We start from the raw sequence: 53,113 nt of genomic DNA, 5'->3' as shown, positions 1-53,113 counted from the left end.
GCTCCGCGCCACCTTGCTGGAATATTTCCCGGCTCTCGAGCGTGCGTTCGACTACTCCAAACAGGCGCCCCTGGTCCTCCTGGGCGGCTACCAGACACCCGAGGGCATCCGGCGGATCGGACTAGCTCGGCTCACCGGTTGGCTGAGGAAACGCGGCTGCCGCAATAGTGCCAAGATGGCAGAGAAGGCACTGATAGCCGCAAACTCCCAGCACACCGTACTGCCAACTCAGACCACAGGCTCTGCCCTGGTCGTCCGGCTGGCCGGGCAAATCAGCACTCTCGATGCGGAGATCGCCGGCATCGATGCCCAGATCACGGACCTGTTCGGGAAGCACGACAGCGCCGATGTTTTGCTCACCATGCCGGGCTTCGGCCCCGTACTCGCAGCTACTTTTCTCGCGAACATCGGCGGCAACCTGGACGCGTTTGACTCAGTCGACCGGCTCGCCAGCGTCGCGGGGCTGGCTCCCGTCCCGCGCGATTCCGGACGAATCAGCGGGAACCTGCACCGACCACGTCGCTTTAACCGCAGGCTCCTGCGGACCTGTTACCTCGCCGCCCTCTCCAGCTTGAAGAACAGCGCGGCCTCAAGAACCTATTACGACCGGAAGCGCGGAGAAGGAAAGTCGCATAAACAGGCCCTCATCGCCCTCGCCAGACGTCGCATCAACGTCCTCTGGGCGATGCTCCGTGACCACACCATCTACCAGGAACCAATGCCACGCATCACCGCTCAGGCGGCTTGACAGAAACATTGAGATTCCCAGTGTCCGGGCACGGCCCGGTCATCGGCCTCCGCGGGGCGTTCGCTGATCAGCAGTTCCTTCGGGACCCGGGGCTTTCGGTTCCCGGCCCGCCGGTTCGGTTGGCGCACGGCCCGGCCCGTCCGCAGGGCAGCGGCAAGCTCGGCCTTCAGCCCGCCGCGGCCCTGGATATAGATGCACTGGTAAATCGTCTCGGGGCTGATGCGCATGCTCTCATCATCGGGGAAATCGATCCGCAGCCGGACACTGATCTGTTCCGGGGACAACCGTTCCCGGGCCGTCAACATCCCGGCGACGTAGAGTGCCAAGGCCTCGTTGGAAGCCAGCTTCCGGATCTTGGGCCTGCGTGCCAGCTTCTGCGCCCGGTTTTGGGCCGAGGACGCCAGGTAGGGGCGCTTGCCTTCATTACGGATGTTCCGGCCCAGTTCCCTGCTGATCGTGGACGGGCTCCGGCCCAAACGCCGGCCGATCTCACGCACCCCGCACCCGGCCGCCCGCCACACGGCAATCAGCTCGCGTTCATCAAAGGACAAGAACCGTCGGCAGGCAGGCCTAATTCCAGGATTCACTCCACCATGCTGACGGACGATCAGCCGGGCCGCTGACAGGGAAAGACCGGCCGCCTCCGCGGCGAACTCATCAGATGATCCAGAAGACCTCGCCTCCCAGAAAACCCGGACCACCTCACGCAACATCTCAGGCCGACCAAAGCCCATAACAACACCCCAATCACTCAGGTGTTGCAACAACCCCTTGAACCCGCCCGGGGGAAACGCGCATCAAGTGAGAGAGCGTCCGGGGAGGGGAGGGGGAGGGGCGGGGTCAGAGCGCCGCCAGCATCTCCTTCATCTGGGCGATCTCCGCTTCCTGGGCCGAGATGATGTCCCGGGCCAGCTGGATGCTCTCCGGGTGCTTGCCCGCCCCGATCTCCTGCTGCGCCATGTCCACGGCGCCTTCGTGGTGCCCGATCATGTGCTCCAGGAAGAGCCGGACGGCTTCGGTCCCCTGCGCCGCCTTGAGCTTCTCCATTCCCTGCGAGTCAACCATGCCGCCCATGCCGTGGCCGGAGTGGTCGGTCATCATGGTGGGCACGTTCCAGCCCTCCAGCCAGCCGGTCATCAACTCAATCTCCGGCGCCTGCGCGTCCTTGATCTTGGTGGCCAGGGCGGTGACGTCCGCGGGCATGTCCGGCTTGGCCAGGATCATGTCGCTCATCTCCACGGCCTGCGCGTGATGCGGAATCATCATCTGGGAAAACGCGATATCCGCCTGGTTATGGTCGGCACTGGCGTCCGGCATCATGCTGGACATGGGCGCGGAGCTGCCGTGGTTCATGGGCATGGTGTTGGTGCCGGAGCTGCCGGAGTCGGCGCCGCAGCCCGCGAGGCCGAGCGAGGCCGCCAGGAAGGCAGCGACGGACAGGGTCTTGATCTTGGTGTTCATTTTTTCTTGGTCCTTCAGGAAAGTAGGTGAACTGGGCGTAGTAGGGCGCGGACAGCCACGCCGCTCAGTTCCGTTTACGTTCTGCTGATGGACAACTCGCAGGGCGTAGGCCCTGACGGAATGTAGGAGTATCCCACGGCCGCGGAAACCGCCACGCGGGGTTCAAGATGCGCCGCGGGGCTTGCCGGGGGCGGGAAAGCAGCCAGCGAACCGGTCTTGCCCAAGGGGATGCAGGATGCGCCGGACTCCTGGGCATCAGGGCAGGCCGAGCCGCAGGATTCGAGCGCGGAAAAGGACCCGCCTGCCAAGGAAGCGGCGGCGGCTCCCGCACTATCGCCGTGTGCGACGGCGGCGTGCCCGGCCAGGTGCCCGGCGTGGGAATGCGCGACGGCGGCGTCCCCGGCAAAGTGCCCGTCCGCGGGCTGCGCGGCTGCTGCGGCGCCGTGTCCCGACGCGTGGTTCGCCGTCATGACGTGCATCCCGAAGATTCCGGCCACGATCGCCAGGACCGCGGCGAGCAGCCCCGCCCGGAGGAGGGCTGCCGGCAGGACGCGGATGCGTGCGGTCATGCTGTTCCCTCCTTCGTTCGGGGCTGGCTCCGGCTCTGTCCTATCAACGTACCTCGGACGGGTTGAGTTTCACCCGCCGCAGCAGCTGGGCGTTCAACGCCACCACGATAGTGGACGCGGACATCAGGACGGCAGCGGCTGCGGGGGAGAGCGCCACCCCGGCGAACGCCAGGACGCCGGCGGCCAGCGGCACGGACAGGATGTTGTAGCCGGTGGCCCACACCAGGTTCTGCCACATCTTCCGGTAGCTGGCGCGGGACAGGTCCACCATGGAGAGCACGGCCCGCGGGTCGTTCCCGGCGAGAACCACTCCTGCGGATTCCATTGCCACATCCGTTCCGGCGCCAATGGCGATGCCCACCTCGGCGCGGGCCAGGGCCGGGGAGTCGTTGACGCCGTCGCCCACCATGGCCACTTTCAGCCCGCGCGCCTGCAGCTCGGCCACTTTCTTGTCCTTGTCCGCGGGCAGAACTTCGGCGAACACCTCGTCGATGTCCAGGTCCTCGGCCACGGCCTGCGCCACCTGCCGGGCGTCCCCGGTGATCATGCCCACCTTCACGCCCCGGTTCTGCAGGGCCGCCACGGCCTGGCGCGACTCGGCACGCACAGCGTCCTCGAGGCTGACCGCCCCCAGCACGCGGCCGCCGTCGTCAATGACATGCAGGACGGCAGCGCCGCGGTCCATCCAGGCGCCCGTGAACTGCGCCAGGGTGGAAGGCTCGACGGCGCCGAGCTCGCGCAGGAGCGCGGGCCCGCCCACGTGCACGGTCCGTCCGTCCACGCTGGCCCGTACGCCCCGGCCCGTCAGCGACGCGAAGTCTCCGGCGGCGGGAAGGGTGAGGTTGCGCCCGCGGGCTGCGCGGACGATGGCCCGTGCCACGGGGTGCTCGCTGTCGGACTCGACGGCGGCCGCCAGGGCCAGCAGCTCATCCGGGTCCACTCCGTCAGCGGCCGCCACGTCCATCAACTGCGGCTCGCCGGTGGTGAGGGTGCCGGTCTTGTCGAACAGGACCACATCGATGGTCCTCATCCGCTCCAGCGCCATCCGGTTCTTGATCAGGACACCGGCGCGGGCAGCCTGTTCGGTGGAGATGGCGATCACCAGCGGAATGGCCAGGCCCAACGCGTGCGGGCAGGCGATGACCAGGACGGTGACGGTGCGGGTCACGGCTTCCGGGATGCTGCCCAACAGGGTCCAGGCAATGAAGGTGAGGACGCCCGCACCGGCGGCAAAGTAGAACAGGAAGGCGGCGGCGCGGTCGGCCAGGGCCTGGGCCCGTGAGGACGAGGACTGTGCTTCGGCCACCAGCCGCTGGATGCCTGCCAGTGCGGTGTCGTCGCCCACAGCGGTCACCCGGACCCGGACGCTGGTGTCCGTGGCGACGGTTCCCGCCACCACAGTGTCACCGGGGCCGCGGGGAACTGTCTTGGATTCGCCCGTGATCATGGACTCGTCAAACTCGGCCTGTCCCTCCACCACGGTCCCGTCGGCGGGCATGCGTGCGCCTGAGCGGACCAGTACCAGGTCGTCGGGCTGGAGCTCTGAGACGGGCACGGTTTCGGTGCCGGTATCCGTGATGCGTTCGGCTTCGTCAGGAAGCAGGGCGGCCAGGGCGTCCAGGGCGCCCTGTGCCGAACCGAGGGCGCGCATCTCGATCCAGTGGCCCAGCAGCATGATGGCCACCAGCAGCGCGAGCTCCCACCAGAAGTCCAGGTCGAAGCCGCCGATGCCAAGGCTGGTGACCCAGGAGGCGGCGAACGCCACGGTGATGGCCATGGCGATCAGCAGCATCATGCCGGGGCGGCGGTCTTTCAGCTCCTGCAGGCCGCCCTTAAGGAAGGGCTGGCCGCCGTAGAGGAAGATCACTGTGCCCAGGACGGGCGGGATCCAGGTCGAACCGGGGAACATGGGTGCCATGTAGCCCAGGATGTGTCCCACCATGGGACTGAAATAGACCACGGGGATGGAAAGCGCCAGCGTCAGCCAGAACCTGTTTTTGAACATGGCCGTGCTGTGCCCGGCGTGCTGCCCGTGCGTGTGGACGGCGTGGTCGTCATCGTGGCGGGCGGTGGACTCGTCACCGTGGTGCCCGGGGCCGTGGTGCCCCGGATGCTGCTCTACGCCGTGCCCGCCGTGCCCGGCGTGTCCGGCGCCGGCTGAGGCAGTTTGCGCTGCGGTGACGGTTCCGCCTGGTTGGGGGTCGTCGTCGTGATGGTGCATGTGCTGGTGGTCCTGCATCTGTTCCTCCTTGGAGGGTGCCGCGTTCCGGGGCAGCAGCCCCGGCGCGAAAGTCAGTTGGAAGCCAGGGTGTACCCGGCCGAGGTGACGGCCTGCCGGACTGCCGCTTCTGAAACGGGGCCTGCCACCGTGAGGCCGGAGCGGCCACCGGGGACGAGGTCAACCGATGCAGACTCGACGCCTTCGAGGGCGGAGACGGCTTTCTGGACTGTCTGGACGCAGTGCCCGCAGGTGAGGCCCTCCAGGGAGAACGTCCGCTGGGCGGAGGCACCGGCGTCGGACATTACGACGGCGGCAGGAGCCTTGGGTGCATGGCCTGCGGGGGAGCAGCAGCCGCAGCCGGTGCCGGCAGGGGCGGCGGCCAGGGGGAGTGAGGTGCGGTTCTCGATGTCAAACATGTCAGCTTCCAATTCCTTGATGAGGGATCACTTCTTGTGGATCTTGGTAGGTGCTGGGGTTGAACGGCTGTGAAGGCGGTGCTGGGGGCGCCGCCGGGACATACCACTTCACTGACAACACCTCGAATATACCCCTAGGGGGTATCCGCGTCAAGCACTTTTGAGCGTACTCCCTACCCCCTGGTTTGGGGGTGGGGGCAGGGCCACTACCCGCAGGCGTCCTGCCCCGCCATACTTAAAGGAGTGCGAACTGTGCCCAACGGCCGGTGGACGTGTTGGACGCTACAAGGAGGTGGCCCTTGACGGAGCTGACCGGACCCTACACCTACTCGAGCGCACTTGGAGACAACCAGTGCGTCGCGGGCACGTTCCGCGTCGATCTTCGGACCAAAAAGATCACCTGGTCAGACGGCATGTTCCAACTGCACGGCTACCAGCGCGGCGACGTCGTCCCAACGCTGGAACTGCTGTTCTCGCACAAACATCCGGACGACAAGCCCCGGTGCGAACAGATCGTGGCCCAGGTTGCCCAGGCAGGCGGCTATTTCTGCATGTACCACCGCATCATCGATGCCCAGGGGAGGACCAGGCGGGTTTTGACCTCAGGGGACGGCATTGTGGAGGGCGGCACGGTGACCTGCATGGAAGGGGTGATGATCGACCTCACCTCAACCCTCCAGCGCGAAACCGAGCAGACGGCACGCGAGGCCGTGAAGGGGGCCACCTCCACCCGCTCGGTCATCGACCAGGCGCGCGGAATCCTGATGGGCCAGCTGAAGATGGGCTCCGAGGACGCGTTCCAGATGCTCGTGAGCACCAGCAGCCACCGGAACGTGAAGCTGGTGGTGGTGGCGGCCGAGCTGGTGCAGCTGGCCAACTCGGCGGAGTCGCGGAACTACCTGGACACAGCGATCAAGGCCATCAAGATGGACGGCCGGGGGGCTTCCGCGCCACGGCGGGCAGTCTAAGCCGGCCCGCTTGCCCCGTCCCGTAGGATGGAGGGAAGGTGCGCCGGGAAGTCTGGTCGGCATAGTTTTGTCGACCCCACAGCCCAGGAGCCTTCATGAACCAGACTTCGCCATCCAATCCGCCGTCAGGCCCCCGTAAGTCCACGGTCTTTTCCCGCGGCAGCTACGCCGAGGCGCTCCGCATCGGCGAAATCCTCCGCAAGGAAACCGTGGGCGGCGCCCTGCTGGTGGCCGCGGCGGTGATCGCCCTCATCTGGGCCAACTCGCCGGCGTCGGACAGCTACTTTGCCCTCCGCGACTTCAAGGTGGGCTATGAGCCCTGGCACCTGGAACTCAGTCTCGGTGCGTGGGCGGCGGACGGGCTGCTGGCCATCTTCTTCTTCCTGGTGGGCCTGGAACTCAAACGCGAGTTTGTTGCCGGGGACCTTCGCCAGATCAGCAAATCCATCGTTCCCGTTGCCGCGGCCGCGGGCGGGGTTATTGTCCCGGCACTGATCTACGCCGCGATCAACCTTGCCAGCCCGGAGACCCTTCGCGGTTGGGCGATTCCCACCGCCACGGACATCGCCTTCGCCGTGGCTGTCCTTGCCATCATCGGCTCCCACCTGCCCAGCGCGCTGCGGATCTTCCTGCTGACGCTGGCCGTGGTGGACGATCTCATCGCCATCACCATCATCGCCTTCTTCTACACCAGCGACCTGGATGTCACGCCGCTGCTCCTGGCCCTCATCCCGCTGGCCATCTACGCGTTCCTGGCCCACAAGTACCGCCACTTCTTCGGCATGAAAGCCCCCGCCGCCTGGGTCATCCTGCTGCCGCTCGGTGTGGTCACCTGGGCGCTGGTCCATGCCTCCGGCATCCACGCAACCGTGGCCGGTGTGCTGCTGGGCTTCGCCGTCCCCGTGATCCGTTCGCAGGCCGCCGGAGGACCCGACGCGGGACCGGGGCTGGCGGAGATTTTCGAACACCGGTTCCGGCCCATCTCCGCGGGGATCGCGGTGCCCATCTTCGCGTTCTTCTCGGCAGGCGTGGCGGTAGGCGGCTGGGAAGGGCTGGGCTCCGCCCTGGCGGACCCGGTGGCCCTGGGCATCATCGCGGGCCTGGTCCTGGGCAAGCCGATCGGCATCCTCGGGACCACATGGATCCTGACCAAGGCCACCAGGGCCGAGCTGGACAAGTCCTTCAAGTGGATCGACATTTTTGGTGTGGCGCTGCTGGCCGGCATCGGGTTCACGGTGTCCCTGCTGGTGGCCGAGCTGAGCTTCGGCCACGGCAGCCTGCACGACGACCACGCCAAGGTGGGCATCCTGGCGGCGTCCCTGCTCGCGGCGCTGCTGGCCACGGCCGTGCTCACCACCAGGAACCGGCAGTACCGGGCCACGGAAGAACTGGAGAAGGTGGACGCGGACCAGGACGGCATCCCGGACGTGTACCAGGACCGCACCTGAAGCCGCCCCCGGGAACAGCAAAGCGGGGCCGCTTTCTCCCTCTTCCGAGACATCGGACAGGCAGGAAGTGGCCCCGCTTTTGGCTGGAGTGCGGCCGTGCTGCTAGCGGCGCACTGACCTCCGCCGGCCGACGAGGGCTTCGGCCGTGCCCACCAGGAGTACCGCGGCAATGACGGCCACGATGAAGCCCAGGAAGTTCAGCTCAAAAATGTCCCCCGTCCCAAGCAGGGACGCCACTACTCCGCCGATGACCGAGCCCACGAGGCCCAGCAGGAGGGTGGCCAGCAAGCTGAGGTTCTGCTTGCCCGGCTTGATGAGGCGGGCCAGTGCGCCGATGATCAGGCCGGCAACGATGAAACCAATCACGGTGTGCTCCTTCATGGTGGTTACCGGGCTCGGCCCGGACTGCCGCAGGGTGCCGCAATGGCTCTATTGTAAGCATGCTTACTGTCCTGCCCGTGCCGGTCACCGTGCCGGTGCTGATCCCCGCTCCCGGGTGCCTGCCTGCACCAGAGCGGTCAGGCCGGGGCGAGCGGCTTGGCCTGCACCTCCACGTGCCGGATCTCCAGCGCCTCCGGATCCAGCAGCTTCCGCGTGCCGGTCCTGGCATCCAGGATCCAGAAGAGTTCAAGGGCGGGAACGACGTCGGTAACGCGCCCCCGGTGGAAAAGCTTGCCGTTGTGCCACGCTTCGATCTGGTCGCCGATGCGGAGCTGGGCCGTCAGTACTTTTTGTGCCTCCATGATGCGCCTCCTGCTGTTGTATCCCCGTATGCACAGCTTGCCCCGGCGAGATTGCTGAATTGTTTCAATGGGGTGTTTTTTCTGTGACCTTTGGAAGCTCCGGGGCAGCAATGTACGAAGGCGGGCGGCTGGCAGGCGGTCAGGCGGCGGCATTCCGGCGCGCAGCTTCCACTGCCTCGCCAATGCCGCCGGTCCAGGGTTCGCCGTGCCCCGGCAGCACCAGCGAAGCACCGGTGGCTGCCAGCTGCGAGAGTGTGTCCAGGTTCTGCCGGCTGTCCATCGTGGCGGCCCCGGCCACGATCCGCGGCCCGGTGCGGCCCGTGTAGGGGTCCAGTGTGACGAGTGCATCGCCGCTGAACAGCACGTCCCGGTCGCGCAGGTAGAGTCCGCAGTGCCCGGCCGTGTGGCCCGGGGAGAACACCGCTTCCGGCGCTCCGGGCACCGGAAGCAGGAAGGTTCCCGCCGGGCCGGCTTCGGACGGAAACACGTTCGCCCCGTCCACGCCGCGGACCCGAAGTGCCCCGGCTGCGGTCATCCTTGCCAGGACGGGCAGTCCTCCCGGATGGGACAGCGCAAAGACGAAGCGGGACCTCTCATGCCGGTACCGGTAGGGGTGGCGGGCGATGAATGCGTCACCTGCATGCACCCACACCGGCACGCCGAACTGCGAGTGCAGCCGGTGGGCCAGGCCCAGGTGGTCGAAGTGCGCGTGGGTCAGGACCAGGGCCCTGATGTCGTCGAGGGAGTGCCCCAGGCCGCGCAGGGCTTCGTCCAGGGTCTTCCACGAAGCCGGCAGCCCGGAATCAACCAGGGTCAGCCCGTCAGGACTCTCCACAAGGTAGAAGTTGACGTACGCCTCGGAGATGCGGTGGACGCCGTCGGCAATTGTGGTGAGACCAGCCCCGCGCTGCTCTGCCTGCGTCACGTCCGCTCCGAAGCTCGCCGGGCCAGCGCCCGGACGGCGGCAACGGCACGCAGACCCGCCATCACCCAGGGTCCTCCCACCAGGATCGGGTCAATCCGCTGGTGGTTCACGTCCGCGCGCTTGCTGCCAAACTCAGCCTGGCCGCCGTCGTAACCCCCGCAGGTGGGGGAGTAGCCGTAGATGCCGCCCACCGCCGTCGCGTTCGGATTGACGTTGTGGCAGTTGGAGTACAGGCCGCGGGAGCAGAACCAGCAGGAGCCGCAGTACACGTTGAAGGGGACCATTACCCGTTCCCCGACAGCCAGGTTCTGCACGGAGGAACCCACCTCATGGACCACGCCCACGAACTCGTGCCCGAACGTCATTCCCACCCGGGTGTCCGGCATCATGCCGTGGGAGAGGTGCAGGTCGGAGCCGCAAATGGCGCCGGTGGTGACCCGGACGACCGCGTCGTCGGGGTGTTCGATCCTGGGAATGTCTTTTTCTTCGACCCTGATTTTGTACGGGCCGCGGTAAACCATCGCTCGCATAAATGCCGCCTAGTGGTTTAGTGGCAGTGCAGCTCCATTGGGTGCCGGAACCACCCCTTTGCTTGAGGCCCACCGCCTGCCCTACGCTTCCATCTCCCACTGCCCGGGTCAAGGGTCCGGCGTTGGGCCGCCAGGAGGGGAGGCGGCGGCGGTTAGGGCGTCCGACGGCGGGTACGGACAAAGGTGACAGGGGTGCACCAAGCCAAAGGGGAACGGAAACATGTCCCGGGAAATCCATACGGCACGCGGCACGCGGGGTGCCGGAACTCCGGAAGCGGGGGGCCCGCCGGCCAAGGTGCCCGCCTTCCTGTTCGGCATGGGCGTGGGCGGCTTTGTGGACGGCATCGTCCTGCACCAGCTGCTGCAGTGGCACCACATGCTCAGCCACACCGAAAGCGGCAGCACCAGGACCGTGCCGGGGCTGGAGTTGAACACCCTCGCGGACGGCCTGTTCCACAGTGCCATGTGGGTCCTGGTGGTGGCTGCTGCCGGGCTGGCCATCCGGGCGCGGCAACAGGGCCGCCTGTCACCCGACTGGAGGTTCCACGGCGGGCTGGTGCTTGCCGGCTGGGGAGTGTTCAACATTGCCGAGGGCCTGGTCAACCACCAGCTGCTGCAGATCCACCACGTGCGGGACGACCTGGGCGGGCCGCTGGCGTGGGACCTGGGTTTCCTGGTCCTCAGTGTGGTCTTGATGGTGGCGGGCTGGCTTTTATATCGGGGTAGTCCCCGGCCCACGCACCCGGATACGGGCTTCTAGGCGACCCGCAGATTCGCTGGCGCACCGCGGATTTCCGGTGCGCCAGCGAATCTGCGCGTCGCAACTGCAAGACTGGTCCGCATGACCGATGACGTGAGGGAGTACTGGGACGCCCAGGCCGAAAGTTTTGACGAGGAAGCGGACCACGGGCTGGCCGATCCCGTGGTCCGGCAGGCCTGGGAGGCGCTGCTGCTCCCGCTGATTCCGCGGCCCGGCAGCGCCGTTGCCGATCTTGGTTGCGGCACGGGCACCCTGTCCCTGCTGCTGGGCGGGGCAGGACACCGGGTGCAGGGGGTGGACCTGTCCGGAAAAATGGTGGACATTGCCCGCGCAAAGGCCGCACGTGGCGGGATCGCAGCGGAGTTCGTGGTGGGGGACGCATCGTTGCCCCCGCTGCCCCCGGCTTCCTTCGACGTGGTGCTGGCCCGTCACGTGTTGTGGGCCCTCCCGGACCCGGATGCCGCCGTCGGACACTGGGCCCGGCTGCTTCGCCCCGCCGGCAGCATGGTCTTCGTGGAAGGCCTGTGGGGGACAGGTGCCGGGATTCCCGCCGAACGCTGCCTGGAGCTGGTGCGCCGCCACCGCCGGGAGGCCACCTTGACCCTGCTGACGGCGCCGGACCTCTGGGGCCGGGAGATCACGGACGAGCGCTACCTCATCGTGAGCCCGGCCTAGCCCCAAACCGAGCCGTGGTGCTGCTACTTGTTGGGGTCGGGGCTGCGGACGTCGCGCTCGCCGATGTCCGCAGCGCCCAGGACGTCGGCAGCCGGGCCGTGGACCGGCGGGTGCAGGCGGACGCTGAGCTCGGGGTGGTGCAGGTCCAGGGCAGGCCGCTCCGAACGGATCCGGGGCAGCGAGGTGAAGTTGTGCCGCGGTGGCGGGCAGGACGTTGCCCACTCCAGCGAGGCTCCGAAGCCCCACGGATCATCCACGGTGACCTTCTTCCCGGTCCGCCACGTGATGTAGACGTTCCAGAGGAAGGGGATCAGGGAGATGCCCAGCAGGTACGAACCGATGGTGGATAGCTGGTTCATCGGGGTGAAGGCGTCCTCGGGCATGTAGTCCGCATACCGGCGGGGCATGCCCAGGACGCCCAGCCAGTGCTGGATCAGGAACGTGGCATGGAAGCCCAGGAAGAGCAGCCAGAAGTGGATTTTGCCCAGGCGCTCGTTCAGCATGGTCCCGGTGAACTTGGGCCACCAGAAGTAGAACCCCGCGAACATTGCGAACACCACGGTGCCGAACACCACGTAGTGGAAGTGCGCCACCACAAAGTACGTGTCCGAGACGTGGAAGTCCATGGGCGGGGACGCCAGGATAATGCCGGTCAGGCCGCCGAAGAGGAATGTAGCCAGGAAGCCGATGCTCCACAGCATCGGGGTTTCGAAGGTGAGCGAACCACCCCACATGGTGCCGATCCAGTTGAAGAACTTCACGCCGGTAGGCACCGCGATCAGCATGGTCATGAAGGCGAAGAACGGCAGGAACACGGCGCCGGTGACGTACATGTGGTGGGCCCAGACCGTCACGGACAGCGCGCCGATGGCGATCGTGGCGTACACAATGCCCTTGTAGCCGAACAGGGGCTTGCGGCTGAACACCGGGAAGATCTCGGAGACGATGCCGAAGAACGGCAGCGCGATGATGTACACCTCTGGATGGCCGAAGAACCAGAACAGGTGCTGCCACAGGATGGCACCGCCGTTGGCCGGATCGAAGATGTGGGCGCCGAACTTCCTGTCGGCGCCGAGCGCGAACAGCGCGGCCGCCAGGGGCGGGAAGGCCATCAGGACCAGGATGCCGGTCACCAGGGTGTTCCACGTGAAGATCGGCATCCGCCACATGGTGAGCCCGGGGGCGCGCATGCAGATGATCGTGGTGATGAAGTTGACCGCGCCCAGGATGGTTCCGAAGCCGGACAGTGCCAGGCCGAACACCCACAGGTCACCGCCCACACCGGGGGTGAAGGTGGTGTTGGACAGCGGGGTGTACGCGAACCAGCCGAAGGATGCGGCGCCCTGCGGGGTGATGAAGCCGGACACCGCAATGGTGGAGCCGAAAAGGAAGAACCAGAACGCGAGTGCATTCAGGCGCGGGAAGGCAACGTCCGGCGCGCCGATCTGCAGCGGCATGATCACGTTTGCGAACCCGGCGAACAGCGGGGTGGCGAACATCAGCAGCATCATGGTGCCGTGCATGGTGAACAGCTGGTTGTACTGCTCCTTCGTCTGCAGGATCTGCATGCCGGGTTCAAAGAGCTCCGCCCGGATGAGCAGCGCCATCACCCCGGCCAGGCAGAAGAACACGAAGGATGAAATCAGGTACATGTAGCCGATGGTCTTGTGGTCAGTGGACGTGATCCAGCTGACCACGATGCTGCCCTTGGGCCGCCTGACTGTGGACGGAGCTGCCGTTGCACTGGTGGCGCCCAGGTTCTGGCCGGTGGTGGTCATTATGGTTCCGTCCTTTGCTGCGCCGGTTCCAGTGCGGGCCGTCCGGGGGCCCTGTCGTATTCGTCACCGAGGATGCCCGTATTGCCGCGGGCCCGAAGCTCGGAAATGTGGCTGTCGTACTCCTGCTGCGTTACCACCCGGACGTTGAAGAGCATCTCGGAGTGGTACTCCCCGCAGAGTTCCGCGCACTTGCCCGTGAACTGGCCCGTGCGGGTGGGGGTGATGCTGATGTAGCGGTTGTACTGGTTTTCGCCGGGGTACATGTCCCGTTTCTGCAGGAACTCCACCACCCAAAACGAGTGCTGGACGTCGCGGGAGTTCACCTGGATCTCCACCTTCTTGTCCACCGGCAGGTACAGGGTGGGCAGCCGCTCCGGCGTGCCCCAGTCGCCGGTCAGGCGGGCCTGCTGGCCGGGATCCTCGTGGACGTCCTCCTTGACGTAGTTGAAGTCCCAGGACCACTGCTTGCCCCGCACGTCGATCACCACGTCCGGGGCCGGGAAGCGCTCGTCAATGGCGCGCTGGTCCCGGTCGGTGAAGACGAACAGGACACCGATGATCATCAGCGGAACAGAGAGGTAGAAGACTTCCAGCGGCAGGTTGTAGCTCATCTGTGCCGGAAAACCCACGGTGTTCTTCCGGCGGCGGTAGGCAACGATCACCCAGATCATGAGCCCCCACGTGATGATCCCGATAATGAGGGCAGCGATCCACGAGTTGACCCAGAGATCCGTGATCAGTGTGGTGTTGTCCGTGGTGTCGCGCTCGCCGGGAAGCCAGCCGCGCTGGACTTCCGCACTGCAGGAGGTGGTTGCCAGCAGGAGGGCGAGGACTGCGGGTAGTGCTGCCCGCCGTCTGGGGAAGTTTCGAGTCGTGGCCACAAAAAATCCCTCCGGAACGTTCCAGAGGCCCGCTGCATGAGCCCGCACCTCCGCCTTTCGGCAGGAGGCTTGTGTGCCAACCCTAGCGCGGGGAGGATGCTGAAGGGAAGGGAGGAAAACGGTCATGCGGGTGGCAGTCGGGCAGTTCAGTGCGGGAACGGACAAGGGTGAAAATACGACGGCGGCGGGCCGGCTGGTGGAGGCAGCGGCGAGGGCGGGTGCGGACCTGGTGGTGCTCCCGGAGTCCAGCCTGTTCGGAACCAGCGGGGGTTCCAGGGCCATTGCCGCCGTGGCGGAGGACCTCGACGGACCTTTCGTGACCGCGGTGGCCGGCTTTGCGGGGCAGTACGGGATCGCCGTGGTGGTGGGGACCTATGAGAAGAGCCCGGACGGCCTGCCGCACAATACTTTGGTGGCATTGGACAGCCGCGGCGGAATCGTGGGGCTATACCGCAAAGTCCACCTGTACGACGCCTTCGGCTACCGGGAAAGCGAAGGAATAGCAGCTGGAGTTCCGGGGGAGCCGATGGTGTTCAGCCTGGGCGGCTTCGGCTTTGGCGCGTTCACCTGTTACGACCTCCGCTTCCCGGAAAGCGCCCGGGCTGCCATCGACGCGGGAGCGGACGTCCTGCTGGTGCCGGCGATGTGGATCCGCGGCCCGGGCAAGGAAGACCACTGGAGCACGCTGCTCAAGGCCAGGGCCATCGAAAACACGGCCTACGTCCTGGCCGCCAACCAGACCGGGCCGCTGGCCACCGGCTACTCCATGGCCGTGGACCCTGCCGGGGTGGTGGTGGCGAACGCCGGAGAAGAAGCCGGACTCATCGTCGCGGACCTCAGCCGGGAGCGGCTCACCCGCGTGCGCCGGCAGGTGCCGGTCCTCGACAACCGCCGTTTCGCCGTCGTACCCCACGCCGTGGCCCGCCCGCACCCGTAACCGCCCGCACCCGTAACCGCCCCGGGCGTCAGCGGGCGGAAGGGGTGAAGCGGAGCGAGAAGCTGTCAAGCGTTCCGGGGAGGGGGCGGTCCGGGGACAGCCGGGAGCCGGCGGCTGTCGCGGTGGAAGTACGGGGCGAAGATGAGGACGCCGCATTTGGCGGGCATGGCGCCGTGGTCCCAGGTCACTTTCAGCTGTTCGGGACGCAGGACCAGCGCCTTGCCTGGTGTAGTCGGCATCTGGTGGGGCGGATAACCGGGGGATGGGCAAGTGGGTCCCGCACCTCCACACCGGAGTAGGCTTAAAGAACCGCCGGTGATAGGCGGTTCCGGCCCGGTCCCACGGAAAAGGACGGGCAACGGGCACTTCCAGGAATGAAGCCGCAATGGCCGACGAAAAAACCAGGGATGCCGCTAGAGAGGCCCTCGACGACCTGGTCCTCACCAGTTCCCATGTGGAGGAGTTCCTCCACGAACTCGCGGTCCTCGCCGCGGGCCAGTTGTCCCTGCGCAACCAGGCGGTTTCCTGCGGGGTCACGCTCGTGCGGCACAAACGCCCCTCCACAGTAGCCAGCAGTGACGCCCGGGCCAGGGCCATGGACGAGGTGCAGTACCGCTTCAACGAGGGGCCCTGCCTGACCGCACTCCAGGAGGAAATCACCGTCCACGTCCCGGACCTGGCGGCAGAGCAGCGGTGGCGGAAATACCTTGCGGCCGCGAACCCGCGGGAGGTCCGCTCCGTCCTTGCCGTTCCGTTCCTGGCGGAAGGCGGGGCCAAGGCGGCCCTGAACCTCTACTGTTCGAGGCCGTACGGCTTTTCCGGCGAATCCATCCGGTTGGCTGAGGGGTTTGCGCAGCACGCGAGCAGGTCACTGCGGCTGGCGCTGCGCATCGCCCAGTTGACCGACAGCCGGAACGATCTCTCGGCAGCCCTGGCGTCCCGGACCGTCATCGACCTGGCCGCCGGCGCCATCATGGGCCAGAGCCGCTGCAGCCAGGAAACCGCCATGGCCATCCTCAAGAGCGCATCAAGCAGCCGGAACATCAAACTTCATGACGTCGCGGCCACCGTGGTGGCCTCGGTCAGCGCAGACTCCACGGTCACCACCCACTTCGAGGCCTGACCCGCGGAGCCTGCCGGACGAAGCTTGACGCAGGCGGGGTGACGGACGACGGCGGCGCCTCCCGCCGTCGTCCGTCCCGTTCAGGCCCGCTCGGGTCCGTCCCCGGATGCCGGTCCGTTGAGCTGGGCCGGTCCGTTGAGCTGGTCGGCGTACGGGGCCAGCAGCGGGTGCTTTTCGCCCGTGATGACTTCGGGGCTCTCGTCCACCAGTTCGTTGGCTGCCATGGCAAGGAGGTCGCGCTGGGGGACAGGAAGGGAGATCAGGCCTTGGAGGTAGGCGTTGACCTCATACTCGCCGGCGGAGCCGCCCATCCCGAAGTACCGCAGCCACAACCCGCCCACGGTGATGTCGGCGTCGGTCATCGTGGCGCCAAGCCGGTTCCGCTGCTCGGGTTCGTGCGGATCAAAGCCCATGTCCGCCCTACCTTTCGGCGGGCGGCACCTTGGTGACCAGCTTTTCGCCGATCCTGACCAAGGGGACGCCTTCCGCCCGAGCCTCGTTGATCATCAGTTGCAGGGCTTCGTCGTGGCTGATGCCGCGGCGTTCCATCAACACTCCGCAGGCGCGGTTGATGATGTCCCTGCTGGCCAGCGTGGCCTTGAGCTCCTCCGTCATCCGCAGCGGGGACTCCGTACCCTGGATGTGGGCCAGGAGCGTGGCAGCCGTCCCGGCGAACAGGGACAGGGTGCGGCCCGCGTCGTCGTCATACTGCCCGGGGAAGGCGGAGTAGATCTTCAGGGCTCCGATGGAATCCTTTCCGGCCAGCAGCGGCGCGCTGACCACCGACCGGACCGGTAGTGCTGCCACAGCTGCAGCCCAGAGCGGCCATCGGCCATCGGAATGGACGTCCGCAATGACCACCACTTCTTCGGCAGCCCACGCCGTCAGGCAGGGGCCTTCGCCCAGCTCGTACTGGGCGGCGTCTGCCTTTTCCACCAGGGAATCGGTGAAGCCGCTGCTGGTCCGCCTGCCCTCAGGGTCCAGGAGCGAAACACCGGTGCCGGGGGAACCGGGCATGGATTCCTTGATGGCCTGCGCCAGCAGCTTCACGGCGTTTTCCACCTTCTCCTGCGTGAGCAGCAGGCCGCGGATACGGGCCACCGATGCGGTGAGGTCATCCAGGGACAGGTAGTTCACCCGGCTGCCCTCCCGTCCTGGCCGCCATCCTGCCCTTCGCCGTCCAACCCCCCCGCTTCGGTACTGGTCCGGAATTTCCATCTGAAAGCCGCACTCGCAGCGCAGCACCCGCGTTGCCAGGTACACGCCGAGCGCGTCCGGCAGGTTTCCGCCGCGGTAGGTGCCATGGATGCTGCGCATCTCCGCGCCGGCACTGGTCATGGGTTGGCCGCAATGGATGTAGTGCCCGCCAAAGGCCAGGACGTTCGGCGTGTTTCCGGGACGGTTGAGGATCCTGGCCACCTCCGTCACGTCCGCCGGCTGGGTGCGGACGGAGCCGCAGCGCTGGCACCTGTAACTCACCTCCACAACAGACCTGGTGTTCCCCGGCAGGGAGTCGATGGAGGTGAATTCCAGGAACTCATCGTTCCTGCACTGCCCGCATATCAGCGGTTCGGGCCGGAAAGCTGTCTTGGCGCGAAAGCCGCCCCAGTGGAGGGACATCAGGCCACGGCCGGGTAGCTGCAGAGGATGTAGTCGGCCGCGGCGGGGCCGGTCATCCGGAGTTTCGCGTCCCTGACGTCGATGCCGCAACGGTGCATGCCCGCGCGGAACGCCTGATCGGACTTGGGTTGCAGCCCGTGGAGTTCAGCCCAGCTGATGTACAGCCCGTACAGGCAGTCCGGCCCGAGGGCGCCGTCGCTGGAAGGATCGAAAACTGTTGCTTGGTCAAGGAACTGCTGGAAGTGCGAGGTTGCCATTGGTGGCCCGTTCCGCTTCTGCATCATGTGCTGCCGGTTTACTCCAGCAGCTGCTCCCAGTGACCTGTGCAGGGGGCCGGGGAGGTTCGGGATGACTCCCGTCACACCTCTGACAGTACCTGCCGAGGGAGGTGATGTACAGCAGGTCGGCTTCCTGAAGGAACCACCTATCCCCTTGTATCGTGCGTGGCCCCGCGGGTACCGTGAAACAAATAAGCGTACTTAGTATTCGTGCTGAACCAAGGGAAGAAGGAGAACAATAATGACCCATATACGGTCCATGATCGACGCTTACCCCAAGGACCTCATCGACGTGGATGTCACGAAGCTCGCCGACTGCATCAGTGCCTGCTTCGAATGCGCCCAGACCTGTACGGGCTGCGCCGACGCCTGCCTGGGCGAGGACATGGTGGCAGACCTGGTCAAGTGCATCCGCACCGACCTGGACTGCGCGGACATCTGCGCCACAACAGGAAACCTGCTGTCCCGCCAGACCGGCTACAACGCAGAGGTGACCCGCGCGCAGCTGGAGGCCTGCCGCGTTGCCTGCAGGGTCTGCGCCGAGGAATGCGAAAAGCATGCCGGCATGCACGACCATTGCCAGGTTTGCGCAGAAGCGTGCCGGCGCTGCGAACAGGCATGCGACGCCCTCTTGACCGCACTGAAGTAAGGAGCTTGAAACCATGAGTGAAGCACCCCTGCACAAGGACCTGCCGCTGCCCGACTACGACCACCTGCCCGTGGGCACCCTGCCCTCCCGGATTTCCGGGCTGGAGGAGGCGGACGTGGCGCAGCTGATCACGTACGAGAAGGCGCACGGGAACCGGCTGCCCATCCTGCAGATCCTCGAAAAGAGGCTCCACGACCTGCAGGGCGGTGCCGTGCCAAGCGGCCCCCAGGCGCCCAGCACGCCGGAAGTGAACACCGGCCGGCCTGCTGCCCAGCAGCCCGCCAGCGTTCCCGGCCCGCCCGTGAATCCGCCGTCGCAGGGCGTTCCCACCAACCCCGCCCAGCCCCGGTAGCAGTGCCTCCCCGGATGGAATGACAAGGGATGACGGCGGTGGGCACCCCAGGCAGTGACGGCACCGGCAGCAGCGGGCAGGGTGTCCGGACGTTCGGCGTCGAGGAGGAGCTGCTCCTGGTGGACCCGGACACCGGGGAAGCCGTGCCCCTGGCCGGTGCGCTCCTGGAGGGGCACCGGCCGGCCGGCGCGCCCGACCCGAGTGCCGCCGTCGGCCCCTTCCTCACCGCTGAGTTCCAGCAGGAGATGATCGAGGTGGTCACTCCTCCGCATTCCGCCATGGCAACCCTGGAGGCGGACATCATCGCGGGCCGCTCCCTCGCGGATTCCGCGGCCCGCGAGGTGGGGGTGAGGGTTGCCGCGCTGGGCACTTCGCCGCTTCCCTGTGATCCGCACCCGGCCCAGCTGCGGCGCTTCGCGGCCATGACGGAGGAGTACGGGCTCACGGCCAGGGAGCAGCTGACCTGCGGCTGCCACATCCATGTGTCGGTGGAATCGGCGGAAGAGGCCGTGGGGGTACTGGACCGGATCAGGATCTGGCTGCCCGTGATGATCGCCCTCAGCGCCAACTCCCCGTTCTGGCACGGCGAGGACACCGGCTACGCCAGCTACCGCTCACAGGTCTGGAACCGCTGGCCCTCCGCCGGCCCGCTGGAAATCCTGGGCACGCCCGAGGCGTACCACCAGCTGGTGCATGACATGGTGAGCACTGGCGTGGCAATGGACGAGGGGATGATCTACTTCGACGCCCGGCTGTCCCGGCACTATCCCACCGTGGAGATCAGGATCGCGGACGTCTGCCTTCGGCCGCAGAACACCGTCCTGCTGGCCGGCCTGGCCCGCAGCCTCGTGGAAACCGCCGCCCGGGAATGGCGGGAGGGCGTCCCGCCGCCGGCCGTACCCACCGAACTGCTGCGGCTGGCGGGATGGAAGGCCAGCCGGTGGGGACTGCGCGGGGACCTCCTTGACCCGCACACGTCGCGCCCCACCCAGGCGCTCGCCGTCGTCAATTCCCTCCTGGGCTATGTCCGGGAAGCGCTGGAGGACGCCGGGGACCTGGCACGGGTGGAGGAGCTGGTGGACGACCTGCTCTACGCCGGCACGGGCTCATCCCGGCAGCTGGAGGTGCTGCACCGCACCGGCTATCTGGCGGACGTGGTGGCGGACGCGGTCAACTGCACGGTGTGGGTCCCGTAAGGCCAGGCATCTGCTCTCGGCGTACACGCGGGGGCAGGCTGGTGCCGGGCCGATAGAATCGAGTGCATTATGGATGACCCTCCTTCACATATGCCCAGGCCCCTCCACCTTCTGACCGGTTCACCGGCCACCACGGGAGAGGGGCGCCCGAATGTATGAATGGATCATGCTCGGTATTGGCCTTGTCCTGACGGTTGGTACCGGTTTCTTTGTTGCTTCGGAGTTCGCGCTGGTCAACCTTGACCGCGGAGACCTCGAAGCCCGCCAGTCGCGCGGCGAAAAGCGGCTTGGGCCCACCATCAAGGCCCTCAAGATCACCTCGACGCACCTTTCCGGCGCGCAGCTCGGCATCACCATCACTACGCTGCTTACCGGTTACACGTTCGAGCCTGCTATCAGCCGGATGCTTAGCGGCCCTTTGCTGGCCGCCGGACTTCCTGAAGGCGCCGTGCCGGCGGTGGGTTCCATCGTCGGTATTTTTCTTGCCACCATCTTCTCGATGGTGATTGGCGAGCTGGTCCCGAAGAATTTTGCCCTGGCGCTGCCCCTGGCAACGGCCAAGGTGGTGGTGCCGTTCCAGGCCCTCTTTACGGCCGTGTTCAAGCCTGTGATCCTGCTGTTCAACAACACCGCGAATGCGATCATCCGCTCGTTTGGCATTGAGCCGAAGGAAGAGCTTTCCGGCGCCCGCAGCGCCGAGGAACTCAGCTCGCTGGTGCGGCGTTCCGCGCTCGAAGGCCTCCTGGACGCGGATCATGCAGTGCTGTTGCACCGCACCCTGCGGTTCTCGGCACACTCCGCCGCCGATGTCCTGACACCGCGAGTTCGGATGACCGCGGTCAACGCCGATGACACGGCCGAAGAGATCATCGCCCTGGCCACCGCCACCGGCTACTCCCGGTTTCCCGTCATCGGCGAGGACCGCGACGACGTCCTGGGAGTTCTGCACGTCAAGCAGGCTTTCGCGGTGGACCTGGCGGACCGCGCCCGCATCACCGCTTCGGAACTGATGATGGAGCCCCTCAGGGTGCCCGAGTCCATGGGCGTGGACACGCTCCTGGTGCTGCTGCGCAAACAGGGCCTGCAGGTTGCAATAGTGTCGGACGAGCACGGAGGCACCGCCGGAATCGTCACGCTCGAGGACCTCGTGGAAGAGATTGTGGGCGAACTCGAGGACGAGCACGACCGGGCGCGCGTCGGCGTGGTCCGCGTTGGCAGGTCCATCACGTTCGACGCCTCCCTGCGGCCGGATGAGCTGCTGGACCGGACCGGTATCACTGTCCCGGACGACGAGGACTACGACACCATTGCCGGCTTCGTCACAGACCGGCTGGACCGCATCCCGGAGCTGGGCGATGAAGTGCAGATCGACGGCGGAACGTTCCGGGTGGAACGCGTCTTGGGCACCCATGTGGAGCGGATCCGCTACACTCCGGACGAATCGCAGGAACCGCCCAAAAGCCCCCATGACCGCATCATCGACAACCTCACCTCGGAGCTGACCCATGAGTGAATACCTGCCCGGCATCATCTGGCTGGTGGTGCTCCTGGTGGTCAACGCCTTCTTCGTGGGCGCCGAGTTCGCCGTGATCTCCGCCCGCCGCTCCCAGATCGAGCCCAAGGCCGAGGCCGGCAGCAAAGCCGCGAAGACCACACTGTGGGCCATGGAGCATGCCACTCTGATGCTGGCCACGAGCCAGCTGGGCATCACCGTCTGCTCGCTGGTGATCCTGAACGTCTCCGAACCAGCCATCCACCACCTGCTGGAGATCCCGCTCGGCCTGACGTCCCTGTCCTATGAGGCGATCAGCATCATAGCCTTTGTCGTTGCACTGTTGCTGGTGACCTTCCTGCACGTGGTCCTGGGCGAGATGGTCCCCAAGAACATCTCGTTCTCCGTCCCCACCCGCGCGGCGCTGATCCTCGCCCCGCCGCTGGTGATGGTCGCGCGGATCTTCAAACCGGTGATCTGGACGCTGAACGGCATCGCAAACTCCATCCTGCGCCTGTTCAAGGTGGAACCGAAGGATGAGGCCACCAGCGCCTACACCCTGGATGAGGTGGCGAACATCGTGGAGCAGTCCACCCGGGACGGCATGTTGACGGATACCACCGGAACCCTGAGCGCAGCGTTCGAGTTCACGGCCAAGACCGTGGAGGACGTCGAGGTGCCCATTTCCGAGATGGTGCTCCTGCCCGCCTCCGCAACACCGGCGGACATCCAGCGGGCGGTGGCCGAACACGGCTACTCCCGTTACATCCTCACCGATGACGATGGCGTCCCTTCCGGATACTTGCACCTGAAGGATGTGATGGACCTGACCACGGCAGAGAAGTTCACCATGCCAGTTCCTGCCAAACGCATCCGCCGCCTCGCCTCGGCGTTCAGCGGCGGTGAGCTTGAGGATGCGCTGGCCACGATGCGCCGCACCGGAGCCCATGTGGCCCGTGTGTTCGACGCCCACGGCAACACCACCGGCGTCCTCTTCCTGGAGGACATCATCGAAGAACTGGTGGGCGAAGTCCAGGACATGACGAGCGCCTGATTCAGCAAAAGTGATTAAGCACGAAGGGTGCGGCTCCGGTGGAGCCGCACCCTTCGTGCTTGCGCAGGAACTAGTCCTTCTTGAAGGCGTCCTTGACCTTTTCGCCGGCCTGCTTCAGGTCGCCCTTGGCCTGGTCAGTCTGGCCTTCGGCCTTCAGGCTCTCGTCACCGGTTGCTTCGCCGGCTGCTTCCTTGCCCTTGCCGCCCAGCTTCTCGGCCGTGTTCTCGATCTTGTCATCCAAACCCATGGTGTTTCTCCCCTACGGTTGGTTTCCACCGGATCGCGCCGGTGGCTAACACTTCCATCCTAACCATGCCCCACCCTCCCGTTCAGGATCCGTCCTGCGCCTTTCGGGACTCCTTGTAGGACTCCCACAAGATGGCGGCCCCGGCCATCAGGCCGAACACTCCGGCTGCATACAGGAAGATTTTCAGCAGGATGAAGAGCAGGTCCGGCACTCCGCTTACAGCCGGCCTCGCCAGTGTCAGGGCGAAGTAGAACGACGCCGCGGCAGCCCCCGCGATCAGGAGCCCGAACACCAGGGAATGTGCAGCTTCGGCGTGGCCTCTCCGCCGCGACCATACGGCGCTGAGGATCGGCACGAGGACCGCCACTGCCAGCGCGATCAGGATGCCGGCCACTGCACCTCCAAGTTCCCCGTCATGTGGAACTTGGGGTGAGGTGGGTCATCTGTCCGGGGATGGCCGCGAGGTCCACGCTGTTGGTGCGCTCCGGCCTGTACCAGCCCACCGCCCTGCCCCGCAGGGCCTGAAGCGCGGATCCGAAGACCACGTAGGCGCGCAGGGGCTCGTAGATGAGCCTGTAGATGGGCACCATCAGCAGGTGCAGGAGGCTCTCACGCACCATCAGTACCGCCACAATCGAGATGAGCATGTGGGTTGCGGCCACGAAGGCGGAGAAGAGGGCGATCGCCTGCCATTCGCCGTGGGACAGGCTGATGACGGCCACAAGGATGGTCAGCGGCATGAAGATCAGCGGGACAAGCACGGAGATCAGTGCGTACGGCATGGTGAGCATGCCGAGTGCACCGTACTTCGGGTTGAAGAGCATGCGGCGGTGCTTGTAGAGGGTCTGGATGTTGCCGTAGGTCCAGCGGAGCCGCTGCCTGAACAGGCCGCGGAGGGTCATGGGCGCCTCGGTCCAGGCCACGGCCTCGTTTTCCTGCACGATGCTGTACCCCAGCTGCTGCAGTGAGAGCGTGAGGTCCGCGTCCTCGGCCAGGGTGTCATGCGGATAGCCTCCCGCCCGGACCAGTGCGTCGCGGCGCCAGGCCGCACAGGCTCCCGGAACAATGGAGATGGCGCCCATCAGGCCCTCCGCCATCCGGGTGACACAGATCCCGGACAGGTACTCCAGGCTTTGCCAGGCGGTGAGGAGGTTGCGGCGGTTGCCCACTTTGACATGGCCGGCCACGGCCCCCACTTCCTTCCCGTTCCGCGGTGCCAGGAAGTGCCGGGCGAACATCTTGATGGTCTGCGGCTCGAACAGGGTGTCGCCGTCCAGCGTGACAACGATCGAGCCCCAGGACTCGTTGATGCCGCGGTTGCTGGCGGCCGGCTTACCGCCGTTGGGCTGGTCAATGACCCGCAGCGCCGGCCAGGACTTGGCGTATTCGGTCAGGACGGCCAGTGTGCCGTCCGTTGAGCCGTCGTTGACCGCCACCACTTCCAGGAGCGGATAGTCACTGGCCCTGAGGGCATCCAGTGTCTTAGCCACCACGAGTTCCTCATTGAAGACCGGCAGGACCACGCTCACGAAAGGCCACTCATGGTCCTCGATCGTGTCCCATTGGCGTTTCTTTTGCCGCGCGTTGTTGACCAGGGCCAGGATGACGAACAGGAACGTCAGGATGGTCAGGGACCCGATGCCGAACCAGAACAGCCAGGTGAGCACCACGTTGGGGGTGACCAGGTACGCGGTCATTGCCGCCAGGGTGGCGTTGTCCTCGACGCTGGCCGGCACGTCGTGCTTCGGCACGAACTCGGGCGGCAGGACGGGCTGGAGGGTGGTGAAGGTGTAGCCCTGGGCTTTGGCCTGGGGAATGAACTTCTTCAGCATCTCGATGGTGGCCGTGCGGTCCCCGCCGCCGTCGTGGATGAGGACGATGTGGCCCCCGCCGTTGAGTTCGGGCACGGCGATGGTTTCGTCCGGCCCGTGTGCCCAGTCCAGCGTGTCCAGGTCGAAGCTGACGTGGAGGTATCCCAGCTGCTGGGACAGGAGGAGGGCAAGCGTGTTGTTTTCCGGGTCGCCGGTGGGAATCCGGAAGAGCCGCGATTCATAGTTGTTGATGGCGCGCATGATGCGGTCCACCCCGATGATCTGCTGGCGGTTGAAGGTGTCGTCATGGGCCCAGAAATCGATGTGCGATTCGGAGTGGTTGCCCACCATGTGCCCTTCCCGGACTATCCGCCGGTAGAGATCGGGGTTCTTGACGATGTTGTCCCCCACCGTGAAGAACGTTGACGGGACCCCCTCACGCGAGAGCAGGTCCAGGACCTGCGGGGTGAAGGTGGGGTCCGGGCCGTCGTCGAACGTGAGCATGAGCGTCCGGTCCGGGGGCCTGCCATAGGCCTCCACCACGTAGGGGCTGTCCTTGATCAGCGGGACCTCATCCACGGTGGCTTCCCGCCAGACCGTGTCGCTGAAAGGATCCTTGAGCAGGGTCTTGCCGTCCCTTTTCTCCACCAGGGCAACCCGGTGGAACGTGGCGGCGCCCTTGTCGGCGCCTATTCTGGGGATGTTTTCCAGGTCCTGCTTGGCCAGCAGCTCCCGCGGATACTCGGCTTCCTGGTTTTGCGAGGCGGCGCCTACGGGTGCCGTCGCGGCAGGAAGGATCCCGACGACGGACAGGACCAGCAGCAGCACGAAGGCCAGCAGGAGGCCCATCACCCGCTGCCAGCGGTTGCCGGTGGGATCGAAAAAGACCGGGGCACGGTCACGCGAAGAGGGGGGTGCTGATTTGGTCATGAGCTCGCCGTAATGGGGAACCGCACCTGCAAGTGTCATCACAGGGGCCAAGGAGGCGGCGGTCGAGGCGGAAAACAGGCCAGGGGTGCGGCCTGTCCGCTGTTACCCCCGGCCCAGCAAATCCCGAGGGGTCACCTGCCTACGAGGGTACGGTTGCTGTCCGCGCGGGCACATGCGTAGGAAGTACTCGAAACTCCCCAGCCCGGTACTTACCTCCCCGATCTTCAGATCCGGCAGTTTCCGGCCACCTCCGGCCGGCGTACTATAAGTGCACATCTATGCACCTATGCACGCTAAGGAGTTGGAGAATGCTGGCGGTTCTGGGAAACGCCACGTATCGAAGGCTGTTTGGCGCGCAGGTTGTCGCGCTGATCGGAACCGGCCTCCTGACCGTGGCGCTCGGGCTGCTGGCCTACGAGCTCGCCGGAAGCAACGCGGGCGCGGTCCTGGGTACCGCCCTGACTATCAAGATGGTGGCTTACGTTTGCCTGGCTCCGGTGATCAATGCGCTGGTGGCCCGCTGGCCCAAAAAGCGCGTCCTGATTGCCGCCGACCTGGTGCGTGCGGCGATGGCCCTGTCCCTCCCGTTCATCACGGAGGCCTGGCAGATCTACGTCGTGATCTTCCTGCTCCAGTCGGCATCCGCCACGTTCACGCCGGCGTTCCAGTCGCTGATCCCAATCGTCCTGCCGGACGAGCGGGAGTACACCCGGGCGTTGTCCCTGTCCCGCCTCGCCTATGACATGGAAGCCCTGGCCAGTCCTGCCCTGGCCGCGTTGCTGCTGACCGTCATGACCTACAACAACCTGTTCCTGGGCACCGTGGCCGGGTTCCTGTTCTCCGCCCTGATGGTTGCCATCAGTGCCCTGCCGCCGGTGCCGGCGGCGCCTGGTCCGCAGGCCTCACTGTGGCACCGGACAACCCTCGGCACGCGCATCTTCTGGCTCAACCGCCGGCTTCGGTCCCTGCTGGCGCTGAACCTCGTGGTGGCGGCGCCCACCGCACTGGTCCTGGTGAACACCGTGGTGTACGTCCGTGACGTCCTGCAGCGGCCGGACACCGACCTGGCCCTTGCCCTGGCCTGCTTCGGAGTGGGATCAATGGTGGTGGCACTGTCCGCACCGCGGGTCCTGGAGAGGTTCGGGGACCGGGCCGTGATGCTCAGCGGAGCCGCCGCCATCCCGGTCCTCCTGACCGCGGCGGCCGCACTGTCCTTTAGGGAGGCCGACGGCGGGTGGCCGCTTCTGCTCCTGCTGTGGTTCCTAATGGGTGCGTCAAACGCCACCATCCTCACGCCGTCGTCGAGGCTGCTGCGGGAGGCATCCACCGAAGAGACCCGGCCGTACGTGTTTACGGCCCAGTTTTCCCTCTCGCATGCCTGCTACCTGCTGGCGTACCCGCTGGCCGGGTGGATGGGCGCCACGGCGGGTCTGGGATGGGCAGCGGCGGCGCTGGCATTTATTGCGATAATAGGCAGCGCAGGAGCATTCCTGTCCTGGCCGCGGCACGACGGCGGGGGACCGGCAGGAGCGGCAGGGGAGGAGCAGCGCAGTGAGCAGCGAGCCACTCGAACAGTCCCGCCCCGCGCCTGACGCCCCCTCCCTGATCCATCCGGTAATCCCAGGTCCGGAACTGCTGGAAACAGCCTCGGCAACTCTGCGGATGCTCGCCGAACCCACACGCCTGCACCTGTTGTGGCAACTGTCCGAAGGCCCGAAGACCGTCACGGAGCTCACCGCCGCAGCCTCGGTGCCCCGGACGGTGGTCAGCCAGCACCTGGCAAAACTCCGCCTGAGCGGGCTGGTGGACACGCGCAAGGATGGCCGGCACGTGATCTACTCACTTCACGACGGGCACCTGGTGCGGCTCATCCGGGAAACCATCAACCACGCGGACCACCGCATCACCGGTGAGCCCAGCCACGGCTAGCGCGGGCCGTGCCGAGCACGCCAGAGTCCGGGCGGCTTAGTCCTTTTGCCTGAGAAAGTAGGCGCCCAAAGTGCCCGCAAGCGTGGCAAACACGGCCACGGAGTAGACGGCCAGGAGGACCTGGATGACGCGGGAGAGGATGCTGGTACCCGTGATCCCGCTGCCCGTGATGGCTGCCATGGCTGACTCGAAGAGGGCTTCGGCGTAGAAGGTGTGCTCCCCGGTGGCGTACAGAAGCTGGCTTGAGGCCAGGATGACCACGGCTGTGACCGCGGTGAGCCAGCCGATGCGGCTGCTCAAGAGCCTGCCCGCGGAACGGGAGCCCCGCACTCCGGCTGACAGGATGGACCCATAGCGTGCCAGCCTGGCGATACGGACCAGCCTGAGTGCCTGCAGGGCCCGGAAGAACCTGAGGAACGGCACGAGCAGGAAGATGACCTGCCACCAGTTCCGCTGCCAAAAGTCCCGGCTAAAGCCCGCTATGTATGCGCGCAACAGGAATTCGGCCACGAAAACTGCCCAGAACACCCAGCCCGCAACGGCGAAGACGGCCATCATTGACGGTTCCGTTGCAATCAGTTGGCCGAGCACCACAAAGAGGAAAATAACGCCCAGGATGCCCATCGGTTTATCCAGCCGGCGGGCCAATACTTCTGCCTGTCGAAGGCCATCGCCGCCGTTGGAAGGGATGCCGTGGACCGGGCTGCGTTCGGGTTCTGTCATAAATCGGCCCTCATCACGCCGGTGCCTCCTTCGGAACTGGGAATGTGAAACTGCTTCGACGGACAACGGTAGCTACTTGACAGTACGCTTAGTAATTCCAGTTCGGCCAGGTCGAGAACGGGGAGGGGTGCAACCCTCGTGGAGGGTAGGAACAATGAGTAAAGCACCTGAGCCGCCAGCGGTTTGTTCCGGATGACAGGGCGGGGAGCGCAGTGGACGGACTTCTGGCGGACGCAGCTTTGGCCACTTCCGGCTTTGGCGGTAGCTTTCGCAGTGGTCTTGGGTACAGCGCTGCCGGCGCTGGATGCCGCGGTAGACGGCCAATTGCCCGAAAGCATCAGTGTTTTCCTTTTCAGCGGCGGCCCGGAGGCGGCCAGGTCAGTCCTGCAGGCCATCTCAGGCTCCCTTATCACGGTGACCTCGCTGACCTTTTCGCTCACCGTGGTGACGTTGCAGCTGGCCAGCAGCCAATTCTCGCCTCGTCTGCTCCGGACGTTCAGCTCCGACCGGTTCGTCCACGTCACACTTGCCCTGTTTCTGGCGGCGTTCGCTTTTGCGCTGACCGTCCTGCGCACCGTCCGCGGCGAAGGCAGTGGAAGTACGGCGTTCGTACCTGAAATTTCGGTGACCGTCGCGTTCGTTCTGGCAATAGCAAGCGTGCTCGGGCTGGTGCTGTTCCTGGCGCACCTCACCAGGGAGATCCGCGTGGAAACCATGATGCGCAGGGTCAACCTTGAAGCCCAGGAGACCATAGACCGCGTTTTCCCCGAGGACCGCCCTGGACCGGGACCTGAACCAGCCACAGCCCCCGGTCTTTTCCGTATCCATGCTTCAAGCTCGGGATTCCTGACGTCCTTGGACAAGGACGGGCTGGTCAGGGCGGCAAGGGAAGCGGGTGCTGTGGTACGCGTCGACCGGGAGCCGGGCAGCTCCCTGGTCGAGGGTGTTCCCTTTGCCACCGCCTGGCCGGCATCGCCGGGAGCGGAGTTCACTCCGTCAGTCCGGGAAGAGCTTGCGGAAGCCGTGAATGCCGCAGTGGCCACCGGCTTTGAGCGCACGAATGTCCAGGACGTGGGGTTCGGATTCCGGCAGCTGGTGGACGTGGCGGCACGGGCATTATCCCCGGGTATAAACGACCCCACCACTGCAGTGCACGTGATCGGGCACCTCTCAGCCCTCCTGGGCAGGCTGGCACAGAGAAACCTGGGATCAGAACACCTTAACGACGGCGACGGGCAGCTGAGGGTGGTGATTGCGCTTCCCGGGCTCCAAGACCTCTTGGACATGTCGATGAACCAGATCCGGCAGTATGGGGCGGCGGACGCGGCCGTTGCGGGCCGCCTTCTGCTTCTGCTGCAGGAACTCACGTGGTGCGACCGGAAGGGCAGGTACCGAAGGGAGATCCGGGAACACCTGCTCCGCCTGCGCAGTGCCATTCAAGCCGCCAGCTTTTCCGCCGCTGAACAGCGGAGCCTGTTGGAGCAGGCAGACTACGTGGAGAACCTGCAGCACGATTTCTGAGTTGAAGCTAAAAAGTGATAGTCGCGTGACCATTTCAGGAGTGCTGCTGGCTAGGCTGTTTGGATGACATCTACCAGGAAGTGGGTATGGCTGCGCTGAGCGGGTCATCGCTGGAAATGCTTCGCCGCACCGTTTCGCTGCGAAGCGTTTTTCTATGGCTCCTTTTGGGACTTCTCCTGGCGGGAGCCGCCTCTTACACCTACGGCAGCCGGTACGCCATCGTTCCCAGCAACGCTGCTGCGCAGTCGGCAGGCGAACAGGTCGCCACGGCCGTGCCGTTGCCTGAGGAAGTGGAGAAGGACTGCTGCGAGCGGCGCCAAGCCCCCCGCAGCGAACCAGCCCCTATCCGGACCGGCGTTGTAGAGCCCCCTTCCCTGACCGTCCAGCAGCCCGAGCAAGGGATGTTGGAAGGTCCAACGCCTCCAGAGCCGGACTTGCCAGCGCTCACAGTCATCAAGCTTTCCGTCAGCAGGACATAGAACGGCTCGCCGTTCATCTTCGTCACCCTGCCGCTTAAGACCGGAAAGAAAACCAATGACACATGGACAATCCATGCTGGACAGCCACCCCAAGGCACTCGCAAGCATCGACAGGATCAAACTCGCCGACTGCATTCGGGCCTGCTACGAATGCGCACAAACATGCAGCGCCTGCGCAGACACCTGCCTGAACGAGGACATGGCTGCCGAGCTCACCACATGTATCCGCACCAATCTCGACTGCGTCGACATCTGCGCCGCCGCCGGCAAGATCCTTTCCAGGCATGCCGGTGATACCGCCGAGGCTGCACGCGCAATGCTTGAAGCGTGCCGCACCGCCTGTGTTGCATGCGCTGACGAGTGTGGCAGGCGGGCCTCGATCCGCCGGCACTGCGAGCTCTGCGCGGAAGCCTGCTCGCGGGCAGAGCTCGCCTGCGCCGAACTCCTCTCCTCGCTGGCTGAGTACAGGGAGGGGTCCAAATGACGCATCCTCAGGTTCCCCGGGTGGCCCGCCGGGCACGTCGGAAGGAACGGTTGCAGGAATCCGCACGCGGGAGTTTCCGGGAGGATCCTCAAGTACGCCGGATGCTGACCTCACATATCCACTGTGGCGAGGAAATGCGGCTGGTCATCGTGAACCCTGCACTTCCCGGCACCGAAACCAATGCCAGGAATGAGTGCGGCAGTGTGCTGACCTACCGCTGTGCCTGCGGGTTCAGCTTCGACCAAGGGCCGGACTGACACGCTTTGGGTAGTCGTTTCGCGGGGCGATAACAGGTGAGTAACCGCGACTGGAAACCCGTTGCACATCCATTACATGCGTTGATCGGCGTCAAGGGACTCCCTAGCGTTGAAAGCGAAGGCCCCAGCAGAACCCGCGCCACTACTCAGAGGTCTGGAAGATATCCGATGATCCAGGCGCTGCCCGATGGCGCATAGGGGGACGAAATCTGGAAGGAAACAAGCATGGGACATTCACAAAGCGGTGAGCTGGTAAGGCTGGGAGATACCGGCAAAACCGTCGCTGACAAGAATGAGGACATTCGCGGATTCAGCGTCAGGACCATGCATATTACGGCTTTTCGCCCTATTGGAGCCCTGGCTACTCGTACCCCGTTACCCGCACTATCCCCGCTGATGCACCGGGGCCGGACTTGAACGGTTGTTGAGGGGTTGTCATGGCATTGTCCGAGGAAGAGCGCAGGCGCCTTGAAAAGCTTGAACAGGAACTGGCGTCCAGCGATCCGGACCTGTACCAGAGACTGCAGGCCGGCGCGCCCGGAAGGAAACAAAGGGAGGCCGCTGCGATGGCCTGGGGAGTCCTGACGCTCATAGCCGCATTCACGGTCGTCATTGTGGGGATTGCGACCGACCTCGTCATTGTCGGCGCCGTCGGCTTCCTCCTGATGATTGGCGGGGCGCACTGGTTCCTCAAGGGCTACAGCCTCCAACACGGGCACGGGGAGACGCCACAAACCTGAAAGAGCCGCCCATAACAAAGAGAGGAGCCATAATGCATTCCACATCAGGCGCCGGTCCAGGAAGATCGGCAAGGGCACTTACCGCCGCATGTGCTGCACTCGTGCTTGCCGCCTGTTCCGGAGCACCTGAGGAGGATACCTATGCGATCGCCAATGGAGTCAATGCGGAAGTCGGCGGAATTGAGGTCCGCAGTCTCCTGGTCGTGTCGGCGGCCGAATCCGAACCTGGACGGGTGTTGGGTACGCTTTTCAACCGGTCACAGGAACCGGTGGAAGTCACAATCGCGGATCCTGATGACAAGGTGAGCGTAGCCGTCAAGGGCGATTCCAGCCACGAGTTCGATACCAACCCCGCCATACTCGAATCGGTTGAGGACATCCCCGGGTCCCGGGTGACACTGACCATTTCTGCTGGCCCTGACAGCCAGGAACTCCAGGTCCCGGTTCTGGACGGAACCCTTGAGGCCTACAGACCCTACCTCCCGTTGCGCTGACCCACCGTGTGCCCGTGGGCTTCGGCGTAGGCCGCCATGACCTGCCGTGGGTCGTCCCCGCTGCCCAGGAAGTCCTTCTTGAGCTTGTGGGTGAGTTGCACCAGCGCCTGTGACAGCTGCTCGCCGCAGTTGCACGTCCAACTCCTTGTGCTCAAGTGCAGCATCCGCAGCTCCAGGAGGTAGGGCAGCTGGCGGGCCAGGGAGAGGTCGGGGTCGTAGCCTTCGAAACCCGCCACATGCCCGAGAGGACCAAATAACTGACGTGTCCCTTGCCATGGGGGCCTTTGCCGTCAGTCGGAGCCGTACCGGTCAAGGATCGACTGCATCTGCGATATCTCTTCTTGTTGGGACTTCACGATTTGATCGCAGAGCTCAACGATCTCAGGATCAGTGATGGTTGATTCCTGGCAGACCAGGATTGCGCGGGAGTGATGCGGAATCATGGACTTCAGGAACTGTTCATCGCCCACGAACGTCTCCGTCCGCCCCAGTCCGAAAACGCCTGCGAAGAGCACTGCGAAACCCACCAGCATGGCAATGTTCGCTTTCCTGTTCGCAAACATCGACCACATGCCAACCACCATGACGATCGCCATCGCCGACACCATCAGCAGCGCCATCCAGAAATTGCTGAGGTTGAAATAAAAGTGATCGATCGTGCGGATCATCGACATCGACAGCACCCACATCAGCCCGAGGCTGACCAGCAGGATGGCAGCGAACTTCAGATACATCCGGGCCCAGCCATGGCCGCTTCCGCCATGTCCCTTCCCGCCATGGCCGGCGGTATCGCGCGGTTCTTGCCCCTGACGCCCGGCCTTCTGCTGTGAGGGTCCCTTCGCGTCCTCGCGATGGCTTTCCGGATATTGCTGTGCACTCATGGGAATTCCTTTCAGTGCCCCTGCCCCTCCCCGCCTGGCAGCAGGGCCGGACGGGAAGGGTGGAGCGGATTCAGCGGCTTGGGCGTGGTCGCCGCACCGCATTGCCGTTCTTGCGGGTGGATGCTGGGTTAACCGAGCGAGGACAGCAGGTCCTGGCAAGCCGTCTCGCAACGGCGGCATGCCTCGGCGCAGACCCGGCAGTGCGCGTGCATTCCGGCGTGCTGTTCACACTCATCACCGCATCCTTTGCACGCGGTGCGGCAGGCCTCCAGGAGGGCGCGGGTGATGTTCGCGTCATACCCGGTGTGCCGGGACAGGACATTGCCGGTGGCAGCGCAGATGTCCGCGCAGTCCAGGTTGGTCCGGATGCACTTGGTCAACTCGGCGACCATGTCTTCACTAAGGCAGGCATCGGCGCAGGCGGTGCAGGTCTGCGCACATTCAAAGCAGGCTGCGATGCAGGCGGCAAGTTTCTCCTTGTCCACCCCGCCAAGATCCTTCGGGTAGGTATCGAGCATGGATGTCACATGATGGGTCATTGGATTCTCCTCAATTGAGGTGCGGCTGGGCATGGGCCGGCCGCGTCACTGATGGTTTGGCTGCGGGCGCCCGCCGGGTGGCGGGCCAATCTGTCGGGCATAAAGACAACACCTGCTGCGCATGCCGGAACGGAATGGCGCAGCAGGCATAGCTCTACGTCCTGCTGATGGACAGGGCGGCCAGTGAGGGTGCGAGATGCTGGAGTCTCTTCAGTGCCGGGTCAAACCACCCAGGCGGCGCAAAGGCGCCTTCTGAAGCCTGTGGTGCCGCATGGACGGGGGCAGCAGAAGCAGGATCAGGGAAGGGGCGGTGGTGCGGTGCCGTCGCTTGGGGCAAGCCGGTCTGCTCCAGGCAGCAGGCCCGCTCGGACGGTGAGTGGCGCGACGTTGCAGTCAAAGCTTGGGTGGCGCCACTGGTCTCCCCTGCGGTGCCCGCCGCCGCGGAGCTCATTGCCATGGGCATTGTGTGGTCCATCTGCAGACACATCACGGCAGCCGGGGAAGTTGTGAATGTCAGCAGCAGCACAAAGCCGAGTGCGGCCCGCATCACCACCTGAATGGTGACGTCGAGCGTGCCCACTGCTGGTTTCGAAATCGGTCCGCCTCCGGTCCTTCCTAGCCAAGTCACTGCCACCAGCCTAATAAAAGATCAGCATACTGACTACCGTTTTCGGACCGTAGTGGCCGTACGCTGCTGTTTCGGCAGGGCTTGCTATTGAGAACCTTTCGCAATAGTGTGGTGGTCATGTTCGTGACTGTTGTGAGTTCCCTTGACGTGTTTGCCCGGCAGAAAGCCTGCGCCGTGCTGGCTGCGGAGGTGCCCGGCGCCCTGGTGGTTTTCCATGACCTGCTCGAAGGCGGAGTGGTTGTCCGGCGCGTCTTCAGGGACGGCCAGTGCCTGGAGCGCCACGAGTCCACCCTCGAGCACGGGTGCCTGAGCTGCACGGTCCGGCTGGATGTTGTCCCGGCCCTGGAGCGGCTGGCCCAGCAGGGATCGCACGTCATCCTGGGGCTGCCGGCGGCGGTGGAGTCGTCCATGGCCGTGGGTGCACTGCTGAAGGGACTGGGCAGCGGGGTCACCGTGGACTCGGTGGTGCTGGCCTGCGCTCCTGACGCTTTGGAGGACCAGCTGTGGGACCACCACACCCTGTTCGAGTCCGGGTTCACCCCGGTCGCGGAGGATGACCGGACGCCGGGGGAATTCCTGGTGGGGGAGCTGTCCTTCAGCGACACGGTCGTCCTGTCCGACCCCGCCCTGGTTCCGGTGGACCCTGCGCTGCGCGCCCGTGGCGTCCAGCTGCTCAGGGAGCTGGCTCCCCATGCCGTGGTTTCAGATGCCGACGGCGCCGTGCGGCTGGGCAGGCACCGCCTGGCAAAGGCCATGGCGCGAAGGCTGCCGGGCTCGGTGCGGGTGCCGGAACAGCCTTCGGCACCCTTCTCCACTGTGGTGCACCGGATCCGGCGCCCGCTTCACCCGGAGCGCTTCCGCCATGCGCTGAAGGCACTCGCCGAAGGGTCCTGCTGGTTGCGCGGAAGGCTGTGGGTGGCCTCCGCCCCCGGTTGCCGGATCGCCCTCCAGGGGATTGGACCGAGGGTCTGGCTCGAAAACACCGGACACTGGCTGGCTGACCGCGAGCCGGCTGAGCGCGAAGCACTGCTGCTTACCCCGCCGGCAGCCGACGAGGCCGGGCTGGACTGGCACCCCGAGTACGGCGACCGCGGAACGGTCCTTGCCGTCACCGGTGACGACGTGGATGCCGCTGAAGTCGCCGCGCTGCTGAACGCGTGCGGACTGACCGACGAGGAGATGGCCTCCGCCGCCGCCTCGTTCGAGGACCCGTTCGGGCTGAACGAACCAACCGAAACACACCAAAGGAGCAACTGATGAAAGTACGTAATTCACTGCGGGCACTGAAGAAAATCCCCGGCGCTCAGATCGTCCGCCGCCGGGGACGCACCTTCGTGATCAACAAGAAGAACCCGCGGATGAAGGCGCGCCAGGGCTGACCGCCCCAGCCGGGGGGACCTCAGCCCAGCGTGCTGAACCCCTCGGCAAGGTTCTTCGGCCCCTGGGCGATGATCTCGTCGTCGTCATAAAGAACCGTCTGCGCAGTGGTGTGCTGCCACGTGCCGTGCGGCCGCTTCACCGCCACAATCGTGATGCCATACTGGTCCCGCAGACCCAGCACGCCCAGCGGCCGGTCCCTGGCCGGCCCCGGCGGCCGGGTGCGGATCATCACGAAGTCATCCTCGAATTCCACATAGTCCATGATTGATCCGCGGACCAGGTGTGCCACGCGCTTGCCCATGTCGTGCTCGGGCCGGATGACGTGCTGCACGCCGAGCTGCCCCAGGATTTCCGCGTGCGGTTCGCTGATGGCCTTGGCCCAGATCTCCGGCCGCTCGAACGTGAGCAGCCGGGACGTGGTGAGGATGCTGGCCTCCAGGTCCGAGCCGATGCCCACCACCGCACGGTCGAATTCGTGGACGGAGAGCTGGCGCAGCACTTCCTCCTTGGTGGAGTCCGCACGGACCACGTGCGTGAGCCGCCCGTTATAGGACTGCACCACGTCCTCGCTGGCGTCGATGCCCAGCACCTCGGTGCCCTGTGCCTCCAGCTCCAGAGCGAGGGAACCGCCAAAGCGACCCAGGCCGATGACGGCCACCGAGTCCGCCTGCGCGCCCCGTCCTGTCTTGCGGGCGAACCTGTCCTTAGCCAATGAGCGGCCTTTCCTTCGGGTATTCGTACATGATGGGCCGGCTCCGCAGCGCCAGCGCCGTGCCTAGGGTCACCGGGCCCAGCCTGCCGATGAACATGAGCAGGATCAGCACCACCTGCCCGGCGGGAGGCATGGCGGCGGTGATGCCGGTGGAGAGTCCCACGGTGGCAAACGCCGAGACCACTTCGAACAGGATCCGTTCCTGCCCGAAGTCGGTGATCAGCATCAGGAACATGGTGGACGCCGTGACCAGGGCGATGGCCAGGAGCACCACGGAGATCGCCTGCCGGTGCACGGCGCGGGAGAGCCGCTTGCCGAAGATGTTCACGGCAGTATCGCCGCGCAGTTCGGTGGCCAGGATGAAGAACAGCACCGCGAACGTGGTGATTTTGAGGCCGCCCGCGGTACCGGCCGGACCGCCGCCGATGAACATCAGGATGTCCATGCCCATCCAGGACACCGGGTGCATCTGGCCGATGTCCACGCTGTTGAAGCCGGCGGTGCGGGTGATCACGGACTGGAAGAACCCGCCCAGGATCCGGTCCTGGGGCGGCAGCCCGCCCAGGGTGGCCGGGTTGCTCCACTCGGCGGCCGTCAGGAAAACGGTGCCGCCGGCAAGGAGCGCCACGCTGCCCACCAGGACCAGCTTGGTGTTCATGCTCCACATCACCGGCCGGCGGAACTGGCGCCGAAGTTCGAACAGGACGGGAAAGCCCAGCCCGCCGAGGATCACCGCGGCCGCGATGGGGAGGCACACCCAGGGATCGCCCACGAATCCCATCAGGTTGTCCGAATACAGCGCGAATCCTGCGTTGTTGAACGCGGAGATGGAATGGAAGACCCCGTGCCAGAGGGCTTCGCCGGGCGGGTAGCCGTAGCCCAGCTGGAAGTGCAGCGTGAGGATGAGCGCCACGGCAGCCTCCACGATCACCGTGATGAGGAAGACGCCCAGCAGGACCCGGCGGACATCGCCGAAGCCGTGGCTTTTGGTCTCCGCGGCGGCCAGCATGCGGGAGCGCAGGCCCAGCCGGCGGGCGGTCAGCACGGCCAGGAGCGTGCCGAAGGACATCACGCCGAACCCGCCCACCTGGATCAGGAACAGGATGACGGCCTGCCCGAACCCGCTCCAGAAAACCGGCGTGTCCACCGTGATCAGCCCGGTGACGCATACGGCGGAGGTGGCGGTGAACAGTGCTTCCAGCAGCGAGGCGCCCTGTGGTCCGGTGGCGGCGGCGGGCAGCATCAGGAGGCCCGTCCCCGCTGCGATGGCCAGGACGAAGCCGACGACGATGAGTTGGGCCGGGTGCCGCGGCACCACCCTGCGTGCCAATCTGCCGAGCGAAGATCGCTGCCGCCCCTGAAGGGCGGCAAGGGAGCGGCTGTAGCCAGCCAGGACGGCCCGCGGCTTCTTCCTCCGGCGGTGCGGCCCAGGGCTCCGCTGGTAGGCCTTCAGGTGCATAGGCGCCACCGTACCACCGGGGGATGACAGGCGGGAAAGTACGACGGCGGTGGGTTAGGTGTGGCCGCTGAGCCGTTCGATAAGCTGGTCTGCTTGGGCCAGGTTGCGTGCCATCTTGGCCCGCTCGTGGACGGCCTTCTCAAGGAACATCACGAGCCGGGCTCGTTCTTCTGCACTGGGCTCTGCCCCCTGGTGGACGGAAAAAAGTTCGAGGATCTCGGCCATCTCTTCCAGCGAGAACCCCAGCGGCTTCAGCTGCTTGATCACCATCAGGCGCTCGACGTCGTCCTGGGAGTACACGCGGAAGCCACCTTCGGTGCGGGCCGTGGCTGGAAGCAGCCCTACGTCGTCGTAATGCCTGATGGTGCGCAGGGACAAACCTGTCCGTTCTGCCAGTTCGCCGATGTGCATGGTGGTGCTGCCGGTTTTGGCCGCCATCAGGCCCTCCTTCCTTCTCCGGGCTTAAACCCTACCATCACGTTAGGGTAGGGTTTGGATGAGCGGTGAGCCCTCCCAAGAGCGGCTCCCCTCCTTCCGGCGCGGCGCTGCGCCCCTTCAATCTTCGAAAGAGCGAGGGCGCAGATGCGCGTTCTCCTGACCATGAACGGAGCCAGCAATGGCCGCCAAAACCGCCGGTGACGCCCCCGCCTACACCCCGGAACAGCTGCAGTCCGTCCGGGAAACCCTGAAATCCCCGCGTCGGCTGAAGACTGAGGTCCTCGGCGGGCTCGTCGTCGCGCTGGCACTGATCCCCGAGGCCATCGCGTTCTCCATCATCGCCGGCGTGGATCCGCGCCTGGGCCTGTTCGCCTCCTTCACCATGGCCGTCACCATCGCCTTCGTGGGAGGACGGCCCGCCATGATCTCGGCCGCGACGGGCGCGGTGGCCCTGGTTATTGCCCCGCTGGTGAAGTCCCACGGCGTGGACTACCTGATTGCCGCCGTCGTCCTGGCCGGGCTTATCCAGGTCATCCTGGGGCTCTCCGGGGTGGGCAGGCTGATGCGCTTCATCCCCAGGTCCGTCATGGTGGGGTTCGTCAACGCGCTGGCCATCCTGGTGTTCATGGCCCAGGTCCCCGAGCTGCTGGGAGTGCCGTGGCTGGTGTATCCGCTGCTGGCCCTGGCTTTGCTGATCGTGTTCGGCCTGCCCAAACTGACCAGTGCCGTCCCGGCCCCGCTGGTGGCAATCGTGGTGCTCACCCTCATCACAGTGCTGGCCTCCGTGGCCGTCCCCACAGTGGGGGACAAGGGGGAACTGCCGGATTCGCTGCCGTCGCTGTTCATTCCGAACGTCCCGTTCACCCTGGAGACCCTGCAGGTTCTTTTCCCGTATGCCCTGGCCATGGCGTTCGTGGGGCTGCTTGAGTCCCTGATGACGCCAAGCTCGTGGATGACATCACGGACACCCGCTCCAGCAAGACCCGCGAGGCGTGGGGCCAGGGCGTCGCCAACATCGTCACCGGTTTCACCGGCGGGATGGGCGGCTGCGCCATGATCGGCCAGACCATGATCAACGTCAAGGCGTCGGGCGCCCGGACCCGGATCTCCACGTTCCTGGCCGGGGTCTTCCTGCTGATCCTGGTGGTGGTGCTGGGCGGCGTCGTGTCGCTGATCCCCATGGCGGCTCTTGTCGCGGTGATGATCTTCGTTTCCTGGGCCACGTTCGACTGGCACAGCATCCACCCCCGCACCCTGAAGATGATGCCTAAAAGCGAAACCCTGGTCATGGTGGCCACCGTGATCGTCACCGTGGCCTCGCATAACCTGGCCATCGGCGTCGGCGTGGGGGTCCTTGTTGCCATGGTGCTGTTCGCACGGCGCGTGGCCCATTTCGTCACGGTGGAGCGGACCGTCTCGAATGTGGAGGGTCACGAAACGGCCACCTACGTGGTGAACGGCGAGCTGTTTTTCGCGTCCTCCAACGACCTCTACACCCAGTTCGAATACGCCCTGGACCCGGAGCGCGTGGTGATCGACATGCATGCCTCGCACCTCTGGGACGCCTCCACGATCGCCGCGCTGGACGCCATTACCGAGAAGTACCGCGCCCACGGCAAGGACGTGAAGATCATCGGCCTCAACGACGCGAGCACCACCATGCGCGAACGCCTCGGCGGGAAGCTGGGGGCGGGGCACTAGGGGCTCGGGCCGCGCGGCTGGTCGGAAGGGCAGAACCAGGGGGTGACCTCTCCGGGCCCCACGTGTCACTATGGTTAACAGCTCCAGCAGTGGCGGCCGTCGGTGAGAAGAAAACACACCGGGCCTCCGTTGGCCCGGACTGGGGACAGGTTGTGGAAGATCCACGAACAACAGCACTGGAATTGATCGCGCGCGACGAGCACTACCTCGACGATCTGTGGGTGAGGTACTGGGCGAATGGCGGCGAGGCAAAGCGCCTTGACTTCGAAGCCTTCCTGTACCGGATAACCGAACCGAATGACTTCGACCTGCAGATCCTCGCCTGGGCACTCGAGGAAGTCGCGCCCTAGCTTTTGCGTGCGTTCCTGCCCACTTACTCGGGCGGGGTCACCCCGGGAGGCGGGGACACGCCGTCGTACGCGGCGCGCCGCCCGCCAGCCACCAAGTAACTGGGAAGGAATGCACGGCGGGGGCCCGAACCCCCGCCCGGACGGTACCGTCAGGCCCGGGTTTTGCGCTTCATCCAGCCCCAGACGGCGGTGGCAGCGAACAGCAGCAGCCCGATCAGCGCGAGCCACAGCAGGCCCTCGATGACGAAGCCCAGGATGGACAGAACGAGCCAGATGATAAGCAGTGTGATTATTAGTCCCATCCCGGAATCCTAGCCCCAAAAGACTCGTGCAGGCCGTATTGACACCGCCAATGCGCGGGCGCACGCTGATACCGCTGGGCGCTGGTGTTGGCCGGCGCATGCGGTTTAGTACCGCCGGTCCAACCATTCCCGGAGCAGCCTGGAAGCTCCGGATGAGCAGTTCAAACACTCCCTGTCAGGAGAAGGCAATGGCTGTACAAAGCCTTGAAGCGAAGTCGTTCGATGAGCCCGACGAAAAGCGGCGCCCGCCCAAGACGCAGGTGGACGTGGTGACCCTCGGTGACGCAACGCTGGGCCGGTTCACGTTCGAGCCGGGGTGGCGCTGGTCCGAGACGGTGAAAACCGTGGTCCACACGGACAGCTGCCAGGTCAACCACGTGGGGATCTGCACCGCCGGAACGCTGACGGTGCGGATGGAGGACGGATCGCAGGCTACTGTCACCCCTGGCCACGCCTACACCATCCCGGCCGGCCACGATGCCTGGGTTGAGGGCGACGAGCCGTTCGTCGGTTATGAAGTCATGAGCGCTGCCACCTTCGCCAAGCCTGTTTAGCAGCAAGCCTGCGTGAACCCACGCACCAGCCCCGGCGCCGGAAGCGCCGGGGCTCATTTACGTCTCTAGCCCGCCGGGTACTGGGCGGCCTTGAGCTGCCCGGCCAGGTGCGCCGCGTTGCGTGCGGCACCGGCGGTGGTGGCGGCCACCTTCTCGGGGACCTTGTCCAGGTCCTTGTAGTCAACAGTCTGCATGGCCTCGCCCACCCAGTAGGTGGCGCCCTGGGCCGGGAGGGTGAAGCCGACGTCGTTCAGCCCTTGCTGCGTGTCGGCGATGGTCTTGTGGGCGCCGTCCTCGTTGCCCACCACCGCAACAACCGCCACCTTCCCGTACATGACCGGACGGCCGGCGTCGTCCGTTTCGGCGAGGTCCGCGTCGAGGCGTTCCAGGACCCGCTGGGTGATGCTGCTGGGGTGGCCCATCCAGATGGGCGTCGCGAGCACCAGGATGTCCGCGGCCAGGATCTTTTCGCGGATCCCGGGCCACTCGTCGCCGTCGCCCATGTCCACCTGTACTCCGGGCTTGACGTCGTGGTCCGCCACCCGCAGGGACGTCCCGCTCACGCCGTGGGTTGCCAGTTCATCCAGCACGTGGCGAGCCATGAGTTCGCTGCTGGACGGTGCGGGCGAGGGGTTGAGGGAGCAGATCAGGGCAAGTGCGGTGAGGTCAGCCATTGGTCTTCCTTTTCGTGTCGTCTCCTAAGCGTGCCATTCAGGGGTTCGTAGCGGGCGGCGCGGCAGATTGGCGCGTGGTGGCAGAAAGGCGGGGCTGAAAGGCCTGCTGGGCGGAAAGGCACGACGGCGGGTGCGCAGCTGAGCGCGAACCCTCACCCGCCGCCCTGGACGGGGCCGGAATCCGGCAGCGCCAGCGGGCGAAGGTCGGCGATGAGCCCGTTGTTTTCGAACGACAGCTTGATGTTGACGTTGTAGGTGCTGGCGCGCTTGAGGTCGGGCACCCAGATCTCGGCGACGCCTGCATCGTGCGGGCTGGCACCCACCACCCGGTAGGCGAGGTTCTCGGCTTTCCATGTGTCCGGCACGTCCAGGCCGTCCAGGGACCAGGTCAGGAGCAGGGGCACCTGGGCCAGGCCCTCAAGGTCGACCCTCACCGCCACCGTCCAGCCGAGCGGATCCTCACCCTCCGGGCTGGTGGTCGACTCCACCTCCTCCAGGGCCTGCGCCAGCTCTATCGCCACTTCCTCCGGCGGCAGGGGTTCACCCTTTTCATCCACGGCCTCGATCACCAGGGACCGGGCGGCGTAGACGCTGGCCGGCGGCGCATAGGGCCGCATCGGAGCCTGTTCCGTCACGGAAGAGATGTACTCCTCGGAAATGGAGGAAATTCCGGACAACACCTCCGGGGACAAGGTGGGCGGAGGGGTTGTGGCGATGGGTGTGGGGCTGTCCGACGACGGCGACGGGCTGGGCGTGGGCGACGTAAAAGTGGGGGTGGGACTTGCCGTTGTGGGCGTGGGCGTAGGCGTGGGAGTGGGCTTAAGTGACAATGTGGCGGTGGATGCTGCCTGCGCCGGCACGGTAGGCAGTGGCAGAATGCCCAGCCGGCCCACTCCTCCTTGGTTGATAACCGGGGCCAGGGGCAGGTCTTGTCCGATCCCGCCGCCCGCGAAACCGGTCAGGGGCGTGCGCTTGATGATGTGGACGGACTCGATTCGGGCCAGGTCCTCGTCCGGCGGAGGGAAGATTCTGTCCCAAAGGCTGAGGATGCCCAGGATGGCAGCCGCCAGGGCGCCGGCGCTGATTATGAGCGTCTTGCCGCGTTTGTACCAGGGGGTTGTGGATGTCTGCTTGGTTTTGCTGCCCGGTCCGCGGCCGAGCGACGTGATGCGCCCGCCAGCCACGGCTGCTCTGCCGCCGCGCTTGTTCCCGGGAGTCCGAGTCTTCCGCCTGGGTTGCGTGGGCACGTTGCCACCTCCCACTCATTAGTAGACCCCGGAACCCGTTACTGCCGCGTTACTGCGCTGCGCTGCTTCGATTTCGACACGCACATTCGATTTCGACACTCGCATACCGGGCGCGCCAACGAACGAGCGCGTCCTGGCCGGATTTGCGCGTCGAGGGTGTCAGAACGCGGACGACGGCGGGGTCCCGGCTTTGATCCCACTGCCCACCCGGGCAGGCGGGCAGGACCGCGCGGGAGGAGGGGCGGAGGGGACTTCGGACTCTACCTTTGGGCCGGGGTCGGGCTGAAAATTGGCGTAAACGCAGGAAGAGGAAGGCGCCGGCCATGATGTGGGGCTACGGACAGGGCATGGGGATGATGTGGCTCTGGAGCCTTCTCCTGGTCATCGGAATTGTGCTCCTGGTGCTGTTGGCGGTGTGGGCATCCAGGGGTGGAATACAGGGCCGGCCGGGTGACGGCGGACGCGGCGGCAGCTATCCGCCGGCGGGCGGAAGCAGGGCCCGGGAGATCCTTGATGAACGCTTCGCCCGAGGGGAACTGACCGAGGACCAGTACCGGGACCACCTCAGGGTGCTCAACGAGGGACGGTAGTGCGTCCCATCAGTCGCCGGCAGGCGCTCCTGCTGGGAGGCCTGGGGGTTGCCAGTACTGCGGCGGGCGGCGCCGGCCTGCTCTGGATCATCAATGGCAGTGACCTGGTGGCCGGCCGGGACGTGCCGGCCGGGGGCGGCGAGCTTGCCCAGCCGCCGGAACAGCGGAGTTCGGCAGGGCAGCTGGAGGTCCGGCTGGAGGCCGCTCCGGGACTGGTGGCGCTGGCGGGCCGGCAGGTCTCGGCCCTCGGCTACAACGGGAGCATCCCTGGCCCTACCCTCCGGATCAAGGCCGGGGACACCCTGAAAATCGCCCTCGCCAACAGGCTGCCCCAGGTCACCAACCTGCATCTGCACGGCCTGCATGTATCGCCGGAAGGCAAGGGGGACAACGTGTTTGTCGCCGTGGAGCCGGGTGCCTCGTTCGACTACGAATACAAGCTCCCCGGGGACCACCCACCGGGCGTGTACTGGTACCACCCGCACCATCACGGCACGGTGGCGGATCAGCTCTTTGCGGGCCTCTGCGGAGCCATCATCGTCGAGGACCCCGTGCCCATCGACACCAGCGCGGAGCGGGTCCTGGTCATCACGGACACCACGGTGGACGCGCTGGGGAACATCAGCGCGGTTTCGGCCATGGAACGGATGATGGGCCGGGAAGGCGAACTGGTCCTGGTCAACGGCCAAATCACCCCGCACTTCAGTGCCCGCCCCGGACAACGGGAACGCTGGCGGATCATCAATGCCTGCGTGGCCCGCTTTCTCCGGTTGCGCCTCGACGGGCAGCAGCTGCGGCTCCTGGGTGTCGACGTCGGCGGCCAGCAGCCGGAGGATGTGGACGACGTGTTGCTCGCCCCCGGCAACCGCGCAGACCTCCTGGTCACCACGACGCAAGGCGATGCAGTCCTGCGCGCCTTCCCCTACAACCGCGGAAGCATGGCTGGAATGATGGGGCGCGGCCCCGGCCCACGCACCCCACAGGACACAACTGGGGGCATCGCGCTCGCTACCCTCCGCGTCTCGGGGGAACCCGCTGCCCTCCCGACGGAAATCCAGGTGCAGGAAAGGCTCGGCGACCTGCGGTCGGCTCCGGTGGCCGCCCGCAGACAGCTGGTTATGGCCACGGGAATGGGAATGGGCATGGGCGCCGGGATGATGGGATTCACCATCGACGGGCGCGGTTTTGACGAGTCCAGGACCGACACCACGGTGGCAGCCGGGAGTGTGGAGGAATGGACCATCGTCAATGACAGTCCCATGGACCACCCCTTCCACCTGCATGTGTGGCCGATGCAGGTTATCGAGGAAGACGGCCGGGAGACCGGCCCTGCCCGCTGGCGGGATGTGGTGAACGTACCTGCCAACGGGAGGGTCAAAGTCAGGGTGGCGTTCCGGGACTTCCCCGGGCGCTCCGTGTACCACTGCCACATCCTGGACCATGAGGACCTGGGCATGATGGGCGTGATCGAGGTCCGCTGAGCGGCCGGTCCGCCATGGGGTGGGAGAGCCCGCCCCGTCATGTGTGCCGGGGCTCGCCGGGTGTCGCCGCCTGTACCGCGGTGTCGTGGCAGCAGCCGCAGGCGCCGCCGCCATCACTGGCCTTCTTTGTCCCAATCAGCAGCCCGGCGGCAGGCGCGTGCCCGCCGGACACTGGTGCCGCCGTCGTCGTTCCCTGGCCTGCATGCGTGGAGGCGGGGACGCAGCAGCCCTCACCCTTCCAGGCGTCCAGGCCTTCCTTGACGGCCGCTGCCGCAATAACCAGTGCGGCCACCGGGTCGGCCCAGGACCAGCCCAGGGTGCTGTTGAGCACGAGGCCCATCAGCAGGACGCCGGAAAGGTACGTGCACAGCAGCGTTTGGCGGGAATCGGCGACGGCGGACCTGGAGCCCAGCTCGCGGCCCGCCCTCCGCTGTGCGAGCGACAGGAACGGCATCACCACCAGGCTGACCGCCGCCAGGATGATGCCCACCGTAGAATGCTCCGCCTCGCCGGCGCCGAGCAGGGACCTGACAGCGCTCACGGTGACGAAGGCGGCCAGCGCGAAAAAGGCCAGAGCAATGAGCCGCAGCGCCCGCTGCTCGCGGGCCCTCGGGTCGCGGCCGGAGAATTGCCAGGCGACGGCGGCCGCCGAGGACACTTCAATCACCGAATCCAGGCCGAATCCGATCAGCGCCGTGGATGAGGCAGTTGTTCCGGCGCTGACGGCAACAACCGCCTCGATGATGTTGTAGGAAATGGTTGCTGCCACCAGGAGGCGGATCCGGCTGGTGAGGACCGCCTCCCGCCCCGCATTCTGCCGTGCAGCCATCCCTTCAGGGACGGCAGGATCAATGGGATAGGACTTCATAAAGTAGTTTGTCCATGCCTAGGGGATGCTCCCGGCTGCCTAGGAGCTGCTGTCGGAAACCGCTGAGCTGACGGCCGTGGGGCTGTCGTATTCCTGGTCCGGGATGCCTTCAAGTGCCCGGATGACGTTTTCGTCAGCACCTGAGTCCTTGGCCCGGGACAGCAAGGCTTCGCGGCTGGCGGGATAGTCCACGCCGCCCAGGAACTTCTGGATCTGGATAGGGTTCGGAGTTTCAGCCATCGTGCAAGTTTCCTCTCTGATGTGAGCTCTGATGCCAGCGGCCCCATCGCGTGGAAAAGGCCTTGGCGATGCCCATCCTAGGCCTGTCCAAGGCGGGAGGAAACCCGCGAGAAGCCTCCCGGCGAGGCGACCTCGCGGCAGGGGCCGCCTGGCACCCCAGCCTTGCGTGTTGGATAGCAAGTGTGCTTAGTATCTAATTAGTAACCATACTTACTATCCAACAAGCTGGGTTCCAGAGGCTCCTTGCCTCGTAACGAAAGCGAGTGATGATGTCGGACAATCAGTGGCCGCAGGCTTCTGCATCCAAGAAGGATGTTGCCAAGGAGGAGGCGTCGGAGATCGCCGGGCAGGCGGCCGGTGGGGCCCAAAATGTGGTTCAGACCGCCAAGCTCGAGGCCGGTAACGTTGCCTCTGAGGCGAAGTCCGGGGCAAAAGACCTCCTGCAGCAGGCGAAGTCGGGCCTCAGCGGCCAAGCCGGCGCACAGCAGCAAAAGGCCGCTGAAGGCGTCCGCACCATTTCCAGCCAGCTGCACGCCATGGCAGAGGCGCCCGATCGGCGGGGAGTGGCAACGGACTTGGTCCGGGAGGCTGCAGACCGCGCCGCCGCGGCCGCTTCCTGGATCGAGCACAAAGAGCCCTCGGACCTCCTCAATGACGTGCAGTCCTTCGCCCGCCGCAAGCCGGGAACGTTCCTGTTGCTTGCCGCCGGGGCAGGCCTCCTGGCCGGACGGCTGGCACGGGGCCTGCAGGCGGGGGCTCCGGCCCCCGGTACGGGGAACGCCATTCCACCGCGGCCGGCTGAGGCTCCAGTTTCAGCAACAACAGTTCCCTCATGGGGCGAGGAGTCGCTCTATCAGGAAACCGTCTCTGCGCCCTCCGCCTACGGCGAAACCATCTACGGGGAACCGGGACGGCCCGCCTTTTCCGGCACCGAAGCCGGCGGGGTCCCGCTGAGGGACCCCGATGACCCGTACACCGATATGCCGGGGGGAGGACGCCAACTGTGAAAAGACTGTTCCTGTTCTTTCTGCCCACCATCATCAGCAAGGTGCAGAAAGCCCGCAAGGCCAAGCAACTCCGCGCCGGCCAGCAGCCCAGGCCGCCGCGGAACCGTTTCTAGATTTGTCCCCCAAGCAGCACAAAACCAGTAACAAGAAGGAGAAGCATATGATCAGCACTGAGAATCTTTCTGCACTGACCACTGCCGGCGGGAACGTCGTTGGATCCGACGGAAGCAAGATCGGATCCGTCGGACAGATTTACGTGGACGACCAGACCGGTGAGCCTACCTGGGTCACGGTCAAGACCGGGCTCTTCGGTACGCACGAATCCTTCGCTCCGCTGTCTGCCGCAACGCAGGACAGAAACGACATCGTCATCGCCCACGCCAAGGACAAGGTCAAGGACGCACCCCGCGTTGCCCCGGACGGCCACCTGGAGCCGGAAGAGGAAGACGAGCTTTACGCCTACTACGGTCTCCGCGGCAGCAACGGCCACACGGGCAACGGCTTCGCCGGCACCGGCCGAGACGCCGTTGACACCGACGCGCGCGGAACCGTTGGCCACGACACTTCAGGCCCCACCACCGACGATGCGATGACCCGCTCCGAGGAGCAGCTGCATGTCGGCACCCGCCAAGAGGAAACCGGCCGGGCACGCCTGCGCAAGTACGTGGTGACCGAGAATGTCACCAAGACTGTCCCGGTTCAGCGTGAAGAGGTCCGACTGGAGCGCGAGCCCATCACGGACGCCAACGTCGGTGCGGCCATGGATGGCCCCGCCATCAGCGAGGAAGAGCACGAGGTGGTCCTCCATGAGGAACGCCCCGTGATTGAGAAGGAAGCCGTCCCGGTTGAGCGCGTTCGGTTGGACAAGGAGACGGTCACCAACGAGCACACCGTCACCGAAGAAGTCCGCAAGGAAGAAATCGATCTCGACGGCGATGGCCGCACCCGCCGCTAACCCCGGCAGGAATCCCTGCTGATTCCCCAACGAACGGTCCGCCCTCCCTTCCGGAGGGCGGACCGTCCGCCTTTAAAGGCTCCCCACCAATTCCGCGGTGCGCTCCAAGGCCCCGGGAACCACAGAATAGTAGGCCCAGGTGCCGCGCTTTTCGCGGTGCAGCAGGCCGGCATCCACCAGGATCTTCAGATGGTGGGATACGGTGGGCTGGCCGAGGTCCAGCGGTTCGGTGAGATCGCAGACGCAGGCTTCGCCGCCCTCCGCTGCCTTCACGATGGACAGCAGCCGCAGCCGGTTCGGATCGGCCAGGGCCTTGAAAACCAGGGCTTTTTGCTGTGCTTCCTCGGCGCCCAGCGCGGGCGCCCCGGGCGGGCAGCAGCCGGCGGTCTCAAACAGGGGCAGCGATGTCATCTCTCCATTATGCGCGCATATTGACAGTCATCAATATGTCTGCGGTGCGGGAGTTTTACGAACCGGCAGCCTTCGCATCGTGCGGAAGAACGACGTCGTCCGCCGCCTTGGGTGCGGCAGGGAACAGCAGGAGCACCAGGCCCAGGCCAACGGCGGCACCCAGGAGCTGCATGGCAACAAAGCCGGGGACGGATCCGGGGGCAATCCCGGCGAAGGTGTCGCTGAAGATGCGGCCCACGGTCACGGCAGGGTTCGCGAAGGAGGTGGAGGACGTGAACCAGTAGGCCGCGCCGATGTAGGCGCCCACGGCTGGCGCCGCCAGTACGCCGCGGGAGGTGGCCGCGAGGGCGAAGATCAGCAGGACAAGTCCGGTTGTCGCCACCACTTCGGCCAACAGATGCCCCGGGGTGGCCCGGTCCTTGCCGGAGACGGACATGCCCACCTCGAACATGGCGTTGGCCAGGACGCTGCCGCCCACGGCCCCCACGGTCTGGGCGGCGATGTAGGTGCCCAGGTCCGGCAGGCTGAGCCCGGTGCCGGCGCGGCGGCTCAGGAACCAGTCGGCGAGGGACACCACGGGGTTGAAGTGCGCCCCGCTGACCGGCCCGAACACCAGGATCAGCACCGTCAGGCCCAGGACCGTGGCGGTGCTGTTCTGGAGGAGCTGCAGGCCGACGTCGTTGGGGGAGAGCTGCTGGGCTGCGATTCCCGAACCCACCACAATCGCTACAAGCAGGGCGGTGCCGAGGAGTTCGGCGAGGGCGCGGCGCCACAGCGGCGGCTGGTGCAAAGTCATGCGTCCAGCTTGACCGAAAGAATTAGCTCAGTCAAAATTGAACCAATGAAAACTGAGGCAGTTGACTCGTTCCAGTCCCGGGTGGCCAGGTACGCCGCGCTCGCTGATCCCGCGCGGCTCCGCATCGTGGACCTGCTGACGCTCGGCGACTTTTCCCCCACCGAGCTCCAGGCGGAACTGGGGATGCCGTCCAACCTGGTGTCCCACCACCTGCGGACGCTTGAGTCGGCAGGCCTGGCGGTGCGGCACCGCTCGGAGGCGGACAAGCGCCGGAGCTACATCCGGCTGGCGCCGGGCGGACTGGAGGGCCTCACGCCCGGCGCGGAACACGGGGCCCGCCGCGTCCTCTTCGTCTGCACCCGCAACAGTGCCCGCTCCCAGCTGGCCGCGGTGCTCTGGGAGCAGCTCAGTGATATCCCTTCCGCTTCGGCGGGCACTCACCCGGCCGAGCGGATCGCCCCGGGGGCCATCGCCGTCGCCCGCCGCCACGGCCTGGACCTCGAAGGCGGCGTGCCCCGCAGCCTGGACCAGGTGGCCGGCAGCGGCGACTTCGTGGTCACTGTCTGCGACAACGCCCACGAGGAACTGCCGGAACTGGGCGGCGTGCACTGGTCCGTCCCGGACCCGCTGCGGCTGAACACCAGGAAGGCCTTTGAGGAGGCCTTCGAGACCATCGCCGGCCGCGTCCGTGGGCTGGCCCCGCGCCTGAGGGCCGCCTGAAGCGGCCTCTGACCTAAATATTGACATCCATCGATCTATAACCCCATACTCTCTGTATCGATCATCATCGATGTTCTGGCCGGAGAGCTTCACCAAGGAGAACCGCATGACCACCGAAACAGCCAAGAAGCCCTCCGTCCTGTTTGTCTGCGTCCATAACGCCGGCCGCTCCCAGATGGCCGCCGCGTTCCTCACCACGCTGGGCAAGGGCCAGATCGAGGTCCGCTCCGCCGGGTCGCAGCCCGCAGACAAAATCAACCCGGCCGCCGTCGAGGCCATGGCGGAGGTGGGCATCGACATGTCCGCCGAGGTCCCCAAGGTCCTCACCACCGAGGCCGTGAAGGAATCGGACGTGGTGATCACCATGGGCTGCGGCGACGAGTGCCCGTACTTCCCCGGCAAGCGGTACGAGGACTGGGTGCTGGAAGACCCGGCCGGTAAGGGCGTAGAGTCAGTCCGCCCCATCCGGGACCAGATCAGGACCCGCATCGAGGGCCTGATCGATTCCCTCATCCCGGCCGCCAAGTAGCCCGAGCACCAGGAGAATATTCATGAGCAACGAACAGCTGATCATCATCGGATCCGGCCCCGCCGGCTACACCGCCGCCATCTACGCCGCCCGCGCCGGCCTCAGCCCGCTGGTCCTGGCCGGCTCCGTCACCGCCGGCGGTGCCCTGATGAACACCACCGAAGTGGAAAACTTCCCCGGCTTTCCCGGTGGCATCCAGGGCCCCGAGCTGATGGACGGGCTGCAGGAGCAGGCAGAAAAGTTCGGCGCCAAGGTGGTGTTCGACGACGTCACCTCAGTGGACCTCAAGGGTCACCTTAAGACCGTGGTCACCGGCGGAGGCGAAACCCACACCGCCCCCGCGGTCATCCTGGCCACCGGTTCCGCGTACAAGGAACTGGGCCTGCCGGAGGAGAAGAAGCTCAGCGGCCACGGCGTCTCCTGGTGCGCCACCTGCGACGGCTTCTTCTTCCGCGAACAGGACATCATCGTGGTGGGCGGCGGCGACTCCGCCATGGAGGAAGCAACCTTCCTGACGCGCTTCGCAAAGTCCGTGACCGTCGTCGTACGCAAGGGCGAACTGCGTGCCTCCCGCATCATGGCCCAGCGTGCCAAGGACAACCCCAAGATCAGCTTCGCCTGGAACTCTGCCGTCACGGCCATCCACGGCGACGGCAAGGTCACCGGAGTCACCCTCACGGACACCCGCTCCGGCGAGACCCGCGAGCAGGCGGCCACCGGGCTGTTCGTGGCGATCGGGCACCTGCCGCGCACCGAGCTCGTGGCCGGGCAGGTTGACCTGGACGACGAGGGCTACATCAAGGTGGATTCGCCCACCACGGTGACCAACATTTCCGGCGTTTTCGCCTGTGGCGACGCCGTGGACCACCGCTACCGGCAGGCCATCACCGCCGCCGGCACGGGCTGCGCCGCGGCACTGGACGCCGAGCGCTACCTCGCCGCGCTGGAGGATGCGGACAGCATCGCCACGGCGTTAGTCGAAGAACCGATCCACTCCTAGCCCGCCCCATCCCAACTAGGTAGCGCCAAGTGTCGTTTTGAACCCTGAAAACGACACTTAGCGCTACCTAGTTGGGCCACCGGGGGATTAGCCGCACCTACCACCGAAAGAGGACCCCATGGATTCCGCCAAGAGCCTTCCCGTCGCCGTCATTGGGGCCGGGCCTGTTGGACTCGCCGCAGCAGCACACCTGCTGGAGCGCGGCCTGGAGCCGGTCATCTTCGAGGCGGGTACGACGGCGGGCGCGGCCATCGAGCGGTGGCGCCACATCCGGCTGTTCTCACCGTGGCGGTTCAACCTTGACGCCGCGGCAGTCCGCCTGCTGGAGCCCACCGGCTGGGAGTCTCCCCGCCCCACTGCGCTGCCCTACGGCGGGGAGCTGATCGACAACTACCTCGCCCCGCTGGCCCGGGTTCCCCAGATCTCGTCCCGGCTGCACACCGGCGCCCGGGTGACCGCCGTGACCCGGCAGGGCCTGGACAAGACGCACGTCCGGAACCGGGACACCACTCCGTTCCTGGTGCGGGTCCGGCACGCGGACGGGGAAACCCGGGACCATGCCGTCGCCGCTGTCATCGACGCCTCGGGCACATGGTCCACCCGCAACCCCCTGGGCACTTCCGGCCTGCCCGCCATTGGTGAGGAAGCGGCAGCGGACCGGATCTCCTCACCGCTGCCGGACGTCACCGGCCGCGACCGCGCGCAGTTCGCCGGGCGCCGTGTCCTGGTGGTGGGCGCCGGGCACTCGGCAGCCAACACCCTCATCAACCTGTCCGCCCTCGCCAAGGAGGAGCCGGACACCCGGATCCTCTGGGCTGTCCGCGGTCCCTCCGCCGAGAAGGTGTACGGCGGCGGAGACGCCGACGGGCTCCCGGCCCGCGGCCAGCTCGGCGCCCGGGTCCGGCGGCTGGTGGAAGCCGGAAAAATCGAGCTGCACACGGGCTTCGGCATTAACTCACTGAAAGCGCTCGACTCGGGCGTCACCGTTGGTGCCGTGGACGGCCGCACGCTTGAGGCCGACGTCGTCATCCCGTGCACGGGGTTCCGTCCGGACCTGGACATCCTGCGCGAACTCCGCCTGGACCTTGACCCCGCCGTGGAGGCACCGGTGCAGCTTGGCCCGCTGATCGATCCCGAATTCCACTCCTGCGGCACCGTCCCGCCGCACGGCGCCAAGCTCCTGGCCCACCCGGAGAAGGACTTCTACATTGT

The 53,113-nt window shown here is 66.0% G+C and carries 63 protein-coding genes and 3 pseudogenes (2 of these 66 only partly in view); 33 read left to right on the top strand and 33 right to left on the bottom strand.

Translation table 11 applies throughout. The features are described 5' to 3' along the window. Positions 1-748, top strand: partial view of an IS110 family RNA-guided transposase gene (locus ASPHE3_RS15580; RefSeq protein ID WP_013599339.1) — the 3' portion only. 455 nt of this gene lie to the left of the window's left edge; only the last 748 of its 1,203 coding nucleotides appear in the window; the start codon falls outside the window, past its left edge; its stop codon occupies positions 746-748. Between the two features lie 14 nt (positions 749-762). On the opposite strand, the pseudogene ASPHE3_RS15575 reads toward ASPHE3_RS15580, so the two are convergent. The 5 genes and pseudogenes from ASPHE3_RS15575 to ASPHE3_RS15555 form a co-directional block, all read right to left on the bottom strand. Beyond that, positions 763-1,482: pseudogene (locus ASPHE3_RS15575) on the bottom strand (IS30 family transposase); the annotation flags it as partial. 106 nt (positions 1,483-1,588) lie between these two features. After that, on the bottom strand, positions 1,589-2,209 hold the full coding sequence (locus tag ASPHE3_RS15570) for a DUF305 domain-containing protein (protein WP_013602153.1): 621 nt from the start codon (positions 2,207-2,209) through the stop codon (positions 1,589-1,591). Positions 2,210-2,283: 74 nt separating this feature from the next. Further along, positions 2,284-2,778: a hypothetical protein gene (locus ASPHE3_RS15565; protein ID WP_013602152.1), complete on the bottom strand. Its 495-nt coding sequence runs from the start codon at positions 2,776-2,778 to the stop codon at positions 2,284-2,286. 43 nt (positions 2,779-2,821) lie between these two features. After that, positions 2,822-5,017: a heavy metal translocating P-type ATPase gene (locus ASPHE3_RS15560; protein WP_013602151.1), complete on the bottom strand. Its 2,196-nt coding sequence runs from the start codon at positions 5,015-5,017 to the stop codon at positions 2,822-2,824. Between the two features lie 53 nt (positions 5,018-5,070). Then, complete coding sequence (locus ASPHE3_RS15555) at positions 5,071-5,415, bottom strand: heavy-metal-associated domain-containing protein (protein WP_013602150.1); 345 nt, start codon at positions 5,413-5,415, stop codon at positions 5,071-5,073. 299 nt (positions 5,416-5,714) lie between these two features. Here ASPHE3_RS15555 and ASPHE3_RS15550 point away from each other — a divergent pair, with 299 nt between their 5' ends. Then, complete coding sequence (locus ASPHE3_RS15550; RefSeq protein WP_013602149.1) at positions 5,715-6,383, top strand: PAS and ANTAR domain-containing protein; 669 nt, start codon at positions 5,715-5,717, stop codon at positions 6,381-6,383. A 95-nt stretch (positions 6,384-6,478) separates the two neighbouring features. Continuing rightward, positions 6,479-7,831, top strand: a complete 1,353-nt coding sequence (gene nhaA, locus ASPHE3_RS15545) for a Na+/H+ antiporter NhaA (RefSeq protein WP_013602148.1) — start codon at positions 6,479-6,481, stop codon at positions 7,829-7,831. A gap of 102 nt (positions 7,832-7,933) precedes the next feature. Here the strand turns inward: nhaA and ASPHE3_RS15540 are convergent, their stop codons facing one another. The 4 genes and pseudogenes from ASPHE3_RS15540 to ASPHE3_RS15525 all read right to left on the bottom strand — a co-directional run. After that, a complete protein-coding gene (locus ASPHE3_RS15540) occupies positions 7,934-8,197 on the bottom strand; it encodes a GlsB/YeaQ/YmgE family stress response membrane protein (protein ID WP_013602147.1) in 264 nt (87 codons plus the stop codon). Between the two features lie 152 nt (positions 8,198-8,349). Continuing rightward, the gene (locus tag ASPHE3_RS15535; RefSeq protein WP_013602146.1) at positions 8,350-8,574 is read right to left on the bottom strand and encodes a hypothetical protein; all 225 of its coding nucleotides are present in this window, start codon (positions 8,572-8,574) and stop codon (positions 8,350-8,352) included. Positions 8,575-8,713: 139 nt separating this feature from the next. Next, positions 8,714-9,499, bottom strand: a complete 786-nt coding sequence (locus tag ASPHE3_RS15530; RefSeq protein ID WP_013602145.1) for an MBL fold metallo-hydrolase — start codon at positions 9,497-9,499, stop codon at positions 8,714-8,716. A gap of 128 nt (positions 9,500-9,627) precedes the next feature. Next, positions 9,628-10,029: pseudogene (locus ASPHE3_RS15525) on the bottom strand (alcohol dehydrogenase catalytic domain-containing protein); the annotation flags it as partial. Positions 10,030-10,249: 220 nt separating this feature from the next. Between ASPHE3_RS15525 and ASPHE3_RS15520 the strand changes: the two are divergent. Both ASPHE3_RS15520 and ASPHE3_RS15515 read left to right on the top strand, forming a co-directional pair. Continuing rightward, positions 10,250-10,789 carry a DUF2243 domain-containing protein gene (locus tag ASPHE3_RS15520; protein ID WP_013602143.1) on the top strand — a complete coding sequence of 180 codons (540 nt, stop codon included), beginning with the start codon at positions 10,250-10,252 and terminating at the stop codon, positions 10,787-10,789. Between the two features lie 81 nt (positions 10,790-10,870). Further along, on the top strand, positions 10,871-11,464 hold the full coding sequence (locus ASPHE3_RS15515; protein WP_013602142.1) for a class I SAM-dependent methyltransferase: 594 nt from the start codon (positions 10,871-10,873) through the stop codon (positions 11,462-11,464). A 23-nt stretch (positions 11,465-11,487) separates the two neighbouring features. Here the strand turns inward: ASPHE3_RS15515 and ctaD are convergent, their stop codons facing one another. Then, positions 11,488-13,242, bottom strand: a complete 1,755-nt coding sequence (gene ctaD, locus ASPHE3_RS15510; protein WP_013602141.1) for an aa3-type cytochrome oxidase subunit I — start codon at positions 13,240-13,242, stop codon at positions 11,488-11,490. Then, positions 13,242-14,123 carry an aa3-type cytochrome oxidase subunit II gene (gene ctaC / locus ASPHE3_RS15505; RefSeq protein WP_246084603.1) on the bottom strand — a complete coding sequence of 294 codons (882 nt, stop codon included), beginning with the start codon at positions 14,121-14,123 and terminating at the stop codon, positions 13,242-13,244. Before ctaC ends, ctaD begins: the two co-directional genes overlap by 1 nt. A 124-nt stretch (positions 14,124-14,247) precedes the next feature. Between ctaC and ASPHE3_RS15500 the strand changes: the two genes are divergently transcribed. Then, the gene (locus tag ASPHE3_RS15500) at positions 14,248-15,060 is read left to right on the top strand and encodes a carbon-nitrogen hydrolase family protein (RefSeq protein WP_013602139.1); all 813 of its coding nucleotides are present in this window, start codon (positions 14,248-14,250) and stop codon (positions 15,058-15,060) included. A gap of 65 nt (positions 15,061-15,125) precedes the next feature. Here the strand turns inward: ASPHE3_RS15500 and ASPHE3_RS22320 are convergent, their stop codons facing one another. Beyond that, positions 15,126-15,299, bottom strand: a complete 174-nt coding sequence (locus ASPHE3_RS22320; RefSeq protein WP_167536985.1) for a hypothetical protein — start codon at positions 15,297-15,299, stop codon at positions 15,126-15,128. A 146-nt stretch (positions 15,300-15,445) separates the two neighbouring features. Here ASPHE3_RS22320 and ASPHE3_RS15495 point away from each other — a divergent pair, with 146 nt between their 5' ends. After that, a complete protein-coding gene (locus tag ASPHE3_RS15495; RefSeq protein WP_013602138.1) occupies positions 15,446-16,183 on the top strand; it encodes a GAF and ANTAR domain-containing protein in 738 nt (245 codons plus the stop codon). An 80-nt stretch (positions 16,184-16,263) separates the two neighbouring features. Here the strand turns inward: ASPHE3_RS15495 and ASPHE3_RS15490 are convergent, their stop codons facing one another. From ASPHE3_RS15490 to ASPHE3_RS15480, 3 genes are read right to left on the bottom strand one after another with little or no spacing between them, the layout of a single operon-like run. After that, on the bottom strand, positions 16,264-16,596 hold the full coding sequence (locus tag ASPHE3_RS15490) for a hypothetical protein (RefSeq protein ID WP_013602137.1): 333 nt from the start codon (positions 16,594-16,596) through the stop codon (positions 16,264-16,266). Positions 16,597-16,603: 7 nt separating this feature from the next. Next, positions 16,604-17,803: a GAF and ANTAR domain-containing protein gene (locus ASPHE3_RS15485; RefSeq protein WP_013602136.1), complete on the bottom strand. Its 1,200-nt coding sequence runs from the start codon at positions 17,801-17,803 to the stop codon at positions 16,604-16,606. Continuing rightward, complete coding sequence (locus ASPHE3_RS15480; protein ID WP_254362900.1) at positions 17,803-18,165, bottom strand: hypothetical protein; 363 nt, start codon at positions 18,163-18,165, stop codon at positions 17,803-17,805. The genes ASPHE3_RS15485 and ASPHE3_RS15480 overlap by 1 nt, the downstream gene beginning before the upstream one ends. Positions 18,166-18,322: 157 nt before the next feature. On the opposite strand from ASPHE3_RS15480, the gene ASPHE3_RS15475 reads away from it, so the two are divergent. From ASPHE3_RS15475 to ASPHE3_RS15455, 5 genes are all read left to right on the top strand, one after another. Beyond that, the gene (locus ASPHE3_RS15475) at positions 18,323-18,730 is read left to right on the top strand and encodes a four-helix bundle copper-binding protein (protein ID WP_013602134.1); all 408 of its coding nucleotides are present in this window, start codon (positions 18,323-18,325) and stop codon (positions 18,728-18,730) included. Between the two features lie 13 nt (positions 18,731-18,743). Further along, positions 18,744-19,082, top strand: a complete 339-nt coding sequence (locus ASPHE3_RS15470) for a hypothetical protein (RefSeq protein ID WP_013602133.1) — start codon at positions 18,744-18,746, stop codon at positions 19,080-19,082. Positions 19,083-19,111: 29 nt separating this feature from the next. Next, the gene (locus tag ASPHE3_RS15465) at positions 19,112-20,278 is read left to right on the top strand and encodes a carboxylate-amine ligase (protein WP_013602132.1); all 1,167 of its coding nucleotides are present in this window, start codon (positions 19,112-19,114) and stop codon (positions 20,276-20,278) included. Positions 20,279-20,429: 151 nt separating this feature from the next. Further along, positions 20,430-21,791, top strand: coding sequence for a hemolysin family protein (locus tag ASPHE3_RS15460; RefSeq protein ID WP_013602131.1), 1,362 nt, complete (start codon positions 20,430-20,432; stop codon positions 21,789-21,791). Continuing rightward, the gene (locus ASPHE3_RS15455) at positions 21,784-22,824 is read left to right on the top strand and encodes a hemolysin family protein (RefSeq protein ID WP_013602130.1); all 1,041 of its coding nucleotides are present in this window, start codon (positions 21,784-21,786) and stop codon (positions 22,822-22,824) included. The genes ASPHE3_RS15460 and ASPHE3_RS15455 overlap by 8 nt, the downstream gene beginning before the upstream one ends. A 70-nt stretch (positions 22,825-22,894) precedes the next feature. Here ASPHE3_RS15455 and ASPHE3_RS15450 read toward each other — a convergent pair whose 3' ends face one another. The 3 genes from ASPHE3_RS15450 to ASPHE3_RS15440 all read right to left on the bottom strand — a co-directional run bounded on the left by ASPHE3_RS15450 (position 22,895) and on the right by ASPHE3_RS15440 (position 25,812). Further along, positions 22,895-23,071: a CsbD family protein gene (locus tag ASPHE3_RS15450; protein ID WP_013602129.1), complete on the bottom strand. Its 177-nt coding sequence runs from the start codon at positions 23,069-23,071 to the stop codon at positions 22,895-22,897. An 82-nt stretch (positions 23,072-23,153) separates the two neighbouring features. Continuing rightward, positions 23,154-23,465 (bottom strand): hypothetical protein, encoded by a 312-nt coding sequence (locus ASPHE3_RS15445; protein WP_013602128.1) that lies wholly within the window; start codon positions 23,463-23,465, stop codon positions 23,154-23,156. A 19-nt stretch (positions 23,466-23,484) separates the two neighbouring features. Continuing rightward, on the bottom strand, positions 23,485-25,812 hold the full coding sequence (locus ASPHE3_RS15440; protein ID WP_217259036.1) for a bifunctional polysaccharide deacetylase/glycosyltransferase family 2 protein: 2,328 nt from the start codon (positions 25,810-25,812) through the stop codon (positions 23,485-23,487). Between the two features lie 308 nt (positions 25,813-26,120). On the opposite strand from ASPHE3_RS15440, the gene ASPHE3_RS15435 reads away from it, so the two are divergent. Together ASPHE3_RS15435 and ASPHE3_RS15430 are read left to right on the top strand one after the other, a co-directional pair. Next, positions 26,121-27,404: an MFS transporter gene (locus tag ASPHE3_RS15435; protein ID WP_013602126.1), complete on the top strand. Its 1,284-nt coding sequence runs from the start codon at positions 26,121-26,123 to the stop codon at positions 27,402-27,404. Next, complete coding sequence (locus ASPHE3_RS15430; protein ID WP_013602125.1) at positions 27,364-27,741, top strand: ArsR/SmtB family transcription factor; 378 nt, start codon at positions 27,364-27,366, stop codon at positions 27,739-27,741. The genes ASPHE3_RS15435 and ASPHE3_RS15430 overlap by 41 nt, the downstream gene beginning before the upstream one ends. Positions 27,742-27,777: 36 nt before the next feature. On the opposite strand, the gene ASPHE3_RS15425 is transcribed toward ASPHE3_RS15430, so the two are convergent. Then, entirely contained in the window at positions 27,778-28,464 is a 687-nt protein-coding gene (locus tag ASPHE3_RS15425; RefSeq protein ID WP_141000597.1) for a hypothetical protein, read from the bottom strand. A gap of 192 nt (positions 28,465-28,656) precedes the next feature. Between ASPHE3_RS15425 and ASPHE3_RS15420 the strand changes: the two genes are divergently transcribed. The 6 genes from ASPHE3_RS15420 (at position 28,657) to ASPHE3_RS15400 (ending at position 32,439) form a co-directional block, all read left to right on the top strand. After that, complete coding sequence (locus ASPHE3_RS15420) at positions 28,657-29,985, top strand: DUF2254 domain-containing protein (RefSeq protein WP_013602123.1); 1,329 nt, start codon at positions 28,657-28,659, stop codon at positions 29,983-29,985. Positions 29,986-30,071: 86 nt separating this feature from the next. Beyond that, positions 30,072-30,464, top strand: coding sequence for a hypothetical protein (locus ASPHE3_RS15415; RefSeq protein WP_013602122.1), 393 nt, complete (start codon positions 30,072-30,074; stop codon positions 30,462-30,464). Positions 30,465-30,519: 55 nt separating this feature from the next. After that, positions 30,520-30,948, top strand: coding sequence for a four-helix bundle copper-binding protein (locus ASPHE3_RS15410; protein WP_041652265.1), 429 nt, complete (start codon positions 30,520-30,522; stop codon positions 30,946-30,948). A 101-nt stretch (positions 30,949-31,049) separates the two neighbouring features. Further along, complete coding sequence (locus tag ASPHE3_RS22315) at positions 31,050-31,205, top strand: hypothetical protein (RefSeq protein WP_013602120.1); 156 nt, start codon at positions 31,050-31,052, stop codon at positions 31,203-31,205. 437 nt (positions 31,206-31,642) lie between these two features. After that, positions 31,643-31,945, top strand: a complete 303-nt coding sequence (locus tag ASPHE3_RS15405; protein WP_013602119.1) for a DUF3040 domain-containing protein — start codon at positions 31,643-31,645, stop codon at positions 31,943-31,945. Positions 31,946-31,977: 32 nt separating this feature from the next. Beyond that, entirely contained in the window at positions 31,978-32,439 is a 462-nt protein-coding gene (locus ASPHE3_RS15400; RefSeq protein ID WP_141000598.1) for a hypothetical protein, read from the top strand. Here ASPHE3_RS15400 and ASPHE3_RS15395 read toward each other — a convergent pair. The 4 genes from ASPHE3_RS15395 to ASPHE3_RS15380 all read right to left on the bottom strand — a co-directional run bounded on the left by ASPHE3_RS15395 (position 32,421) and on the right by ASPHE3_RS15380 (position 34,439). After that, positions 32,421-32,675, bottom strand: coding sequence for a hypothetical protein (locus tag ASPHE3_RS15395; RefSeq protein WP_013602117.1), 255 nt, complete (start codon positions 32,673-32,675; stop codon positions 32,421-32,423). The genes ASPHE3_RS15400 and ASPHE3_RS15395 overlap by 19 nt on opposite strands. Before the next feature lie 54 nt (positions 32,676-32,729). Next, entirely contained in the window at positions 32,730-33,320 is a 591-nt protein-coding gene (locus ASPHE3_RS15390; RefSeq protein WP_013602116.1) for a DUF305 domain-containing protein, read from the bottom strand. A gap of 128 nt (positions 33,321-33,448) precedes the next feature. Further along, positions 33,449-33,859 (bottom strand): four-helix bundle copper-binding protein, encoded by a 411-nt coding sequence (locus ASPHE3_RS15385; protein WP_041652263.1) that lies wholly within the window; start codon positions 33,857-33,859, stop codon positions 33,449-33,451. 154 nt (positions 33,860-34,013) lie between these two features. Next, positions 34,014-34,439, bottom strand: coding sequence for a hypothetical protein (locus tag ASPHE3_RS15380; protein WP_041652262.1), 426 nt, complete (start codon positions 34,437-34,439; stop codon positions 34,014-34,016). A gap of 165 nt (positions 34,440-34,604) precedes the next feature. Here ASPHE3_RS15380 and ASPHE3_RS15375 point away from each other — a divergent pair, with 165 nt between their 5' ends. Together ASPHE3_RS15375 and ykgO are read left to right on the top strand one after the other, a co-directional pair. Beyond that, entirely contained in the window at positions 34,605-35,744 is a 1,140-nt protein-coding gene (locus tag ASPHE3_RS15375) for a GTP-binding protein (protein WP_041653075.1), read from the top strand. Beyond that, entirely contained in the window at positions 35,744-35,866 is a 123-nt protein-coding gene (gene ykgO, locus ASPHE3_RS15370; protein ID WP_011693081.1) for a type B 50S ribosomal protein L36, read from the top strand. The genes ASPHE3_RS15375 and ykgO overlap by 1 nt, the downstream gene beginning before the upstream one ends. A gap of 20 nt (positions 35,867-35,886) precedes the next feature. On the opposite strand, the gene ASPHE3_RS15365 is transcribed toward ykgO, so the two are convergent. From ASPHE3_RS15365 to ASPHE3_RS15355, 3 genes are all read right to left on the bottom strand, one after another. Further along, entirely contained in the window at positions 35,887-36,579 is a 693-nt protein-coding gene (locus ASPHE3_RS15365) for a potassium channel family protein (RefSeq protein ID WP_013602113.1), read from the bottom strand. Then, positions 36,572-37,909 carry a TrkH family potassium uptake protein gene (locus ASPHE3_RS15360; RefSeq protein ID WP_254362897.1) on the bottom strand — a complete coding sequence of 446 codons (1,338 nt, stop codon included), beginning with the start codon at positions 37,907-37,909 and terminating at the stop codon, positions 36,572-36,574. The genes ASPHE3_RS15365 and ASPHE3_RS15360 overlap by 8 nt, the downstream gene beginning before the upstream one ends. A gap of 183 nt (positions 37,910-38,092) precedes the next feature. After that, positions 38,093-38,476: a MerR family transcriptional regulator gene (locus ASPHE3_RS15355; RefSeq protein WP_013602111.1), complete on the bottom strand. Its 384-nt coding sequence runs from the start codon at positions 38,474-38,476 to the stop codon at positions 38,093-38,095. Positions 38,477-38,654: 178 nt separating this feature from the next. Between ASPHE3_RS15355 and ASPHE3_RS15350 the strand changes: the two are divergent. Continuing rightward, positions 38,655-40,177: pseudogene (locus ASPHE3_RS15350) on the top strand (SulP family inorganic anion transporter). An 89-nt stretch (positions 40,178-40,266) separates the two neighbouring features. Then, positions 40,267-40,527: a hypothetical protein gene (locus tag ASPHE3_RS15345; protein WP_013602110.1), complete on the top strand. Its 261-nt coding sequence runs from the start codon at positions 40,267-40,269 to the stop codon at positions 40,525-40,527. 149 nt (positions 40,528-40,676) lie between these two features. Here ASPHE3_RS15345 and ASPHE3_RS22100 read toward each other — a convergent pair whose 3' ends face one another. Beyond that, on the bottom strand, positions 40,677-40,829 hold the full coding sequence (locus tag ASPHE3_RS22100) for an LPXTG cell wall anchor domain-containing protein (protein WP_013602109.1): 153 nt from the start codon (positions 40,827-40,829) through the stop codon (positions 40,677-40,679). Positions 40,830-41,017: 188 nt separating this feature from the next. On the opposite strand from ASPHE3_RS22100, the gene ASPHE3_RS15335 reads away from it, so the two are divergent. After that, complete coding sequence (locus ASPHE3_RS15335) at positions 41,018-41,383, top strand: cupin domain-containing protein (protein ID WP_013602108.1); 366 nt, start codon at positions 41,018-41,020, stop codon at positions 41,381-41,383. A gap of 65 nt (positions 41,384-41,448) precedes the next feature. On the opposite strand, the gene ASPHE3_RS15330 is transcribed toward ASPHE3_RS15335, so the two are convergent. Together ASPHE3_RS15330 and ASPHE3_RS15325 are read right to left on the bottom strand one after the other, a co-directional pair. Further along, positions 41,449-42,057, bottom strand: coding sequence for a flavodoxin family protein (locus tag ASPHE3_RS15330; protein WP_013602107.1), 609 nt, complete (start codon positions 42,055-42,057; stop codon positions 41,449-41,451). A gap of 152 nt (positions 42,058-42,209) precedes the next feature. Next, positions 42,210-43,304 carry a hypothetical protein gene (locus ASPHE3_RS15325; protein WP_148258121.1) on the bottom strand — a complete coding sequence of 365 codons (1,095 nt, stop codon included), beginning with the start codon at positions 43,302-43,304 and terminating at the stop codon, positions 42,210-42,212. Between the two features lie 323 nt (positions 43,305-43,627). On the opposite strand from ASPHE3_RS15325, the gene ASPHE3_RS15320 reads away from it, so the two are divergent. Both ASPHE3_RS15320 and ASPHE3_RS15315 read left to right on the top strand, forming a co-directional pair. Then, positions 43,628-43,894, top strand: a complete 267-nt coding sequence (locus ASPHE3_RS15320; protein WP_013602105.1) for an SHOCT domain-containing protein — start codon at positions 43,628-43,630, stop codon at positions 43,892-43,894. Next, entirely contained in the window at positions 43,894-45,375 is a 1,482-nt protein-coding gene (locus tag ASPHE3_RS15315) for a multicopper oxidase family protein (protein ID WP_013602104.1), read from the top strand. Before ASPHE3_RS15320 ends, ASPHE3_RS15315 begins: the two co-directional genes overlap by 1 nt. A gap of 37 nt (positions 45,376-45,412) precedes the next feature. On the opposite strand, the gene ASPHE3_RS15310 is transcribed toward ASPHE3_RS15315, so the two are convergent. Further along, the gene (locus tag ASPHE3_RS15310) at positions 45,413-46,204 is read right to left on the bottom strand and encodes a cation transporter (protein WP_148258180.1); all 792 of its coding nucleotides are present in this window, start codon (positions 46,202-46,204) and stop codon (positions 45,413-45,415) included. Between the two features lie 78 nt (positions 46,205-46,282). Further along, the gene (locus tag ASPHE3_RS15305) at positions 46,283-46,483 is read right to left on the bottom strand and encodes a DUF2795 domain-containing protein (RefSeq protein ID WP_013602102.1); all 201 of its coding nucleotides are present in this window, start codon (positions 46,481-46,483) and stop codon (positions 46,283-46,285) included. 266 nt (positions 46,484-46,749) lie between these two features. Here ASPHE3_RS15305 and ASPHE3_RS21585 point away from each other — a divergent pair, with 266 nt between their 5' ends. Together ASPHE3_RS21585 and ASPHE3_RS15295 are read left to right on the top strand one after the other, a co-directional pair. Further along, the gene (locus ASPHE3_RS21585) at positions 46,750-47,490 is read left to right on the top strand and encodes a hypothetical protein (protein ID WP_013602101.1); all 741 of its coding nucleotides are present in this window, start codon (positions 46,750-46,752) and stop codon (positions 47,488-47,490) included. A 160-nt stretch (positions 47,491-47,650) separates the two neighbouring features. Further along, entirely contained in the window at positions 47,651-48,445 is a 795-nt protein-coding gene (locus ASPHE3_RS15295; protein WP_013602100.1) for a DUF2382 domain-containing protein, read from the top strand. A gap of 72 nt (positions 48,446-48,517) precedes the next feature. On the opposite strand, the gene ASPHE3_RS15290 is transcribed toward ASPHE3_RS15295, so the two are convergent. Both ASPHE3_RS15290 and ASPHE3_RS15285 read right to left on the bottom strand, forming a co-directional pair. Next, a complete protein-coding gene (locus ASPHE3_RS15290) occupies positions 48,518-48,856 on the bottom strand; it encodes an ArsR/SmtB family transcription factor (RefSeq protein WP_013602099.1) in 339 nt (112 codons plus the stop codon). Positions 48,857-48,911: 55 nt separating this feature from the next. After that, the gene (locus ASPHE3_RS15285; RefSeq protein ID WP_013602098.1) at positions 48,912-49,652 is read right to left on the bottom strand and encodes an aquaporin; all 741 of its coding nucleotides are present in this window, start codon (positions 49,650-49,652) and stop codon (positions 48,912-48,914) included. Between the two features lie 45 nt (positions 49,653-49,697). Between ASPHE3_RS15285 and ASPHE3_RS15280 the strand changes: the two genes are divergently transcribed. From ASPHE3_RS15280 to ASPHE3_RS15265, 4 genes are all read left to right on the top strand, one after another. Then, on the top strand, positions 49,698-50,372 hold the full coding sequence (locus ASPHE3_RS15280; RefSeq protein ID WP_013602097.1) for a metalloregulator ArsR/SmtB family transcription factor: 675 nt from the start codon (positions 49,698-49,700) through the stop codon (positions 50,370-50,372). A 106-nt stretch (positions 50,373-50,478) separates the two neighbouring features. After that, positions 50,479-50,901, top strand: coding sequence for an arsenate reductase ArsC (locus ASPHE3_RS15275; protein ID WP_013602096.1), 423 nt, complete (start codon positions 50,479-50,481; stop codon positions 50,899-50,901). 22 nt (positions 50,902-50,923) lie between these two features. Next, positions 50,924-51,901 (top strand): thioredoxin-disulfide reductase, encoded by a 978-nt coding sequence (gene trxB / locus ASPHE3_RS15270; protein ID WP_013602095.1) that lies wholly within the window; start codon positions 50,924-50,926, stop codon positions 51,899-51,901. Positions 51,902-52,019: 118 nt separating this feature from the next. Next, positions 52,020-53,113, top strand: partial view of an FAD-dependent oxidoreductase gene (locus ASPHE3_RS15265; protein WP_013602094.1) — the 5' portion only. It continues 292 nt past the right edge of the window; 1,094 of the gene's 1,386 nt are visible here — the first part of the coding sequence; the start codon lies at positions 52,020-52,022; its stop codon lies off the right edge, out of view.

The sequence above is a fragment of the Pseudarthrobacter phenanthrenivorans Sphe3 genome, assembly GCF_000189535.1.
GTDB lineage: Bacteria > Actinomycetota > Actinomycetes > Actinomycetales > Micrococcaceae > Arthrobacter > Arthrobacter phenanthrenivorans.
The sequence above is the reverse complement of the archived record's forward strand: the minus strand, read 5'-3'. Positions and strand labels throughout refer to the sequence as shown.

What these genes read in the sequence shown, in the direction of transcription:
- ASPHE3_RS15570 (WP_013602153.1), bottom strand. Translation starts at nt 2,209, where the DNA reads ATGAACACCAAGATCAAGACCCTGTCCGTCGCTGCCTTCCTGGCGGCC.
- ASPHE3_RS15565 (WP_013602152.1), bottom strand. Translation starts at nt 2,778, where the DNA reads ATGACCGCACGCATCCGCGTCCTGCCGGCAGCCCTCCTCCGGGCGGGG.
- ASPHE3_RS15560 (WP_013602151.1), bottom strand. Translation starts at nt 5,017, where the DNA reads ATGCAGGACCACCAGCACATGCACCATCACGACGACGACCCCCAACCA.
- ASPHE3_RS15555 (WP_013602150.1), bottom strand. Translation starts at nt 5,415, where the DNA reads ATGTTTGACATCGAGAACCGCACCTCACTCCCCCTGGCCGCCGCCCCT.
- nhaA (WP_013602148.1), top strand. Translation starts at nt 6,479, where the DNA reads ATGAACCAGACTTCGCCATCCAATCCGCCGTCAGGCCCCCGTAAGTCC.
- ASPHE3_RS15535 (WP_013602146.1), bottom strand. Translation starts at nt 8,574, where the DNA reads ATGGAGGCACAAAAAGTACTGACGGCCCAGCTCCGCATCGGCGACCAG.
- ASPHE3_RS15520 (WP_013602143.1), top strand. Translation starts at nt 10,250, where the DNA reads ATGTCCCGGGAAATCCATACGGCACGCGGCACGCGGGGTGCCGGAACT.
- ASPHE3_RS15515 (WP_013602142.1), top strand. Translation starts at nt 10,871, where the DNA reads ATGACCGATGACGTGAGGGAGTACTGGGACGCCCAGGCCGAAAGTTTT.
- ctaD (WP_013602141.1), bottom strand. Translation starts at nt 13,242, where the DNA reads ATGACCACCACCGGCCAGAACCTGGGCGCCACCAGTGCAACGGCAGCT.
- ASPHE3_RS15500 (WP_013602139.1), top strand. Translation starts at nt 14,248, where the DNA reads ATGCGGGTGGCAGTCGGGCAGTTCAGTGCGGGAACGGACAAGGGTGAA.
- ASPHE3_RS22320 (WP_167536985.1), bottom strand. Translation starts at nt 15,299, where the DNA reads ATGCCGACTACACCAGGCAAGGCGCTGGTCCTGCGTCCCGAACAGCTG.
- ASPHE3_RS15495 (WP_013602138.1), top strand. Translation starts at nt 15,446, where the DNA reads ATGGCCGACGAAAAAACCAGGGATGCCGCTAGAGAGGCCCTCGACGAC.
- ASPHE3_RS15490 (WP_013602137.1), bottom strand. Translation starts at nt 16,596, where the DNA reads ATGGGCTTTGATCCGCACGAACCCGAGCAGCGGAACCGGCTTGGCGCC.
- ASPHE3_RS15485 (WP_013602136.1), bottom strand. Translation starts at nt 17,803, where the DNA reads ATGTCCCTCCACTGGGGCGGCTTTCGCGCCAAGACAGCTTTCCGGCCC.
- ASPHE3_RS15475 (WP_013602134.1), top strand. Translation starts at nt 18,323, where the DNA reads ATGACCCATATACGGTCCATGATCGACGCTTACCCCAAGGACCTCATC.
- ASPHE3_RS15470 (WP_013602133.1), top strand. Translation starts at nt 18,744, where the DNA reads ATGAGTGAAGCACCCCTGCACAAGGACCTGCCGCTGCCCGACTACGAC.
- ASPHE3_RS15465 (WP_013602132.1), top strand. Translation starts at nt 19,112, where the DNA reads ATGACGGCGGTGGGCACCCCAGGCAGTGACGGCACCGGCAGCAGCGGG.
- ASPHE3_RS15460 (WP_013602131.1), top strand. Translation starts at nt 20,430, where the DNA reads ATGTATGAATGGATCATGCTCGGTATTGGCCTTGTCCTGACGGTTGGT.
- ASPHE3_RS15455 (WP_013602130.1), top strand. Translation starts at nt 21,784, where the DNA reads ATGAGTGAATACCTGCCCGGCATCATCTGGCTGGTGGTGCTCCTGGTG.
- ASPHE3_RS15450 (WP_013602129.1), bottom strand. Translation starts at nt 23,071, where the DNA reads ATGGGTTTGGATGACAAGATCGAGAACACGGCCGAGAAGCTGGGCGGC.
- ASPHE3_RS15440 (WP_217259036.1), bottom strand. Translation starts at nt 25,812, where the DNA reads ATGACCAAATCAGCACCCCCCTCTTCGCGTGACCGTGCCCCGGTCTTT.
- ASPHE3_RS15435 (WP_013602126.1), top strand. Translation starts at nt 26,121, where the DNA reads ATGCTGGCGGTTCTGGGAAACGCCACGTATCGAAGGCTGTTTGGCGCG.
- ASPHE3_RS15425 (WP_141000597.1), bottom strand. Translation starts at nt 28,464, where the DNA reads ATGACAGAACCCGAACGCAGCCCGGTCCACGGCATCCCTTCCAACGGC.
- ASPHE3_RS15420 (WP_013602123.1), top strand. Translation starts at nt 28,657, where the DNA reads ATGACAGGGCGGGGAGCGCAGTGGACGGACTTCTGGCGGACGCAGCTT.
- ASPHE3_RS15415 (WP_013602122.1), top strand. Translation starts at nt 30,072, where the DNA reads ATGGCTGCGCTGAGCGGGTCATCGCTGGAAATGCTTCGCCGCACCGTT.
- ASPHE3_RS15410 (WP_041652265.1), top strand. Translation starts at nt 30,520, where the DNA reads ATGACACATGGACAATCCATGCTGGACAGCCACCCCAAGGCACTCGCA.
- ASPHE3_RS22315 (WP_013602120.1), top strand. Translation starts at nt 31,050, where the DNA reads ATGCTGACCTCACATATCCACTGTGGCGAGGAAATGCGGCTGGTCATC.
- ASPHE3_RS15405 (WP_013602119.1), top strand. Translation starts at nt 31,643, where the DNA reads ATGGCATTGTCCGAGGAAGAGCGCAGGCGCCTTGAAAAGCTTGAACAG.
- ASPHE3_RS15400 (WP_141000598.1), top strand. Translation starts at nt 31,978, where the DNA reads ATGCATTCCACATCAGGCGCCGGTCCAGGAAGATCGGCAAGGGCACTT.
- ASPHE3_RS15390 (WP_013602116.1), bottom strand. Translation starts at nt 33,320, where the DNA reads ATGAGTGCACAGCAATATCCGGAAAGCCATCGCGAGGACGCGAAGGGA.
- ASPHE3_RS15385 (WP_041652263.1), bottom strand. Translation starts at nt 33,859, where the DNA reads ATGACCCATCATGTGACATCCATGCTCGATACCTACCCGAAGGATCTT.
- ASPHE3_RS15375 (WP_041653075.1), top strand. Translation starts at nt 34,605, where the DNA reads ATGTTCGTGACTGTTGTGAGTTCCCTTGACGTGTTTGCCCGGCAGAAA.
- ykgO (WP_011693081.1), top strand. Translation starts at nt 35,744, where the DNA reads ATGAAAGTACGTAATTCACTGCGGGCACTGAAGAAAATCCCCGGCGCT.
- ASPHE3_RS15355 (WP_013602111.1), bottom strand. Translation starts at nt 38,476, where the DNA reads ATGGCGGCCAAAACCGGCAGCACCACCATGCACATCGGCGAACTGGCA.
- ASPHE3_RS22100 (WP_013602109.1), bottom strand. Translation starts at nt 40,829, where the DNA reads ATGGGACTAATAATCACACTGCTTATCATCTGGCTCGTTCTGTCCATC.
- ASPHE3_RS15335 (WP_013602108.1), top strand. Translation starts at nt 41,018, where the DNA reads ATGGCTGTACAAAGCCTTGAAGCGAAGTCGTTCGATGAGCCCGACGAA.
- ASPHE3_RS15330 (WP_013602107.1), bottom strand. Translation starts at nt 42,057, where the DNA reads ATGGCTGACCTCACCGCACTTGCCCTGATCTGCTCCCTCAACCCCTCG.
- ASPHE3_RS15320 (WP_013602105.1), top strand. Translation starts at nt 43,628, where the DNA reads ATGATGTGGGGCTACGGACAGGGCATGGGGATGATGTGGCTCTGGAGC.
- ASPHE3_RS15310 (WP_148258180.1), bottom strand. Translation starts at nt 46,204, where the DNA reads ATGGCTGCACGGCAGAATGCGGGGCGGGAGGCGGTCCTCACCAGCCGG.
- ASPHE3_RS15305 (WP_013602102.1), bottom strand. Translation starts at nt 46,483, where the DNA reads ATGGCTGAAACTCCGAACCCTATCCAGATCCAGAAGTTCCTGGGCGGC.
- ASPHE3_RS21585 (WP_013602101.1), top strand. Translation starts at nt 46,750, where the DNA reads ATGATGTCGGACAATCAGTGGCCGCAGGCTTCTGCATCCAAGAAGGAT.
- ASPHE3_RS15295 (WP_013602100.1), top strand. Translation starts at nt 47,651, where the DNA reads ATGATCAGCACTGAGAATCTTTCTGCACTGACCACTGCCGGCGGGAAC.
- ASPHE3_RS15290 (WP_013602099.1), bottom strand. Translation starts at nt 48,856, where the DNA reads ATGACATCGCTGCCCCTGTTTGAGACCGCCGGCTGCTGCCCGCCCGGG.
- ASPHE3_RS15285 (WP_013602098.1), bottom strand. Translation starts at nt 49,652, where the DNA reads ATGACTTTGCACCAGCCGCCGCTGTGGCGCCGCGCCCTCGCCGAACTC.
- ASPHE3_RS15280 (WP_013602097.1), top strand. Translation starts at nt 49,698, where the DNA reads ATGAAAACTGAGGCAGTTGACTCGTTCCAGTCCCGGGTGGCCAGGTAC.
- ASPHE3_RS15275 (WP_013602096.1), top strand. Translation starts at nt 50,479, where the DNA reads ATGACCACCGAAACAGCCAAGAAGCCCTCCGTCCTGTTTGTCTGCGTC.
- trxB (WP_013602095.1), top strand. Translation starts at nt 50,924, where the DNA reads ATGAGCAACGAACAGCTGATCATCATCGGATCCGGCCCCGCCGGCTAC.